The organism is Cellulomonas gelida (genome assembly GCF_006538725.1).
Lineage (GTDB): Bacteria > Actinomycetota > Actinomycetes > Actinomycetales > Cellulomonadaceae > Cellulomonas > Cellulomonas gelida.
Window position 1 is genome coordinate 1 of sequence record NZ_BJLQ01000016.1, and the last position, 57,671, is coordinate 57,671.

The following is a 57,671-nucleotide window of genomic DNA, read 5'->3' on the forward strand; positions in this document are numbered from 1 at the left end:
GGGTGTCGTGGCGGTGGGGCCGCCACGACACCCCGTCGGTGTGCGTGATCCGCCGCGTCAGCGACGGACAGGGGTCGTCAGCGCGTGACCGTGAAGGTCACGGTCTTCGACGAGGCCGAGGTCCCGGCCGTGCCCGCGTAGCCGACGGTCAGGGTGTGCTTCCCGACGGACAGCGAGGTCGGCAGCGTGATCGTGGCCTTGCCGGTCGTGCCGCTGACCGTGAGGGTCCCCGACGCGATCGTCTTGCTGCCCTCCTTGATGGTCACCTTCCCGGAGGGAGCAGCGGTCGCGCCCTTGACGGTGACGGTGGCCTTGACCGTGCTGCCCTTCTTCGCGGTCCACTTCGACAGCGAGACGCTCGTCGTCGTCGTGGACTTCGCGACCGTGAGCTTCACGACGGCCGACGTCGACCCGACGTACGCCGAGCTCGTCGGCACGAAGACCGCCTTGAGCTGGTGCGTCCCGACGCCCAGGGCGACGGCCTTGGTGGCCTTGCCTGCGGACACCGTGACGGAGCCGAGCGACTTCGTGCCGTCGTAGAAGGTCACGCGCCCGGCCGCGGCCGGGGAGACCGTCGCGGTGAGCGTGGCCTTCTGGCCGTACGAGGTGCCACCCGAGACGGCGAGCTTCGTCGTCGTCTTCGTCGGGACCGGGACGGTGACGTCCACGACCTGCGCCCGCGACGTGCCGGTGTTGTGGTGCTGCAGGACGAGCAGCTTGCCCGACTTCGCGGTCGCCGATCGGTGCACGGGGATCGTGCCGACCTCGCCGATCGCCGGGACGAGCAGGCCCGGGTCCGTCTCGAACCAGAACGACGGGTCGTACGGGTCGACCGTGAACGGCGTGACCTCGTCGACGACGGAGTCGCGCGCGTAGTCGGAGTACGTCCACACCGAGACCGTCGGGGTGTCGCCCTTCTCGATGCCCGTGGCCACGAGGCCGATCGGTGCGACCAGCACGTTGCTGTTGAACAGGCCGCCGTCCATGCCGATGACGCCGTTGACGAGCTGCGTGTCGATCGCGTCGTCGGACGGGTCGGCGTGCAGGTCGAACGTCTGGACGACCGTGAGGTCCACCTCGGGGTCGATCTTCGTGACGATCGACTGGAGGTCGGCCTCGCCGTCGTTGTCCACGTCGATGTCGATGACCGGGATGACCCCGGTGCCGATGGAGGCCCAGTCACCGTCGGTCGCGATGCCGATGTTGAGCGTGGCCCACTCCGGGTCCTCCTCGAGCGCGTCGACGTACGGCGCGTTCGACGACCAGCCGACGTACCGCAGGTCGCCCGAGGCGATCGCGGACGCGGACGTGGTCAGCGAGGCGTCGGCCTCGAGCCGGGGGCTCGTGGCCGCCAGGATCAGCGGCGACGTGAGCGACGTCCAGCCGCCCGCGTCGACACCGCGACCGGTGAGCGCGAGGCCCGCGGTCGTGGCCGTGCCCGAGAACGCGACGTTCGACGCCTTGAGGTCGGCGACGAGGCGCGGCGCCGCCTGGACGGGCACGCGCAGCTCCTGGTCGTCGGACGTCGAGGTCAGCACGACGCGACCCGAGAGCGTGGTGACGTACTCGCGCGGGAGCCCGAACTGCGCGAGCTCCTGCGTCGGGTCGATCTCCCGCTCGAGCGTCGCCGGGTCGACCGTGAGGGTCAGCGTGAGCGTGGACGCCCGGCCGGCCGGGACGGTGACCTGCGACGGCGAGACCGTGATGCCCGCGCCGCCGGCGGTGGACGCCGCGACGAACGCCGTGTCGTACGTGCGGGCCGACGAGCCGAAGTTGCGCACGGTGACCGTGGCCTTCTTCGTCACGACCTGGTCCGCCACGTCGACGACGCCGAACGCGACCGACGTGAGCTCCTCGTCCTGCGAGGCGTACGCGATGACGTCCGTCTCGACCGCGGCGAGCGCGTCCACACGGCCGGAGCCGACGCGCTCGGGGCCGTAGGCGATGCCCGCGCCGTCGGCCTCGGTGGTCACGTCGTGCGTCGCGGTGTTCATGACGGCCGCCTTGACCTGCTGGGCCGTCCAGCCCGGGTGCGCCGCCCGGACGAGCGCGGCGATGCCGGCCACGTGCGGGGTCGCCATCGACGTGCCCGAGAGCACGTGCCCGGCAGCACCGCCGCCGGACGCGGCCGACAGGATGCCCGTCCCGGGCGCGGCCACGTCGGGCTTCACGATGCCGAGCGACCCGTGCACACCGCGCGACGAGCCCGAGTTGAGCAGGTCGCCCGCCCCGGCCTGCGTGCCGCGCATCGCGAGGCTCGGACCGATCTGCAGCCGCAGGGAGCCGGCCTCGATCTCGCTCATGAGCGCCTCGGTCGAGGACTTCGTGAGCTGGATGCCAGGGATCGCGGCGTTGCCCGAGATGCCGGCGGAGAACACGTCGACGTCGGTCGGCAGCACCACACCGGCTGCGCCGGCGTTCGAGGCGTTCGTGAACCGGGCGACCGAGCCGCACACGCGCGCGGGCGTCTCGTCCCACCACAGGTACACGATCCGGCCGGCGACGGCCGCGGCCTGCTCGGGCGTGAACGGCGTGCAGCCGTCGAACTTGGCACCCAGGAACACGACGGGCGCGGTCACGTCGGCGCCGCCCGAGTACGCGATCGAGTTCTGGCCGGCGAACGTCTGGCCGCGCAGCGCCGCGGCGTCCGCCTCGATGACGCGCGCCGCGTCGAGCACGGGGGCGCCGACCGAGTTGGCGACCGTGAGCGAGCTCGCGGCGTTGCCGGGTGCGCCGCCGACGTCGGTGATGTCGCCCGCGTTGCCGGAGGCCACCGCGACGACGACGCCGAGCTTGGTCAGCTCGTCGACGAGCAGGTTGTCCGGGTCGTCGGCCGGGGAGCCGTCCGAGCCGAGCGACATGTTGACGACGTCGACGTGGTCGGACAGGTCGCCGTCGCCGTTCGGGTCCGCGGCGCGGTCCAGGGCGAGGCTCGTGAGGTTCGTCGAGCCGCCGATGTCGCCGAAGACCTTGAACGCCCAGACCGTCGCGCCCGGCGCCGAGCCGGGGCCGATCTGCCAGTCGGAGACGTCCGTGAGGTCGTCGTACCCGCCGGTGAACGTGGTGCCGCTCTCCGTCACGCCGTACCCGGCGGCCGAGCCGGCGACGTGCGTGCCGTGGCCCGAGTTGGGGGACGTCGACAGCGAGTCGATGGGGTTCGCGTCGGGCGTCGGGACGTCCGTGGAGCCTGGCTCGTCGAGGCTCGCGTCGTACAGCGGCCCGGCGAAGTCGTAGCCGCCCGCGTACTTGGCCGCGTCGAACCACGCCGGGTCCACGGCCTGCGTGCCGTCGTCGCCGTACGCGGCCTCGTATGCCGCAAGGGTGCCCGCGCCGCCGAAGTCGGCGTGCGTGTAGTCCAGGCCCGTGTCGATCACGGCGATGCTCACGCCGTCGCCGGTCTCGCCCGTGTCCTGCCACGTCGCGAGCGCGCGCGTGAAGTCGACCGTGTTCGCGTTCGACGGACGCTTGGTCGCCACGCGGTAGATCGCGGTGACGTCGTCGGACGCGGCGAGCGCCGCGATCTTCTCGGCGTCGCCGGTGACGAGCGTGCCCGCCATGAGGTTCGTCAGCGTGCCCAGGCGCTTGGGCGTGGCCGAGCCCGCGTTCTTCGCGGTGAGCTCGGTCGGCACGACGTCGGCCGCGAGGTCCTCGGCAGCGGCGGCGGCCTCGAGGACGGCGTCGGCGCCCTCGTCGGCGACGTCGACGCCCGCGTCGGTCGCGAGCTGGACGAGGGCCGTGATCTGGCCCTCGTCACCGGTGACGCCGATGCGCTTGCGGGCCTCGGCGAGCGTGGTCGAGGACAGTGCGGGGTCGAGGCGCGAGGCGGCCGGCCCCGCGTCGGAAGGCGCAGCGGTGGCGGACGTGGCGAGCAGCGCGCTGGTCAGCGCGACCGACACCGCCGTGGTGGACGCCAGGAGTGAGCGCCGGACTGGTCGTGACATGCGTGTCCCTTCGTGTATCCCTCGGGGCGCCCCGCGACCCGATCTCGACGAGGGCGCGGTGCGGAGCGTGGGGCGCACGTTACTGACCAGTAGGACGATCGAGGGGCGAGTTCACCTGATCGCAACGAAGTCGCGGCGAGATGGCGGCAACATCCCGAGGGGTGGACATCTCGCCCCGGCGACGACGCCCTGAACAGGGGCGACGACGAAGGTGTGGACGGTGACGACCGTGCGCGTCCGGGTGGCCGACAATGGTCGGCGATGATCACCGTGAGCACCGACGGCTCCTGCCTGCGCAACCCCGGGGGTGCGATCGGGTGGGCCTGGGCCAACCATGACGGCACGAGCGCCAGCGGCGGCGAGACGTCCGGCACCAACCAGATCGCCGAGCTGATGGCCGTGCTCGAGGCCGTCCGGGCGCACCCCGGCGACGAGCCGCTGCGCATCGAGGCCGACTCGCAGTACGCGATCAAGTGCTCGTCGGAGTGGGTGCACGGGTGGCGGCGCCGCGGCTGGCGCACCGCGGGCGGCGGCCCGGTGCAGAACCTCGCGCTGGTGCAGGCGATCGACCGCGCCATCGCGGAGCGCTCGGGCCCCGTGACGTTCACGTGGGTCCGCGGCCACCGCGGGGACCGGTTCAACGAGCGGGCCGACGAGCTCGCAGGCATCGCCGCGCGCGCCGCCCGCGACGGGCTCCTCCCGCGGCCCACGACCGTCGCCGACGCCGCGACCCGGCCCGACGGGGCGGCTCAGCCCGCTGCGCGCGGGCTCGTCGTCGACACGCTGTTCTGAGCGGGCTCGTCCTCCTCTGACCGGTCTCGTCTTCTGAGTCGGCTCGTCGCGCGAACGCCCGGGCCGGGGCCCGGCACGACGGCGGGGCGCCGCGGCCGTGGCCACGACGCCCCGCCGAGGGCGTGCTCTTCAGGGCGACCGCGTCAGCGGCGGACCGTGAACGTGACCGAGCCCTGCGAGGCCTCGGTCGACTTGCTGCCGGCGTAGCTCGCCGTCAGCGTGTGCGGGCCCGGCGCGAGATCACGCGGGAGCGCGATCGACACCGTGCCCGTGAGGCGCTGGACCTTGAGCGTGCCGGTACCGATGACCTTCGTCCCCTCGGTCAGCGTGACCGTCCCGAACGGGGCCGCGGTCGCGCCGGTCACCGTGACGACGGCCTGCGACGCGCCCGCACCGCCCGGGTACGGCTTGCCGCCGCCGCTCGTCGTACCGGACGCCCCGGAGCGGACGGAGGCACCGGTCACCGTGACCTTCGTCGTCGTCGCCGACTTGGCGACCGTCACCGGGACCGCCGCGGACACCGACGGCAGGAACGTCGAACCCCTCGCCGGGACGAACGACGCGGTGATCGAGTGCGCGCCGAGCCCGAGCTGCACCGACGCGGTGGCCGCGCCGCGCCGGACGTCCGCGACGGCGATCAGGTGCGTGCCGTCGCGGAACGCGACGGTGCCCTTCGCCGACGGCGGCGTGAGGCTCGCCTTGAGGAGCGCCTTCTCGCCGTACGACGTCCCGCCGACGACCGACAGGGTCGTCGTCGTGGCGGTCGGCAGGGTCGCCTTGACCACCTGGACGCGCTTGCCCGCGACGTTGTGGTGCTGGAACACCAGGAGCTCGGCCGAGGCTGCGCTCGCGGAGCGGTGCACGGGGATGGTGACCCCGCCGGCGCCGTTCGTGGAGATGAGCGAGTCGCGGTCGTTCTCGAACCAGAACGGCGGGGCGTACGGGTCGACCGTGAACGGCTCGGCCTCGTCGACCACGTCGTCCTTGCCGTACGGCGAGTACGTCCAGACGGTGACGGTCGGGGTGGCCCCCGGCTCGATGCCGACGGCACCGAGGCTGATCGGCGCGACGAGCACGTTGTTGTCGAACACGCCCGTGTCGACGTCGCCGAGCTCGTTGTTGATCGGCTCGATGTCGACCGCCGGGTTCGACGCGGGTGCGTGCAGGTCGAACGTCGAGACGACCGTGAGGTCGATCGACGGGTCGAGCTTCCACACGTACGACTCGAGGTCGTACGTGCCGTCGCCGTCGACGTCGGTGTCGATCACGGGGATGACGGCCTGGCCGAGCGAGGCCCAGTCGCCCTGCGTCGCGACACCGATGTTGAGCAGCCCGTACTCCTGCGGGTCGGCGCCGAGCGCCTCGACGTAGGGAGCGGTCGAGGACCAGCCGACGTACCTGATGTCGCCGGACGCGAGCGCCGAGGCCGACGTGGTGAGCGTCGGGTCCTCCTCGAGCTGGGGGCTCGTCGTGCCGAGGATCAGGGGCGTGGTGAGCGACTGCCAGCCGCCCGAGGACACGCCCTTGCCCGTGAGCGCCAGGCCCGCGGTCGTGGACGTCCCGGAGAACGTGACGTCCTTGGCCTTGAGGTGCGAGACCAGACGCGGCGCGGCCTGCACCGGGACGCGCAGGTCGGAGGCGGCGGTGCGCGAGTCGAGGACGACCCGACCGGTCAGCCCCGCGACGTACTCGCGCGGCAGCCCGGACTGCACCGAGGCGGACGTGGGGTCGATGTCACGCTCGAGCGTGGCCGGGTCGGCCTTGAGCGTGACCGTGAGCGTCGTGGAACGGCCCGGCGGCACGTTGACGCGCGTCGGGTGGACCGTGATGCTCGCGCCGCCCGCGGTGGACGCGGCGACGAACGACGCGTCGTAGCTGGCGAGCGTGCGGCCGGTGTTGCGCACGGTCACCTTGGCGGTGCGCACGACCGTCTTCGGGCCGACGTCGACGACGCCGAACGCGACCGACGTGAGCGCCGGGTTCTTGGCGTTGTACGCGAGGACGTTCGTCTGCACGGCCTGCAGCGCGTCGACGCGACCGGCGCCCACCCGCTCGGGTCCGTACGCCAGACCGGTGCCACCGGGCTCGGTGGTGACGTCGTGCGTCGCGGTGTTGACCACGGCGGCCTTGACGTCGGTCGCCGACCAGCGCGGGTGCGCGGCGCGGACCAGCGCGGCGATGCCCGCGACGTGCGGTGCGGCCATCGAGGTGCCCGACAGCAGCTGGCCCGCCGTGCCGCCGCCCGAGGCGGCCGACAGGATGCCGGTGCCGGGTGCGGCGACGTCGACCTTGGCGATGCCGAGCGAGCCGTGCACGCCGCGCGACGAGCCGTCGTTCAGCAGGTCGCCCGCGCCCTCCTGGCTGCTCGACTGCGCGAGGCCCGGGCCGATCGTCAGCGACAGCGTGCCCGCCTCGATCTCCGGCAGGAGCGCGTCGGTCGACTGCTTGGTGAGCTGCGCGCCGGGAATCGTGGCGTTGCCCGCGATACCTGCGGCGAAGACCGCCTGCTCGGTGGGCAGGACCACGCCGACGGCGCCCGCGGCGGTCGCGTTGTTGAAGCGGACGGCCGATCCGCACAGCCGCGCGGAGTCGTCGTCGTTCCACCACAGGTACGCGATCTTGCCGGCGACTAGCGCGGCCTGCGCCGCGGTGAACGCCGTGCAGCCGTCGAAGTCGGCCGCCACGTAGGCGACCGGGGCGGTGACGTCCGGCCCGGAGTACGCGACCGAGTTCTGCGCCGCGAACAGCTTCCCGACGAGCGAGGCGTCGGAGGCGGCCGTGACCTTGACGGCGTCGAGCACCGGGGCGCCCACGGAGTTCGCGACCGTGATCGCGCTCGCGGCGTTGCCCGGCGAGCCGCCGATGTCGGTGATGTCGCCCGCGTTGCCCGAGGAGATCGCGACGACCACGCCGAGCTTGGTCAGCGCGTCGATGAGGGCGTTGTCGGGGTCGTCGGCCGGGGTGCCGTCGCTGCCGAGCGACAGGTTCAGGACGTCGACGTGGTCGGACAGGTCGCCGTCACCGTTCGGGTCCGCGGCACGGTCGAGCGCGAGGCCGGTGAGATCGGTCGAGCCGCCGATGTCGCCGAACACCTTGAACGACCACAGCTGTGCGCGGGGCGCGGCGCCGGGGCCGATCTGCCAGTCGGAGACGTCGGTCAGCGTCGAGTAGTCGCCGTCGAACGTGCTGCCGGTCGAGTCGACGCCGTAGCCGGCGGCGGTGCCGGCGACGTGCGTGCCGTGGCCCGAGTTGGGGGACGTCGACAGCGAGTCGATGGGGTTCTCGTCGGGCGTGGGGACGTCCGTGGAACCGGGCTCGTCGAGGCTCGCGTCGTACAGCGGCCCGGCGAAGTCGTAGCCGCCCGCGAACTTGGCCGGGTCGTAGGAGCCCGCGGGGATCGGCTGGGTGCCGTCCTCGCCGTACGCGGCCTCGTACGCCTCGACGGTGCCCGCACCGCCGAAGTCGGCGTGCGTGTAGTCCAGGCCCGTGTCGATGACGCCGACCGAGACGCCCTCACCGGTCTGGCCGGTGTCGTGCCACGCCTGCAGCGCACGCGTGAACGTGACGGTGTTGGCGTTCGTCGGGCGCTTGGGGACGACGAGGCGGATCGCGGTGACCTTGTCCGACGACGCGAGCGCCCGGATCTTGGCGGCGTCGCCGCTGACGAGCGTCCCGGCGATGAGGTTGGTGAGGGTGCCGAGCCGCTTCGGTGCGGCGCTGGCGACGTTCTTCGCGGTGAGCTCGGCCGGCACGACGTCCTGCGCGACGGCCTCCGTCTGCGCGGCGGCGTCCTGCACGGCGTCGGCACCCTGGGCGGCGACCTCGACGCCCGCGGCCGTGTCGAGCTCGACGAGCGCGGTGATCCGACCCTTGGCACCGACGATCCCGGCGGCCTTGCGCGCCTCGTCGAGCGTGACCCTGCTGAGCGCGGGGTCGATGCCGTGGTCGGACGGGGTGGGTGGACCGGGTGGCGCGGCGGTGGCCGACGAGCCGAGGAGCGCGGTGCTGAGGGCCACCGCGAGCGCGGTGGTGGAGGCGAGGACGGATCTGCGTGACATGTGCACCCCTGGAGTTGTGGGTTCTCACGGAGCGTCCGTGGGACCGTCGGGCTGACCGTTGCCCTCGTCGGCGGAGACCACGCACGCCCGACGCACGCTACTGACCGGTACGCCCCACGTCATCCGGTACGACCGAATTGGTGGCGGCGCTCGTCGAACGCCCCGCCGAGGACCGGCGTGCCGGCGCGCCCCTCAGCGCAGCGGGACGAACGCGTACGACCCGTGCGTCGTGTCGCTGACCTGCCCGTCCGCGACGACGAGCAGGTGCATCGTCGACCGGATCGGCAGCACCAGGCGGCCCGGGTCGGCCAGCATCCCGACGAGCTCGTCGGGGAGCGTGCGCGCGGCCGCCGAGACGAGGATCCGGTCCCAGCCGCCCGGGCGAGAGCGCCCGACGGTCCCGGGCGGCGCGATCTCGAGCCGCGCGCGAGGGGTCGCACGGCCGGCGCCGGCCGGGGTCCCCAGGTACTCGGCGACGTTCGCCGCGCCCCAGACCGCGAGCTCGGGGTCCAGCTCGAGACCCAGCACGTCGCCGTCCGGTCCGACGAGCCAGGCGAGCAGTGCCGTCGTCCACCCCGAGCCCGCGCCCACGTCGAGCACGCTCGCACCCGGCGGGACGTCCAGCAGGCGCAGCATCGCCACGACCGTGCTGGGCTGCGAGCCCGTCGAGCCGTGCCACAGCGGCAGCGCGCGGTCCTCGTCGGCGTGCGCCCGCTGTGCGCGCGGCAGGAACTGCACCCGCGGCACCGCCCGCAGCGCCTCCCGTACCCGGTCCTCGCTCATCCGATGGTCACCCGGCCGTCGTCGTGCTCGTCGCGCCCGCCCCGCCGCGCCGCTGCGTCGCCGTGCGCGCGGTCGGCCGTCCTCAGCACCGACACTAGGCGCGTGAGTGATCCCCGGCCCGCGACACCGTCGTCGTCCCCCGGCCCGACCACGGCCCGTGCCGCGGCCCTCGACGCCGACGTGATCGTGGTCGGCTCGGGCTTCGGCGGTTCGGTCGCGGCGCTGCGGCTCACCGAGAAGGGCTACCGCGTCATGGTCCTGGAGGCCGGGCGGCGGTTCACGCCCGAGACGCTGCCGCGGACCTCGTGGGACGTCCGGCGGTTCCTGTGGGCGCCGCGGCTCGGCTGCACCGGGATCCAGCGCATCCACGCGCTGCCGGACGTGCTCGTGCTCGCGGGCGCCGGGGTGGGCGGCGGCTCGCTCGTCTACGCCAACACGCTGTACGAGCCCGAGCGTGACGAGTTCTGGGACGACCCGCAGTGGGCGGGCATCGCCGACTGGCGCGCCGAGCTCGCGCCGCACTACGACCAGGCGCGGCGCATGCTCGGCGTCGTCGAGAACCCCGCGACCACGCCGGCCGACGAGGTCGTCCGCGGTGCCGCCGAGGAGCTCGGGGTCGCGGGCACGTACCGGCGCGCACCCGTCGGCGTGGTGTTCGGGCGCGAGGGTCGGGTCGAGCCGGGGACCGTGGTGCCCGACCCGTTCTTCGGGGGCGTCGGGCCCGAGCGCCGGGGCTGCACGCAGTGCGGCGCGTGCATGACGGGCTGCCGGTTCGGGGCCAAGAACACGCTCGAGACCAACTACCTGCCGCTCGCGGAGCGCGGCGGCGCGCGCGTCGTGCCGCTCACCACCGTGACCGCGGTGCGCCCGGCCGACGACGGCACGTGGGAGGTCGACGTCGTCGCGACCGGCCGTCGGCGTCCTCGTCGGACGGCCCGTCGGACTGCTCGTCGGACTTGTCGGACCCTGCGGGCCGGGCAGGTGGTGCTCGCCGCGGGCGCGTGGGGGACGCAGGACCTGCTGCACCGGCTCAAGGCCGACGGTGTGCTGCCCGCGCTGTCCGACCGGCTCGGGCACCTGACGCGCACGAACTCCGAGGCGCTCGGCGGTGCGGTCGCGCGGTGGCGCGACCGGCGGACCGGGCCGGACCTGACCCGCGGCGTCGCGATCACCTCGTCGATCTGGCTCGACGAGCGCACCCACCTCGAACCCGTCCGGTACGGCCGCGGGTCCAACCTCATGGGCCTGCTGTCGACCGTGCTCACCGCGGGCCCGACGACGGGCGAGCGACCGACCGGTGCGCGGGTGCGCCACGTAGGGCGCTGGTGCGCCGCGGCCCTGCGCCACCCCGGCCAGATGGGCTCGCTGCTGCTGGGCCTGGGCTCGTGGTCGCAGCGCACCGTGATCGGGCTCGTGATGCAGACCGGTGCGGCCTCGATCGTCGTGCAGCCGCGGCGGACCTGGCGCGGACGCGTGCGCCTGACCTCGACGCCGGGCGACGGCGAGCCCAACCCCACGTGGATCCCGCAGGCGCACGACGCGTACCGCGCCATGGCGCGCCAGCTCGGCGGGTTCCCCGCCTCGAGCGTGGCCGAGGTGGTGGACGTGCCCATGACGGCGCACTTCATCGGCGGCTGCACGATCGGGCGCTCCGCGGCCGACGGCGTCGTCGACCCCTATCACCGCGTGCACGGCTACCCGGGGCTGCACGTGCTCGACGGGTCGACGATCTCCGCGAACCTCGGGGTGAACCCGTCGTTGACGATCGCCGCCCAGGCCGAGCGCGCGTGCGCGCTGTGGCCCAACCGGGGCGAGAGCGACCCGCGGCCGCGACCCGGCGAGCCGTACGTGCGGTTGGCGCCGGTACCGCCCGCGCGACCCGTGGTGCCCGCGCGCGCCCCGGCGGCGTTGCCCAGGCACTGACGGGTCCTTCACCGCACCCGTCTTTCACCAGACCCGTCCTTCACCGCACCCGACGCTCGTGCACGTGCCGGTGGCCGCGGCGCTCCGGGTGTCGGCGACATGGAAGCGTGTGCACGATTCGTCCGACGTGTCCGGTCTGCGCAGGTCAGCACGGCGTGTCGCGGCTCCTGTGGTCGCTGTCACAGCCTCGTCGGAGCGGGTGAACTTGTGTGTCGGAGACGTGAAGACGCCCGTCGAGGGCCTGCGCCGAGCCCGTGTCCGGTATGCGGAAAGTGCTCCGCAGGGCCCTCGGCGCGCATTCGGGACGTGACCAGGAGGGACGTCCGTCGGTCGCTCCGGAGGCGTTCCGTCGCCTGATCGCTGCCCGGTTGGGCGTTGTGTCGGACATGTGCGACTGCGCCGGTCAAGCCTTGCAGGACCTTGACGGATCTCAACCTGGACATCCCGCGAACGCTCCTTAGCGTGGAGATCGATGACTGACGAGCCGCAGCGCCGGCGTACGTCCGGAGGCGGCCGCCACGCGGCAGCAGAGCGGACTCGCACGCGCCCCACCACCCGTGTGACCCCCAGCCGACTGGCGAAGGGGTTCGTCGTCGTCGCCCTCACGGCGGCGTTCGGCGGATTCGTCTCGCAGAGCACGGCCGCGAACGAGCAGGACCGCACCGCGATGCGCGACGCGCGAGCCGCCGTCGCCGACGCCGCGCTCGACGCCGTGCAGACCGCGCGCGCCGCGACCGACGCGGCCGAGGTCGTGACCCCCGACGACGACACGCTCGACGAGCTCGACGCCGCGACGGCCGAGCTCGAGGACCTGCTCGACGAGGCCGGCGTCCTGCGGGCGCGGTCCGCCGATGCCCCGTCCCGCAGCGGCGACCGCACCGCCGACGGCACCGCTGACCGCACCGCTGACCGCACCGCCGACCGCACCGCCGCGACCGAGCGCGGCGCCGACGGCTCGGCCACGACGCCCTCCGACGACGCCGCCTCCGACGGTGCCGCGACCGCTGAGACCGCGACGGACGCCCCGGCGCGTGTGCCCGGCCTGCTGAGCGCGTCCGAGGACCGCCTCGCACCGGCCGCCCCCGACGCCACGACGACACCCGACGCCGCGGCCACGGCCCCGGCCGACGACGCCACGGCTCCGGTCGACGGCGCGACCGCCGAGCCGACCGCCCCGGCCGACGGCGCGACCGCCGAGCCGACCGCCCCGGCCGACCCGGCCGCAGACCCCGGTGCCGCGGACCCGAGCAGCGCAGCCGACCCGAACACCCCCGCCGAGGTCGTCGACCCGGCCGACGAGGTCGTCGTGCCGCCCGTCGCCGGGCCCGAGGACGAGACGACGCGCAAGATCCGCGAGGCGGTCGCGCGAGTCGTGGAGCTCAGCAGCGAGGTCGCCGAGACGACCCAGGAGACGCGCGAGCGCATCGCCGCCGAGCAGCAGGCCGCAGCCGAGAAGGCGGCCGCCGAGAAGGCCGCCGCCGAGGCCGCGGCGAAGGCCGAGGCGGAAGCCGCCGCGAAGGCCGCCGCGGAAGCCGCCGCCGCCAAGGAGGCCGAGCGTGCCGCCTGGAAGCAGTCGCTGCTCGGCTACGCGAACGGCCAGATCCCGTCCTCCGCGCTGTGCGCCCCGTCGTTCGACTCGAGCGCGCTGCTGCGGTGCGACGCCGCCGAGGACCTCGACGCGCTCGACGCCGCGTACCACGCCGACTTCGGCGTGCACCTCGCGATCTCCGACTCCTACCGCTCGTACGGCAACCAGGTGAGCTGCCGTGCGCGCAAGGGCTGGCTGTGCGCCCAGCCCGGCACGTCGAACCACGGGACCGGCATCGCCGTCGACCTCGGCGGCGGCATCCAGGTGTTCGGCACCAAGCAGCACGCGTGGATGCAGCAGCACGCGGGCGAGTTCGGGTGGGTGCACCCGGCGTGGGCGCGGGCCGGCGGCAGCAAGCCCGAGGCGTGGCACTGGGAGTACACGCGCTGAGCCGCGGAGGTCCGGTTGCCGTGGCGCGCGAGAGCGAGCGCCCGGTGCGCCGGCCGCGCAGGCAGTCGGCCGCCCGTGCGTGTCCCGCTCTTCACCCAGCCTGGTAGTGGCCAGCTGCACCTAGCATCGGTCCATGCCTGCACCGGGTCGTGCCTGGCCGCTCGTCGGCCGCGCCGCTGAGCTCGACGACCTCGAGGCCTACCTGACCGAGGCCACCGACGGGCCGGGCGGCGCCGTCCTGCTCGAGGGTGAGGCCGGGGTCGGCCGCACGAGCCTCGTCGAGGCGCTGCAGTCGGGCGCCCAGCTCCTCGGCATCCGCGTGTGCGGCGGCGCCGACGCGCTCGACGAGCTGCGCCGCCCGTGCGTCGACGGGTCCGCGCGGCTCGTCGTCCTGGAGGACGTGCACTCCTGGGACGACGACGAGCTCGCGGGCCTGGCCGCCGCGTCGGGCGACGGCTTCCCGCCGCGCACGCTCGTCGTGCTGACCCTGCGCCCGGTGCCGCACCGCCCCGCGGTCACGCACGTCGTGAGCCGGTGGACGCGCGCCGGCGCCCGCTACCTCGAGCTGCGCCCGCTGCCGACCGCCGCGGCCGTCGAGCTCGCCGAGGCGATCGTGGGCGCGAGCCTCGGTCCGTCGCTGCGCGGCGCGATCTCGACCGCGGGCGGCAACCCTCGGTTCGTCGTCGACGTGGTCACGACCGCGCACGACGCCGGCGCGCTCGTCGCGGTCGAGGGCGGCATCGACGCGGTGCTGCCTGGCTGGCGGGGCGAGGTCGAGGAGGTCGTCCGGTCGCGCGTCGCCTACCTGGGCGCCGACGTGCTCGCGCTGCTGTCCGCCGCGTCGGTGCTCGGCGTCTCGTTCGTCGTCGTGGACCTCGCCGCGCTCGTCGACCGGCCGGTCGCGGAGGTCTGGCGAACGCTGCGGCACGCGCTCGCGGCGGGCGTCGTGCAGGCGCGTGGCGACCGGCTCGTGTTCCGGCACGACGTGGTGCGCGCGGCGCTGTACGGCGGGCTGCTGCCCGCCGACCGACGTGCGCTGCACGCCCGTGCGGCGTGGACGCTGCGCGAGGCGGGCGCGCCGCAGGCGGTCGTGGCGACCCACCTCGAACGCGCCCGCTGACGCTCGCCGCCGTCCTGGTCGTGGCCCTGGCGTGCCCCCGTGCGCGGGTCGCGCCGCGATGTGGGCGCCGGGCTGCGCCGCGGCGGGCGGGGGCCTAGCGTGGGCGGACGGGCCCGGCGGCGCCGCCTCGCGCGGCACGACGAGCGCCCACCACCCCGACGAGAAGGAGCGGACATGCCCACGCGCAGCGCGAAGACCTCTTGGCACGGCACCCTGACCGAGGGCACCGGTCACGTCGAGCTCACGAGCTCGGGCGCCGGGGCGTACGACGTCTCGTTCCCGCGCCGCGCGGCCGACGACGCCGAGGGCGTCACCAGCCCCGAGGAGCTGATCGCGGCCGCCCACTCGTCCTGCTACGCGATGCAGCTCTCCGCGGTCATCGCCGAGGCCGGCGGCACGCCCGTCGGGCTCGACGTGACGGCTGACGTCACGCTGCGGCCCGACCCCGCCGGCGGATTCCGGATCTCCGGGATCGCCCTGCGGGTGCGCGGGCAGGTCGAGGGGCTCGACGCCGACGGCTTCCTCGCCGCCGCCGAGAGCGCCAAGCTCGGCTGCCCGGTGAGCAAGGCCCTGACCGGTACCGAGATCACGCTGGACGCAGCTCTCGCCTGACCCGAGGGCACCTCGCCCCGGAACCCAGGTCCCGGGGCGAGGTGTTCGGGACTTCCGTCCCGTGAGGATTGCCTCACCTCATCACTAGCGTCGAGTGCGTGAACCTCGCGCAGAGCACGCCGGGCGACGTGGTCCGGGTCACGCGCATCGACCTCGACGGGGCGATGCGCAGACGCTGCCGTGAGCTGGGACTGGCTCCGGGGGCGGTCGTGCACGTCACGCACCGCGGCGGGTTCGGCGGCCGGGTCGTGGGGATCGGTGCGGACCGGTTCGCGCTCGACGCCCAGACGTGCGTCCACGTATACGTCGCCCCCGTCGCGCCCGTCGACCTGACCACGTCATGAGCTGCCACGAGGCGCCCGCGGCGATCTCGCCCGGGCCGGTCGGCACCGCCGTGCTCGACGAGCCCCGCATCGTGCTCGTCGGCAACCCGAACGTGGGCAAGTCGACCCTGTTCAACGCGCTCACGGGCGCGCGACAGCGCGTGGTCAACGCCCCCGGGACGACGGTCGAGCTGCAGGAGGGCCGCTGGCGCGTGGGTGGCGTCCCGTGCCGCCTCGTCGACCTGCCCGGTACGTACAGCCTCGACGCGCGCTCGCCCGACGAGCAGGTCGCCGCGCACGCCGTGCACGACGACAGCACCGACCTCGTCGTGCTCCTGGTCGACGCCGCGGGGCTGGCCCGGTCGCTCGTGCTGGCGGGTCAGGTCGCGAGCGCCGCGCGGCCCGTCGTCGTCGCGCTGACCATGACCGACGTCGCTCGCACGCGAGGGCTGACCGTGCCCGCCGACGCCCTCGCGGACCAGCTCGGCGTCCCTGTGGTCGTGGTCGACCCGCGCACCGGGGCCGGCCTCGACCGGCTCGCCTCGGCCGTCGCCCTCGCGCTGACGCACCCCCGCCGCCTCACCACCGCGCCGAGCCGACGCGTCACCACGCCCGGGACCGCTCCGGACACCGTGCTCGAGGGGGAGGCGGCCGCGGCCGGCACCGCCGCGAGCGACGACGAGGCCGAGCGCGTGTTCGCGTGGGTCGCCGACGTGCTGGCCGCCGTGCAGCTCGGGGGCGACGCGCCGCGGGCACCCGTGCGCACCTGGTCGGACCGCGTGGACCGCGTGCTCCTGGACCCGCGCGCGGGGATCCCGGTGCTGCTCGTCGTGATGTGGGCCCTGTTCCAGCTCGCGACGACCGTGGCCGCCCCGCTCATCGCCGCAGTCGACACGCTCGTGAATGGCTGGCTCGCCGACGCGGTGCGCGCCGCCCTGCCGTCGTCGGGCCCGTGGCACTGGCTCGAGGGCCTGCTCGTCGACGGCGCCCTCGCGGGCGTCGGGACGGTGCTGTCGTTCGTCCCGCTGCTCGCGCTGGTGTTCGTCGCGGTGGCCCTGCTCGAGGACTGCGGCTACCTCGCCCGCGCGGCGTTCGTCGCCGACCGCGCGATGCGGGCGATCGGACTCGACGGCCGGGCGGTGCTGCCGCTCGTCGTCGGCTTCGGCTGCAACCTGCCCGCCCTGGCCGCGACCCGCACGCTCCCGCACGCGCGTCAGCGGCTGCTCACGGGGCTGCTCATCCCGTTCACGTCGTGCACCGCACGGCTCACGGTGTACGTGCTCCTCGCGTCGGTGTTCTTCCCGCAGCACGCGGGCACCGTCATCTTCGTCATGTACCTCGCGTCCGCCGCGCTCGTCGTGCTCGGCGGTCTGGCGCTGCGGCGCACGCTGTTCCGCGACGTCCGCCGCGAGCCGCTCGTCCTCGCGCTGCCCGCCTACCAGCGCCCCGCGCCGCGGCCGATCGCGTTGTCGGTGTGGGTCCGGGTGCTCGCGTTCGCCCGGAAGGCGGGCGTGATCATCGTCGGGACGCTCACCGCGGTGTGGTTGCTCATGGCGATCCCCGTGACGGGCCATCACGCGATCGCCGACGTGCCCGTGCAGGACTCGTTGTACGGGCGCGCCGCCTCGACGCTCGCCCCCGTGCTCGCACCCGCCGGGTTCGGCACGTGGGAGGCGGCGGCCGCGCTCGCGACCGGCTTCGTCGCCAAGGAGGTCGTCGTGGGGTCGCTCGCGCAGACGGCCGCCGTGGCCGAGCCCGACGACCCCGCGCACCCGGGCGACCTCGGCGACCGGCTGCGGGCGACGTTCGAGCGGTCGTCCGGTGGGCACCCGGGGGCCGCGGCCGCGGGGTTCCTGTGGTTCGTGCTCGCCTACAGCCCGTGCCTGGCCACCCTCGCCGAGCAGCGGAGGATGTTCGGGCTGCGGTGGACTGCGCTCGGGGTCGGCGTCGGGTTCACCGTCGCGTGGGTGGGCGCGGTCGTGGTGTTCCAGGTCGGGCGGTTGCTGGGATGAACGCGGAGAGGGACGTGCCACGACCCGTGCGGACAGCGCGTGCGAACGCTGCTGGTCCGGAGGCGCCCCGATGAGCGTGCTCGACGACGTGCTGCGCGTGACGCGCTCCGGCGCTACGCCCGCGACGACCGCGCGTACCCTCGGGATCGACGAGGGCCTCGTCGTCGCCGCGCTCGACCACTGGGCGCGCCGCGGCGCCCTCGCGCCGACGCTCGCCCGCCGCGACGCGCCGTGCTCGTCGTGCGACCCCGGCACGCCCAGCGACACCCCGCTCCCACTCGCGTGCGCCGGCTGCCCCCTCGCCCGCCGCTGACCTGCCCGCACCAAGCCCGCCCCTGACCGGCCGGCGCCACAGACCAGCCGCCCCCGACCGGCCTGCCCCTGACCGGCCTGCCACTGACCGGCCTGCACCTGACCGGCCTGCCGTGACGGGCCTGCCGCTGACGGGCTCGGCCTGGTCGTGGCTCGAGGGCCATGGGGGTCGGCGTCCGGTCTGCGACCGGTCCCGGTCCGGCTCCGCGCGCGAGTGCGAAGATGCCCCCCGTGACTGCCGTGGCCGACGAGAACCGCTTGCGCACCGACGTCGTCGCCGCGCTCCGGTCCGCCGTGCGCGGCGCGGTGGACGACTCGTCCCGTCGCCGCGCCGAGTACTCGACCGACGCCTCGAACTACCGGGTCGTGCCCGAGGTCGTCGTCTTCCCGCGCGACCGCGACGACGTGCTGGCCGCGCTCGCGGTCACGCGCGAGGCCGGTGTGCCGCTCACGGCTCGCGGTGCGGGGACCTCCGTCGCGGGGAACTCGATCGGCCCCGGCGTCGTGCTCGACTTCTCGCGCCACGTGAACCGCATCCTCGAGATCGACCCGGAGGCACGCACCGCGCGCGTCGAGCCGGGCGTGATCATGGCCTCGCTGCAGCGGGCAGCCGCACCCCACGGTCTGCGGTTCGGGCCGGACCCGTCCACGTGGACCCGCGCGACGCTCGGCGGGATGATCGGCAACAACGCGTGCGGGCCGCGCGCCGTCGCCTACGGCCGCACCGCGGACAACGTGCTCGCACTCGACCTCGTAGACGGCACCGGCCGTCGCCTCACGGCCGGTGCGGGGGAGGGCGCGCTCGACGTGGTCCCCGGCCTGGCCGAGCTCGTGCGAGCGAACCTCGACCTGCTGCGCACCGAGCTCGGGCGGTTCGGGCGCCAGGTCTCCGGGTACTCGCTCGAGCACCTGCTGCCCGAGAAGGGCGCCGACCTGGCGAAGGCGCTCGTGGGGACCGAGGGCACCGTCGGCACGCTGCTCGAGGCCACGCTGCGGCTCGTCCCGGTCGCGGCAGCGCCCGTGCTCGTCGTGCTCGGCTACCCGGACATGCCGACCGCCGCCGACGCCGTGCCCGCACTCCTCGCCCACCGGCCCATCGCGATCGAGGGCATGGACGCACGGCTCGTCGACGTGGTCCGACGAGTCCGCGGTGCCGCCGCGGTGCCCGACCTGCCACCCGGTGGCGGCTGGCTGATGGTCGAGGTCGGTGCCGACACGCTCGACGAGGCACTCGACCGGGCCCGGGCGCTGGCTGCCGACTCGGCAACCGACGCCGTGGCCCTCTTCCCGCCCGGTCCGGCGGCCACCGCGATGTGGCGCATCCGTGAGGACGGTGCCGGTCTCGGCGGGCGCACGCCGTCCGGCGAGCAGGCCTGGCCGGGCTTCGAGGACTCGGCCGTGCCGCCCGCGAAGCTCGGCGGGTACCTGCGTGACCTCGAGGCGCTCATGGCCCAGCACCGGGTCGACGGGCTCGCGTACGGGCACTTCGGCGACGGCTGCGTGCACCTGCGGCTCGACATCCCGCTCGAGCGGTCCGGCAACCCGCTGCGGGCGTTCATGGAGGACGCGGCGGAGCTCGTCGCGTCGCACGGGGGGTCGCTCTCCGGCGAGCACGGCGACGGGCGGGCTCGCTCCGAGCTGCTCTCGGTCATGTACTCGCCGCGGGCGATCGAGGTGTTCGGGGCGTTCAAGGACCTGTTCGACCCCCGCGACCTGCTCAACCCCGGCGTCCTCGTCCGGCCCCGGCCGCTCGACGCCGACCTGCGGCGCCCCGCCGCGCACCGTCTGCCGGCCGCCACGGGCTTCGCCTTCGCGCACGACGCGGGTGACCTCACGACCGCCGTCCACCGGTGCGTCGGGGTGGGCAAGTGCCGCGCGGACTCGACCGCCGCGGGCGGGTTCATGTGCCCGTCGTACCTTGCGACCAAGGACGAGAAGGACTCGACGCGCGGCCGCGCGCGCGTGCTGCAGGAGATGGCCAACGGCTCGCTCGTCTCGCGCGGCTGGTCGTCGCCCGAGGTCCACGAGGCGCTCGACCTGTGCCTGAGCTGCAAGGCGTGCTCGTCCGACTGCCCCGCGGGCGTCGACATGGCTCAGTACAAGTCGGAGGTGCTGCACCGTACGTATCGCCGCAGGCTTCGCCCGATCAACCACTACGCGCTCGGCTGGCTGCCCCGCTGGGCGCGCATCGTCACGGGAGTGCCCGGGCTCGCGCGGGTCGTCAACGCGGTGCTCGGGGTCCGACCGATCGCCAAGCTCGTCCTCGCCGGGGGCGGCATGGACACCCGCCGCGAGATGGTCAGCTTCGCGGACGAGCCGTTCCGGCGCTGGGTCCGACGGGAGGGCGCGGACCAGGTCACGGTCGCGAGCACGCCCGACGAGCCTCGGCCTGAGCGCGGGGACGACGAAGGCCGACGTCCGCGCGTGCTGCTGTGGACCGACTCGTTCAGCGACGCGCTCGCACCCTCGGTCGCCCACGCGGCGGTCGCCGTGCTGCGGGACGCCGGGTACGAGGTGCTCGTCCCCGACCACCAGGCCTGCTGCGGCCTCACGTGGATCAGCACGGGCCAGCTCGACGGTGCGCGTCACCAGCTCGAGCACCTCCTCGAGGTGCTCGGCCCGTTCGCGGTCAACGGCATCCCGATCGTCGGCCTCGAGCCCTCGTGCACCGCTGTCCTCCGTTCCGACCTGACCGACCTCCTGCCTGACGACCCGCGCGCGGTCGCGGTCGCGCGCGAGACCCGCACCCTCGCGGAGCTCCTCACGGCGCCCGCGCCGATCGGCCCCGGCGACCGCTGGCAGGTGCCCGACCTGTCCGACGTCACCGCCGTCGTCCAGCCGCACTGCCACCACTACTCGGTCATGACGTGGACCGCTGACCGTCGACTGCTGACCGACGCGGGCGCGCAGTTCTCGGCCATGGCCGGCTGCTGCGGCCTCGCAGGCAACTTCGGCATGGAGAAGGGCCACTACGACGTCTCGGTCGCCGTCGCGGAGAACTCCCTCCTGCCCGCACTGCGCGACGCGGCACCCGGTGACATCTACCTCGCCGACGGCTACTCGTGCCGCACCCAGGCCGACCAGCTCGCCGGTGTGGAGGGCATCCACCTCGCTCAGCTCCTGGCCTCCCACCTCCCCGCCCAGCGAGACGCGGCCACGCCCACCTCCTGACCTGCTCACGGGCGGTCGGGCTCTCACGGCGGGACCGCCTCGACACGCGCGCCCCCGGCCGGCACTGCTCCTGGAGCGTTGTGCGCGCGACCGCCGCGCGTGCGGAACACATACCGCCGACCCTCGCCGCCGACTGGTGAGCCGAGCGTCGACAGCACCCCGGGCTCGGCCCGTTCGACGCGCTCGACGTCCAGGTCGAGGCGGTGCACCTCGTGATGGTGGAAGCCGCACAGCAGCAGGGCGTTGTCGAGGTCGGTCGCGCCGCCGTCGCGGTGCCACCACGCGATGTGGTGCAGCTGGCCGTACGCGGGCGGCACGCTGCAGCCGTTCCACGCGCACACCCGGTCCCGCGCGATCACGGCGTAGCGCTGCGCGGGCGTGAACGCTCGCCGCGTCCGACCCACGTCCAGCGGCAGCCCCGCAGCGCCCATCACCACCCGCGTCATGGCGCAGTCGCACAGCGCGGCAGCGAGCTCGGTCGCCGAGAGCGGTACCCCCGCGTCGGTCACCGCGGACGGGACGGTCGGCGGCATGAGGGGCACGCCCTCTGACCGCCGCCCCTGTGCTCGTGGACCGGCCGCGCGACGCTGCCCCTGCTGACTCCTCACGAGCGCCCATGTCTCGGCCGGAACCAGCAGCGAGACGTGCGACCCCGACCCGGCGCCGCCGACGCCGGGAGCGCCGACTCCACGAGGCCCCGCCGCCCCGTCGGCGTCGCCGCCCTCCACCGGCATGTCGTCCTCGCCGCAGCTCGCGGTCTGCCTGGCGTCGCCGCCGCTCGCCGCCGCGGCGTCACCGCCACCAACCCCGTGCCGGACTGACCCGCCGGCGAGCGCCGTGAGAGCGTCGGCGCGTGCCTGCTCAGGCGTCCGGTCCTCGTCGGGGCGGTGGCCGGTCGCGTCGAGCGCGCGCTGCAGGCGGGCGCCCGCGAGCGGGTCGAGCCGGCCGCGCAGGAACGTCCCCTCGGCCGCATGCGTCAGCGTGAGGAACCGGGCGCGGCGGTGCGCCTCCCGCTGGTCCGCGTGGTGCGCGGGGTGCTGCGCGGCCACCCAGGCGGCGAGCTCGCGCCCGAACTCACGGGAGTCGACGCCCTGCGCGAGGTCGACCACCGCGGCCTGCCCCTCGGCGGTGCTGAGCGCCTGCGCCACCTGCGCGGGCGCCTCCGCGAGTGTCCGGGCGAGCACGTCGGCGTGCCCCTCGCGCACACGACCCTCGGCCGTCGCGGTGCGCACGTCCGGCAGGCGGGTGAGCGCCTCGGCGGTGCGCACCTGCGTCGCGACCTGCCAGCGGGACGAGCCCGTCTGCCGCGCCCGGGTGTCGGCGAGCTCCCGCTCGGCGCCCGCAGCCGCTGCCGCCGCTTGGTGGGCCGCGAGCACCGGCGCGCGCACCGCGGGGACGAGCGCCGCGAGCCGGTCGAGCGTCCCGAGCACAAGGGCACGCTGCGCACCGGTCCACCGATCGGCGTCAGCCGCGCGACGCGCGAGCCCCATGAGGCGCTCGCGCAGGTCCTCCAGCTCCGCGAGCACGTCCTCGGCCCGCGGAGCGGCACTGCCGGCGCGCGCGCCGCCGGAGCGCGCGCCGCCCAGCACCGTGCTCACGCCACCCGGCCCCGAGGAATCGAACATACGTACGATTCTAGGGAAGGTCCGACGTGCCGGGCTGGCCCTGTGGACAGCGAGGGGTCACGGTGGGACGGCCATCGCGACGGCGGAGAGCGAGCCTCCCACGCCGCATCGCACCCCGCGGTCACACGAGACGTCGTCGCCCCGCCCCGCGTGTCAGTCGCGCGACGACGTCGTCCCCCGCCCCGCGTGTCAGCCGCGCGACAGCGTCGTCCTCCCGCCCCCCCGTGTCAGTCGCGCGACAACGTCGTCGTCCCGCGCCCGGGGTGCCACGACGTGACGACCAGCCGCGTGCCCGACTCGTCGAGCCGCGTGTGCACCACCTCGGTGACGTCGAGCGCGAAGTACGCCCCCGGTGGCCCCTCGGCGGGCCGGGCGACCTCGACCAGCCGACCCGCGAGCTTGGCGTCGCCCAGCCACTGCGTCGTGTCCGACGGCGGCTCGAGCGTCGGGCTGTGCACGGCCACGCGCGGGTCGCGCAGCACGTCCTGCAGCTTGACCGAGCCCGGCATCATGCCGAGCGTCACGTCGTCACCGAGCTCGAGCTCGGTGCCGGAGATCCGCGGCGAGCCGTCGGCCCGCAGCGTCGCCATCGTCTTGTTCGTCCCCGCCCTGAACAGCGCTTCGACCACCGCCGCCAGGTCTGGCGCGTCACGCCTCACGTCCGCCCATCGCACTCGTGCCGTCATCCGCCCATCGAACCTCCGACCACCCACACGCGCCGGACCCGAGGCGTCGGACCCCGCACGCGTCGGGCCACACACGCGTCGGGCCACACACGTCGGACCAGCCGTTGCGTCCCGGCCGCCAGACGGGCAGGGTCGGGGGATGCTCGTCGCCTTCTCCGTCGCCCCCAGCGGAACCGGCCGTGCGGACGGCTCCGTCTCCGAAGCCGTCGCGGCGGCGGTCCGGGTCGTGCGGGAGTCCGGTCTCCCGAACCGCACCGACGCGATGTTCACGACGATCGAGGGTGACTGGGACGCCTGTTTCGACGTCGTCAGGCGCGCGACCGAGGCGGTCGCTCCGTTCGGTTCGCGGGTCTCGCTCGTCCTGAAGGCCGACATCCGGCCCGGTTACGTCGGCGAGCTCGACGGGAAGGTCGCTCGGGTCGAGGACGCGCTCCGGGACGCCTGAGAGCGGCCACCGGTCCACCGGAGCAGACGCTCCACGAGAACGGCGCGCGGCCAGGGGCGTCCTCGCTGCGCCGACACGAGCGCCGACGCGTGACATGCGTCCCCGTCAGGGCGAGGATTGCCCCGGTACGTCACCCGCACGGCCGTCGCGGGCGGTCAACTCGACCCGTCCGGCGGACAGACCGGACATGCGCGCACGTGCCAGAGTGTCGCTGACACGTGGAACTTCCGCGTGCACACCGTCGTCGGGGCTGCCACGAACGCCGGGACGAGGACCTCAGACGCCCGGGCAGGGCGCAGAGACCGCGCCGGTCGGACGTCGCGCGCCCCAGGAAGGCCGGGACCGGATGCCCCTGTTCGAGCTCGACGACGGTCGCCCGCGCCTCGTCCAGCCGATGCAGCCGTTGCCCGGGTCGTTCGCGCAGGATCTCGCGTCGCTGCTCACGCACCACCTCGCGGCGATCGCGGGGGAGCCGCTGTTCCCGGTGCGTCACCGCTCGAGCGCGCCGGACCACGCGGACCTGCCCGAGCTCCTCGCGCTGGACGCGACGGGCCGCGCGGTGGTCCTCGAGGCCGTGCAGGTGCTGGACGACGACGCGGTCGTCGCGGCGCTGCGGCACGCGGGCGCGGCAGCGCGCATGACGGGCACCGACCTGGCGCGCTCGTACCACGCGGACCCCGACCGGTTCGCGGTGGACTTCGCGGCGTTCCGTGACCAGGTGGCGTACGGGATGGCGACGAGCCGGCGTGAGGGCGTACGCCTCGTCGTGATCTGCTCGGAGGTCGCGACCGAGGCGGGCGACACGTTGAGCTACCTGCGGGGCCCGGGCCGGCACGTGGACGTGCTGCAGCTCGGCGTGGTCCGCGGCGTCGACGACCGCCGGTTCCTCGACGTCTCGCCGCTCGCGCGGCACGAGAACGTGCGGCGCCCGGTCGAGCCGACGGCGCTGCGGCTGGTCCGGTCGAGCGAGGCGTCGTTCGCGACGGCCATGGCGTACGAGGACGGCCGTCGCCGCCCGCCGGCACCGCTCGGCGGCGCCACACCGAGCCTCCCCGGACTCGGCACGAGCCACGGCGGCACAGGTCACGGCGGCACAAGGAACGGCGGTGCAGCGAACGGCGGCTCGTCGTACGGCTCGGGCCTGCCGTCCACCTCCGCCTTCCCCTCGGGCCCCAGCCAGCCGACGACCGCCCGGCCCCCGCAGCCGGGAGCGCACCGTCCGGTGGCTCAGACGACGAGCCGCACCCCGGGCCTGCCCACGACGAGCCGCGAGAACGCCGCCGTCCCGCCCCCGCCGCCGCAGCCCGCACGCCCGACGACCCCCGCGCCCACGGCCGCGGTGCTGCCCGTCGCGGGCACCCCGAGCGCGCAGGTCTCCGCGTCCACGCGCGCGACCCCGGCCGTGATCCCGCAGTCGGGCCGCGCCGCCGGTGCGCCCGTCCCGCCGTCGTACGCGCCGCCGACGAACCGCACGACCTCGTCGTACGCGCCGCCCGTGAACCACGCCCCGGCGCACCCGCCCCTGACGAACCCGCACGTCACGGGCGCGACGCCGGGCCGTCCACCCGCGCCGTACGGCGCGCCGTACTCCGCCGCGCACGCGGCGCGTCCGCCCGCACCCGTCCCGTCGCCGCCCGCGTCCCGCACGACGAGCACCGCCCCGATGCCCGCCGCGGCCGACCCGGACGGTGAGCGCGGCTACCCGGCGACCGCGTCGCCGCTGTACGAGTCGATGTCCTCCTTCCTGTCGGACCTCGCGCCCGCCCCCGCGCAGCTCGCCGAGCCGCTGAGCCACGTCCTGGGCACGTCGCACGAGCCGTTCGGCCACCCCGGACCCCGGCGGCCGGCGCCCGACGCGCAGGCGTACGACGACCGTGCACACGACGAGCGTGCGTACGACGAGCAGACCCCCGACGAGCGGCCACTCGACGAGCCCGTGTACGAGGACCCGGCGCCCGACCCCGACCCCCCTGCCACCCCCGCGCCCGTCGTGCAGCTCCCACCCCCGCCGCCCCGCCGACCGGACATGCCGTACCCCGAGCTCGCGACACTCGCCAAGCAGCGCCGCGCGCTCGTGACGCTCGTGTGGTTCCGTGAGCGCCGCGGTCAGCGCCTCGTCGCGACGCTCGCGCCCGACGGGTCGATCGAGTTCGCCGACGGTGCCCGGTTCTTCGAGCCGAGCGAGGCCGCGACGTACGCCGCGGGCACGCCCGTCGAGGTCGACGGCTGGCGCGCGTGGCGCCTGGGCGACGGCGGGCCGACGCTCGCCGAGGCCACGGGACGCCACGACGAGGTGCGCGGCTGAGCCTCAGGCCCAGCCGTACCCCGCCGACCAGCGGTCGATCTCCGCGTAGACGCGCGCCCGCACGGGCGGCGCGGACAGCACCAGGTCGTGCAGGCCGCCCGCGATCCGCACGACCGTCACGCACGGACCGAGCTGGGTCGCGCGCCGTGCGAGCAGCTCGACGTCGAGCACGGTGTCGGCCGAGCGCATCGCGTCGTTCCAGCGCGGCGTGATGAGCGTGCGCGACGACGCCATCATGAGCACCGGCACGTCGATCTGCAGCCCGCGCGCGACGATCGTGTGCCCGGTCATGATCGCCGACAGCCACCCCGCACGGACCGGGAACGACGGGCTGGGCCGCCACCGGTCGTCGAACGTCCACTCGCCGCCGGACGCCGCGGACAGCGTGCGGTTGTAGAAGCCCGGGTCGATGTTGGGCAGCGGCGCCTTGGGCTGGAAGCGGGCGATCTGCGCGACGGCGGGGCTCGACAGGTGGCGCAGCATCCCCGAGCCCTGGAGCTCGAGCCACGGGCTGTTGAGCACGAGGCCGGCGAGGCGTCCGGGGTTGCGGTGCGCCCACAGGGAGGCGATGAGGCCGCCGGTCGAGTGGCCCATGACGACGACCCGCGCGTGCCGCCCGAGCTCCTCGTGGACGAGGTCCAGCGCGGCGGCGAGGTCCTCGTCGTACGTCACGAGGTCGTCGACGTAGCCGGGCGTCTGGTGCGGGCGCAGGCTGCGGCCGTACTTGCGCAGGTCGAGCGCGTAGAACGCGACGCCGCGCGCGGTCCAGTGCTCGGCGAGCTCGGTCTGGAAGAAGTAGTCGGACCACCCGTGGACGTACAGCAGGGCGCGCGCGGGGCGCACGGCCTCGTCGGACGGGGGTCGGTGCCGCACGACCGTCGCGACGACCGCACCTTCGTCGTCGGGCGCCAGGTACAGGGTCTGGGCCTGGTAGTCGGGCCCGAGCACGTCGGGCACCCACGTGCCGGGCGGTGAGACGACGGTGGGTACGTCCTCGTCGGGCGTCGCGGGAGCGGTCGTCGGGCCGGTGGCCGCTCCGCTCGCCGGCTCCGTCGCCGTCGTGTCGCTCACCGTCCTCGCCTCCCTCGTCGTGCGCCCGCCTGCGTGCTCACGTCGTCAGGACGATCTTCCCGAACTGCTGGCCGGCCGCGAGCCGAGCGACGGCGTCGCGCGCCTGCGTGAGCGCGAACGTGCGGTCGACGAGCGGCCGGACGCCGGTCCGCGCGAGGAACGCGAGCAGGTGCTGGAGGTCGTCGCGCGAGCCCATGGTCACGCCGAGCACGGAGATCTCCTGGAAGAACACCCGCGTGAGCTCGGCGGCGGTCGGGTCGCCCGAGGTCGCCCCCGCGACGACGACGGTCCCGCCGGGACGCACCGAGCGCAGCGAGTGCGACCACGTCGCCCGGCCGACGGTCTCGAGCACCAGGTCGACGCGCGGCACGCGCGCCCCGGGCTCGACCGCGGCGGCCGCACCGAGCGTCAGGGCGTGCGTGCGCCGCTCGTCGGACCGGCTCGTGACGAGCACCTCGAGCCCGGCGGCCGCCCCCAGCAGGATCGCCGCGGTGGCGACCCCGCCGCCCGCGCCCTGCACCAGCACGCGCTGCCCGGGGGTGGCACGTCCGGTCGTGAAGAGCATGCGGTAGGCGGTCAGCCACGCGGTCGGCAGGCACGCGGCCTCGACGAAGGAGAGCTCGGCGGGCTTGTCGACGAGGTTCCACGTCGGCACCGCGACCTGCTCGGCGAACGTGCCCGGGTACCGCTCGGACAGCAGCGAACGCGGCTCGTCGGGCCCGACTCCGTGCCCGGACGTCCCGCCGATCACGCCGTGCACGACGACCTCGCGCCCGTCGACGACCCCCGCGGCGTCGGTGCCGAGGATCATCGGGAGCTGCTCGGCGCGCAGCCCGACGCCGCGCAGCGACCACACGTCGTGGTGGTTGAGCGCCGCGGCACGCACGTCGACGACGGACCAGTGCTCGCGCGCCTGTGGCTCGGGCCGGTCGCCGACCTCGAGGGCGGCGACGGGGTCGTCGGGGGAGAGGTCTCGTGCGTAGGCCGCGATCACACCGTCACGTTACCCACCGGTAGTGCGCCGGGCCCGGGAATCGCCCGGCCCGGGGACGCGCAGGTCCGGAACCCGGGGCGGGCGGCTACGGCCGGTCGAGCGGGTCCGGGAACACCGTCAGCAGCTGGCGGCTCACGAGGCCCACGGTCCGGGCGAGCGCGTCGCGCGCGGCGGCGGCGACGAAGCCGAGGTCGCGCACGTGCCACAGCACGAGCGCGTTGGCCCACGCCGCGTCGCGCGCCTTGTCGATCGAGAAGTTCGAGACGAGGTCAGCCACGGGTGACAGCTCACCGCCCGCCGCGACCACGCGCGCGTCGAGGAACGACTGCCGCAGCGGCCGGACGACCTCCGCGAGCACGTCGTTGACGCGCTCGAAGTCCGCGTGGACACCGCGTGCGGTCGGTGGCACTCCCCGCGCCTCGCACGTCGCGACGACCGCGAGCGGGAGGTCGTGGTTGATGTGCGCGTTCATGCCCGCGAGCGCGAGCTGCAGCGGCCACAGCCCGGCGTGCGCGCGACGCTCCACGAGCGGCGCCCACGCCTTGTTGACCGTGCGCCGCGCCGCGAGGTCGCGCGGCACGTCGAGGAACAGGCCCGCGAACCGCACGTCGAGGTCCTCGACGAAGTCCGGGTGCGTGAAGGTCCCGTCGGTCACCCGCACCGCGACGAGCGCCGTCACGTCCCGGTACACGTCGCTGAACACGCCCAGCCCGTCGGTGCGCGACCACTGCGCGCGCTCGGCGTCCATCGCGGCCAGGACCCGCCCGATCGCGACAGACCCGCTCGGCACCCCGTTCGGCTCCCCGTTCGGCACCCCCATGCGCCCACCTTGGCGGATGCCGCCGCCGCTGCCCAGGGTGAATCCGGGTGCCGGGGCCCTCAGAGCACGGGCAGCATGCGCCCGAGGTCGGGCACGGAGTCGCCGGTCCAGCGCGGGGCGATCGCGGCGGCGAGCGCGTCGACGTCGTAGGGTGCGCGACCGCTGGCCAGGCGCACCCAGGCGCGCGCGTCCGTCACCTCCAGGTCCCACCCGCCGCGTGCGACGACGATCGCGAGCAGCTCGCGCGCGACGAGGTCGAGGGCCCGCGGCTCGACCGGGTCCGGGCCGGCGCCCGCGCCCGGCACGCGGCGCACGGACACGAACAGGTCGTCGGCGTGCACCACGAGCTCGATCACGCGCGAGACGGTCATGGTCGACAGGCGCACGGGCCCGCGGCGGGCCTGCACCACGGGGTCGCCCGCCGCGGTCAGCGCGTCGAGCGCCGCGAACGCGGCCGCCGCGCGGTCGTCGATCCAGCCGATCGGGTCGCCGGCCACCTGGGCGGCCAGTGCGCGCGTGGTCTCGGCGATGTCGCCCGCCCGCCCCGCGTACGTCCCGAGGTACTCCGCGAGCGTGAGGGGGACCGTGCCGGCCGGCAGCGGGGAGCACGCGGCGAGCGCGTCCATGGCCCGGCCGAGGTGCGCGACGAGCGCCGTGACCGTCCAGCCCTCGAGCACCGAGGGTGCGTCGCCGACGGAGTCGTCGACGACCTCGACGACCCAGCGCCGCAGCAGGTCCCACTGGTCGTGCAGCGCGGTCGAGGCCTCGGTCAGCGACGCGGTCATGGCCCCATCCTGCCGTGCGGGCACGCCGATGCGGGGGCGCAGGTCAGGGGCGGGTGCGGACGAGCTCGCCGAGGAACTCCGAGACGTGCCTGCCGACCTCGTCCTCCTCGATGAGGAACCCGTCGTGCCCGAAGTCGGAGTGCACGACGCGCACGGGTCCCGCTCCCGGGACGTGCGCGGCGATCCGCTCGGCCTGTGCGAGCGGGAACAGCCGGTCGGTGTCGACGGCCACGACGAGCCCGCGCGCGGTGATCTGCGACAGCGCGTTGTCCACGCCGCCGCGGTCGCGGCCCAGGTCGTGCGTGATCATCGTGCGCGTGAGGGTGACGTAGGTGTTGGCGTCGAACCGTCGTACGAGCTTGTCGCCGTGGTGCTCGAGGTACGACTGCACCGCGAACCGCCCGCCCTCGAGCGGGTCCTCGGCGCCCTGCGGGATCCGCCCGAAGCGCTCGTCGAGCTCGTACGCCGAGCGGTAGCTCTGGTGCGCGATCTGCCGCGCGAGCCCGAGCCCGACGTGCGGGCCGTCGCCGTCGGGTGCGTCGTAGTAGTCGCCGCCGCGGAACTTCGGGTCGGCGTGGATCGCGACGAGCTGGGTGTGGAAGTTGGCGATCTGGTCGCCCGAGGTCTGCGCGCTCGTCGCGATCGCGGCGAACGCCTCGACGCGCTGCGGCTCCGACGCGGCCCACTCGAGCACGCGCAGCCCGCCCATCGACGCGCCGATCACGAGCGCCCACGTGCGGATGCCCAGCAGGTCGGCCAGGCGGACCTCGGCGGCGACCTGGTCGCGCACGGACAGCTGCGGGAACCGGCTGCCCCACGGGCGGCCGTCGGGCGCGGGCGACGAGGGTCCCGTCGAGCCCTGGCAGCCGCCCAGCACGTTGGGCGCGACGACGAACCAGCGCTCGGTGTCGATCGGCGCACCCGGCCCGACCATCGACTGCCACCACCCGGGCGTCGGGTGCCCGTGGCCGGCCCCGCCCGTGACGTGCGAGTCGCCGGTCAGCGCGTGCAGGACGAGCACGGCGTTCGAGCCGTCCTCGTCGAGCTCGCCCCAGGTCTCGTACGCGAGCCGGACCGCGGGCAGGCGACCGCCGGACTCGAGCGCGAACGGTCCGAGGTCGGCGAACTGCCGACGCCCGACCTCGTCGCCGTCCTGCCATGCCGACGACGCGGGCACGGCAGCCCGCTGCGCGACCGGGGTGCGGCTCGCGCGCGTGCTGGCCAGCGCCCGGGCGGGGGCGAAGGCGGAGGACTCGTCGGACATGGGGAACCAATCTACGCAGGGGCGCGGCCGACGTCCCGCCGCGACCGCGGTGCGGGACGAAGGTCCGTGGACCGAGCGGGGTGGGGCGCCGTGCGACGCCCCACCCCGCTCGTCGGGACGAGCGTCAGGCGGCACCCTTGGCGGCCCGGAAGCCCGCCTCGAGGTCCGCGAGGATGTCGTCGATGTGCTCGATGCCCACCGCGAGGCGCACGAGGCCCGGCGTCACGCCGGACAGCGCCTGCTCCTGCGGGGTGAGCTGGCTGTGCGTCGTCGACGCGGGGTGGATGACGAGCGAGCGCACGTCGCCGATGTTCGCGACGTTCGAGTGCAGCTCGAGCGCGGAGACGAACGCCTGACCGGCCGCCGACCCGCCCTCGATCTCGAACGCGAGCACTGCGCCGCCGCCGCGCGGCGCGAACTTGACCTGGTTGGCGTGCCACGGGCTCGACTCGAGGCCCGAGTAGTGCACGCCGAGCACGTCGTCGCGCGCCTCGAGCCACTGCGCGACCTTCGTCGCGTTCTCGACGTGCCGCTCGACGCGCAGCGACAGCGTCTCGATGCCCTGCGAGATGAGGAACGCGTTGAACGGCGAGATCGCCGCGCCCAGGTCGCGCAGGAGCTGGATGCGCGCCTTGAGGATGAAGGACAGGTTCGCGCCGAACGCGGAGCCGACGCCGAGCGCCTCGGCGATCACGAGGCCGTGGTACGACGGGTCCGGCGAGTTGAAGCCCGGGAAGCGGTCCGGGTACTGCGCGTAGTCGAACGAGCCGCCGTCGACGATCACGCCGCCGATCGCCGAGCCGTGCCCGCCGAGGTACTTGGTGGCCGAGTGCACGACGACGTCGGCACCCCACTTGAGCGGGTTGATGAGGTAGGGCGTCGCGACCGTGTTGTCGACGATGAGCGGCACGCCGTACTCGTGCGCGACCCCCGCGACGAGCTCGATGTCGAGCACGTCGGACTTGGGGTTGGGGATCGTCTCGGCGAAGAACGCCTTGGTGTTCGGGCGGATCGCCGCGCGCCAGGCCTCGGCGTCGTGCGGGTCGGTCACGAAGGTCGTCTCGACGCCGAGCTTCGGCAGCGTGTAGTGCAGCAGGTTGTACGTCCCGCCGTAGAGGGACGGGCTCGCGACGACGTGGTCGCCCGCCTCGGCGACGTTGAGGATCGCGAGCGTCTCGGCCGCCTGGCCGGAGGCCACGAGCAGCGCGGCGACGCCGCCCTCGAGCGAGGCGATGCGGTTCTCGACGACCTCCTGCGTGGGGTTGCCGATGCGCGTGTAGATCGGGCCGAGGTCCTGCAGCGCGAAGCGCGCGGCGGCCGTGCCGGCGTCGGGGAAGACGTAGGACGTCGTCTGGTAGATCGGCAGCGCGCGGGCGCCCGTCGTGGGGTCGGGCGTCTGGCCGGCGTGGACCTGACGGGTCTCGAAGTTCCAGTTCTCGTTGCTCATCTGCGTGCTCCTGGTGGCGGGAAGGGGATCCGCGGGGAGCTCGGGCAGCCGACGTCCGTCCCGCGGGAGAGGGGAGGGTCGCGCACGGTTCGAACGGGGAGGGCCCCGCTGGACCTTCGTCGGTGTGCTCGTCGGATCGACGTCGAGCAGCCGGCGGGCAGGCCGAACGTGCGCGTCAGCGACACATTCGACGGCAGGGCATGGGGTGAGAGTAGGCACCACGTACCGCAACGTGAAACGCCCGTCTCGCATGGTGAACATCCCCTGTCTCGTCCATCCGGTTCGTCCGAAATGTGACTAGTGTGAAAGGTGGGACTGTTGTGACTGGTGTTCACTTCTGGGGCTCCCGCAGGTAGCGTCCGCAGAGCGCGTCCGTCACCGCCGGTGGCGTGCGCAGGGGCACGCACGAGCAGGGACCGCTGGAAGGGGCACGACGACGTGGGCGAACGAGGGGCCGTGCGACGAGCACGGGGCGCGAGTGCGCTCGCCGCAGCGACGGTCGGGCTGCTGCTCGTCAGCACGCCGGGAGCCGTCGCCGACCCGGGCGCGCCGTCCGACGACGACGTGCGCCAGGCGCAGGCCGCGGTCGGTCGTGCGCAGCGCTCGGTCGCCGAGATGGAGATCCGCCTCGCGCAGCTGAGCTCCGAGGCCAACGCCGCCGAGCTCGAGGTCCAGCAGGCCGGCGAGGCCTACACGCAGGCGATGTCCGACGCGCAGGTCGCGCACGACGCCGCCGCCCAGGCGCAGGACCGGTCCGACGAGGCCGCCGCCGCCGCCGAGAAGGCGCGCCGCGAGCTCGTCGCGATCGCGCGTCAGGTCGCCCGCTCGGGCGGGTCCGCCGACCTCGTCGAGGCGCTGCTGTCCGCCGAGGGGTTCGAGGACGTCGCTCGTCGGACCAGCCAGATGGACCAGTTCACCCGCAAGACCGACGAGGCCGTCCAGGCGTACCAGGCGACCACGCTCGTCGCCGGCACGCTCGCGGGCGCCGCGACGCAGGCCGCCGACGACGCGACCGACGCGCAGGCGCAGGCGCAGACGCTCCTCGATGCCGCGCAGGCCACCGCCGACGACGCGGCCGCCGCCCAGGCCGCGGGCGAGGCCGAGCGCGAGACGCTCCTGGCCGAGCTCGCCACCGCGCGTCAGACGAGCGTCGACGTCGAGCGTCAGCGTCAGGCCGCGATCGACGAGGAGCGGCGCAAGCGCGAGGAGGAGGAGGCCCGCCGCAAGCGCGAGGAGGAGCAGCAGCCCACCCCGCCGCCCACGCAGCAGCCGACCCGCCCGCCGGTGACGACTCCGCCGCCGACGACCCCGACGACGCCGCCGCCGACGAACCCCACGACCCCGCCGCCGGCCAACCCGACCACCCCGCCGCCCGCGAACCCCACGACGCCGCCACCGGCGAACCCGACCACCCCGCCGCCTGCGCCGACGACCCCGCCGCCGCCCAAGCCCACCACGCCGCCGTCGCAGTACGGCCTCGGCACCGGCATCTCGCGCGGCTCGGCCGCGCAAGGGCAGAACGCGGTCGCGGTCGCCAAGACGCGGCTCGGGGCGCCGTACGTGTGGGGCGGCACGGGCCCGGGCTACGACTGCTCCGGCCTGACCATGACCTCCTGGCGCAGCGCGGGCGTCGCGATCAACCGCACGTCGCGCGACCAGTACAAGCAGGTCCTCAAGATCAGGTACGCCGACATGCGTCCCGGTGACCTCGTGTTCTGGGGCACCAACCCGAACGACCCGGGCTCGATCTACCACGTCGCCATGTACATCGGCGGCGGTCAGATCATCGAGGCCCCGCGGCCGGGCGTGGCCGTGCGCATCACGTCGATGCGCTGGGCCGGCTCCATGCCGTACGCGGGTCGCCCCTGACCTGCCGCGCACCAGCGACGACGAAGGCCCGGTCCCTCACGGGAGCCGGGCCTTCGTCGTACGTGCGGGGTGGGTCAGTGCTCGTAGCCCGCGTCGATCGCGCGCTGGCGCGAGCGCTGGATCTCCGCCTCCGCCTCGGCGCGGCCGGTCCAGTGCGCGCCCTCGACGGACTTGCCGGGCTCGAGGTCCTTGTAGACCTCGAAGAAGTGCTGGATCTCCAGGCGGTGGAAGTCGGACACGTCGTCGATGTCCTGGCGCCAGGCCGCGCGCTGGTCGCCCGTCGGGACGCACAGCACCTTGTCGTCGCCGCCCGCCTCGTCGCGCATGCGGAACATGCCGAGCGCGCGGCAGCGGATGAGGCAGCCGGGGAACGTGGGCTCCTCGAGCAGCACGAGGGCGTCGAGCGGGTCGCCGTCCTCGCCGAGGGTGCCCTCGATGAAGCCGTAGTCGTCGGGGTAGCGGGTCGACGTGAAGAGCATGCGGTCGAGCCGGATCCGCCCCGTTGCGTGATCCACCTCGTACTTGTTGCGCTGACCCTTGGGGATCTCGATCGTGACGTCGAACTCCACGGCTCTCCTGTCCGCTCGCCGGGTCGCGGATCGGACGCGTGGCCGGGCGGCGTGGTTCGGGGACCGGCGCGCCGCAGGTACGGGCGGACCGTCTTGTCGACATATTCTGACCCACCGGTGGGCCGACCGTCCCATCGGGTCCCCGAGCGGAGCGTGACGATGGCCACAGGTGCGCGTGTCGTCGGCACGACGATGCTCGTCCTGGTCCTCGGCCTGGGCGGCTACGTCGCAGCCGACGCGTACGACGTCGCGCCCGGCTTCGTGACCCTGGACCCGGTCCCCGCCGAGGCCGCGCCGTTCCCGAGCGCGCCCGCCGCGGTCGCGCCGCCGGACGTCGTCCCCGCGCTCGGCGACCTCGACGAGCAGGTGCCCGAGCCCGCGTCCGACCCCGTCGCGACGCTCGTCGACAAGCTCGCGAACGACTCCCGGCTCGGCAAGAACGGCGCGACGGGCGTCGTCGTGGCCGACCAGCTCACGGGCGAGGTCATCGCCGAGCGGCGGTCCACCGCCCCGCGCGAGCCCGCGTCGACCGCGAAGCTCGTCACCGCGGTCGCGGCGCTCGGCACGCTCGACGCCACGACGACGCTCACGACGAGCGTCGTGCGCGGCAGCGGCGACCAGGTGGTGCTCGTCGGTGGCGGCGACATGATGCTCGCGCCCGACGCGGGCGACGCCGCGGTCGTCAACGGCCGCGCGGGCCTGGGCGACCTCGCGCGAGCGGCGGCCAAGCAGCTCAAGCTCGTCGGGCTCACGACCGTCACGCTGCGGGTCGACGACACCCTGTTCACCGGGCCGCGCACCAGCCCCGGCTGGGACGAGGGCGACCTGAACATGGGCTACGTCGCGCCCGTGACCGCGCTCGCGGTCAAGATCGCGGCGACCAAGGAGGGCGTGCCCTACCCGCCGCGGTCAGCCGACCCGACGATCGCCGCCGCGAAGATCTTCGCGCAGCGGCTCACCGAGGCGGGCATCACGGTCACCGGCGACCCGGCGCGCGCCGCCGCACCGGCCGGGGCGACCGTGCTCGCGACCGTCTCGTCGGCCCCGCTGCCCGAGCTCGTGCACTTCTTCCTCGAGGACTCCGACAACACCATCACCGAGGTGGTCTCGCGCGTCGTCGCGCTCGACCAGCGCCTCCCTGCGAGCTTCGAGGGCGGCACCCAGGCGGTCCTGCGCGCGGTGACGCGGCTCGGCGTCGACACCAAGGACGCCGTGCTCGCCGACGCCTCCGGCCTGGCCGAGGGTTCGCTCCTCACCCCGCTCACCCTGCTCGACCTCGTGGAGCTCGTCGTCGACCCGGCCCATCCCGAGCTGCGCTCGATCGCCGCGGGGATGCCGATCGGCGGCCTGACCGGCACGCTCGGCGACCGCTACCTGTCGTCCGACGCGCGCGGGCTGGTCCGCGCCAAGACCGGGAGCCTGTCGGGGGTCAAGGGCCTGGCCGGCACGGTCGTCGACGACAACGGTCGCCAGCTCGTCTTCGTCGTGCTGGTCAAGCACGAGAAGGAGACCGGTCCGTTCGGGCCGCGCCAGGCGATCGACGAGTTCGTCACCAACCTCCACGCCTGCGGCTGCACGGGCTGACCCGCCACCGTCCCCCCGCTCCCTCGCGACACCCCGCCCGCGACGCCCGCGAGACCGGCCCTCTCCCGCGAGGTCGTGAGTTCCGACTGCAGACCTCACGCAGAGCTGCCGACCTCACGCAGACCTGCCGACCTCACGCCGGCCGGCCGCCCCGCCGCGACCTGTGGTGAGCGCCGGCGAGGTCGGCACTCGCACGCGAGGTCGTCAGTCCGGACTGCCGATCTCGTACGGGAGTGCCGATCTCGTGCATGGGAGTCGGGGGCGGGGGCGGGGGTGGACGGGGCGTGGGCGGGGCGGTGTGGTGGGGACGCTGTGGGCGAACGGCGGGGAGGGCGGCCAGGGTGGCGGGTTACCGTGAGCCGCATGAGCGCGACGACGGGCCCGGTCGACTGGGACACCGCCCAGCGGGTCGCCGCGCGTGCGGCCCGGCCGGGGCCCGCTGCGCCGCGGGCCGAGCTCGAGGACCTGGTCGCCGGGCTGCGTGACGCCGCCGGTCCCGCCGCCGAGCATGCCGCGCGCGTGACCCGCCTGGTCCCGGCCGACGGTCGGGCGCCCGCCGACGTGTCGCGCATCCTCGTCGTCGACCGGGCCGGCTGGACCCGGGCGAACGTGCGGATGTTCGCGACGATGAGCGCGCCGCCCGCCGGTGCCGCGCCGGCCGACGGCGCTCCGCTCGACCCGCCCGCGCGCACGGGCTTCGCCGGGCGGCTCGCCGCCGGTGCCCAGCTCGGAGCGGCCCTCGCCCTGCTCTCGGGCAAGGTGCTCGGGCAGTTCGACCCGTTCACGCCGCCCGCGGGAGCCGCGCCGGACGCGCCCGGGGAGGGGCGCCTGCTCCTCGTCGCGCCCAACGTCCTGCACCTCGAGCGCCGCCTGGGCGTCGACCCCGACGACTTCCGACTGTGGGTGTCGCTGCACGAGCAGACGCACGCGCTGCAGTTCGCGGCCGCGCCGTGGCTCGCCGGGCACCTGCGCACTCGCTTCGCTGAGCTGCTCGGCGACCTCGCCGGGCAGGGCGAGGAGACGTTCGGCCGCATGGTGTCGGCGGTCGGCAAGGTCCTGACCGACGACGAGGGCAGCCTCCTCGACGTCCTGACGCCCGAGCAGCGGGTCGTGGTCGACGAGGTCGGCGCGGTCATGTCGCTGCTCGAGGGGCACGCCGACGTCGCGATGGACGCCGTCGGCCGGGGCGTCGTGCCGTCGGTCAAGGAGATCCGACGCAAGTTCGAGGAACGGCGCGACCACGGTGCGCGCGCTCGGGGGCCCGCGGGCATCGTGCGGCGGCTCCTCGGCATGGACGCCAAGCTCGCGCAGTACCGCGAAGGCGCGGTGTTCGTGCGCGCGGTGCGCTCGAGGGTCGGCGTCAACGGGCTCAACGCGGTGTGGACGTCGGTCGAGCAGCTGCCGAGCCCGGCCGAGATCGCCGACCCGAGCGCGTGGGTGCGCCGGGTGCACGGCTGACCGTGGCCGGGCCGGACCCCCGCGTCGCCGACGTGCGGCGCGCGGTCACCGCCGCGGTCGCGGACCTGCCCGACGACGCGCTCGTGCTGGTCGCGTGCTCCGGCGGGCCGGACTCGCTCGCGCTCGCGGCGGCGGCGGCCTTCGCGGTGCCCCGCTCCGGGTCCGCTGCGTCGGTCTCGGCGGCCTCGTCGGGCTCGTCGGGCTCGTCGGCCTCGTCGGGCTCGGCGGGCTTGTCGGGCTCGGCGGTGCGGCCGGTTCAGTCGGCTTCGGCCGGCCCGTCGGCGGCGCGACGGGCCGGTGCGGTCGTCGTCGACCACGGGCTCGTGCGGGGCTCAGCCGACGTCGCCGAGCGCGCCGCGCAGCAGTGCCGCGCGCTCGGGCTCGACCCCGTGCTCGTCGTGCGCGTGCAGGTGTTCGGCGCGGGTGGGCCCGAGGCCGCCGCACGCGCCGCGCGGTACGCCGCGCTGGAACAGGCCGCGGACGAGACCGGGGCCGCCGCCGTGCTGCTCGGCCACACCCTCGACGACCAGGCCGAGACGGTCCTGCTCGGCCTCGCCAGAGGCTCCGGCGGGCGTTCCCTGGCGGGTATGGCCGGGGTGCGCGGACGGCTGCGTCGGCCCCTGCTCGGCATCCGGCGCGAGGACACGCTCGCGGTGTGCGAGGTGCTCGGCCTCGACCCGTGGCACGACCCGACCAACGCGGGCCAGCCCGGCGACCCGCTGCGCAGCCGCGTGCGCGCCCACGTGCTGCCGGTGCTGGAGCGCGAGCTGGGACCGGGCGTCGCGCGGGCACTGGCCCGCACCGCGACCCACCTGCGCGAGGACGCCGCAGCGCTCGACGCCGCAGGCGCCACACTCCTCGCCGACGCCCTCACCCCTGCCGACCCGTCCTCCCCCGCCGGCTCCCGTGTCCCGGTCGCCGGGCGCTTCGTTGCTCCGGCACCGCTTCGTCGGCCCGAAGCGACGAACCCGCGCGGGAACGACGACGCGGCCCCGGCCGGCGACGGCGCGGCGGGCTCCGACGGCGGGGCGGGGGTGGGGGTGGTGCTCGACGTGGGTGTCCTGCTCGGGGCCGAGGACGCCGTGCGGCGGCGGGCCGTGCGTGCGGCGGTCGTCGCCGCGGGGGCGCCCGCGGGTTCGGTGCACCGGGTGCACGTGCTCGCGGTGGACGCGCTGCTCACCGACTGGCACGGCCAGGGCCCCGTCCAGCTGCCCGGGCGGGTGGTGGCACGCCGCCGCTGTGGCACGCTTGTCGTCGGGCCCGACAGCCCACCGATGCCAGCCCGGGCGACCCGTCCGGCGGACCAGCACCGCACCTGACAGGAGCAGCAGTGGACCCTGCGGACATGGGAGCCGACCTCGAGAAGGTCCTGCTCACGCAAGAGCAGCTCCACGGCAGGCTCGACGAGATCGCGGCCCAGATCGACGCGGACTACGCGGGCAAGGACCTCCTGCTCGTCGGCGTCCTCAAGGGTGCCGTGATGGTCATGGCCGACCTCGCGCGCCGGCTGCACTCACCCGTGCAGATGGACTGGATGGCGGTCTCGTCCTACGGGTCGGGGACCAAGTCGTCCGGTGTCGCGCGGATCCTCAAGGACCTCGACACCGACCTGATCGGCCGGCACGTCCTGATCGTCGAGGACATCATCGACTCGGGCCTGACGCTGTCGTGGCTCGTGTCGAACCTGCGCAGCCGCGGCCCGGCGAGCGTCGAGATCGCAACGATGCTGCGCAAGCCCGACGCCGCCAAGGTCGAGGTCGACGTCCGGTACGTCGGGTTCGACATCCCGTCGGAGTTCGTCGTCGGGTACGGGCTCGACTACGCCGAGAAGTACCGCAACCTGCCGTTCGTCGGCACGCTCGCACCCCACGTCTACGGCGCCTGACCCCGCGGACCCGTCCGTCGGCGGTGCACGACCCGGCCGTCGGCAGGCTGTGCCCTGCGCGAACAGGGCCCGGGAACGCCAGGCGGAACGTGTACGTTCGACCGATCAGCCCGCTCGAGCAGGAGGATGAGGGGCCGAGCCCCGAACGCCTATGAACGTCAAGCGCCTCGCCCGCGGTCCGCTGCTGTGGATCGTGCTCGCCGTCGTGCTGCTCTGGATCGGCGTGTCCACGCTGACCCAGCCCAGCGTCAAGTCGATCGACACGTCCGACGGCCTCGCGCTGCTCGCGGGTGACACCGTCGAGTCCGCGAAGATCACCGACGGCGTCCAGCGCGTGCAGCTCACGCTGGACAAGAACTTCGTCAAGGGCGACGACGACTTCGGCAAGCTCGTGCAGTTCCAGTACGTCGTGCCGCAGGGCGAGACGGTCGTCAAGGCGGTGCAGAGCGCCGACCTCGAGAAGGGCTTCACGTCCGAGAACCCGCAGACCTCCTGGTGGAGCAGCCTGCTGTCGCTCGTGCTGCCGTTCATCATCATCCTGGCGATCTTCTGGTTCCTCATGGCGAACATGCAGGGCGGCGGCTCGCGGGTCATGAGCTTCGGCAAGTCGCGCGCGAAGCTGGTCTCCAAGGAGTCCCCACAGGTCACGTTCGCGGACGTCGCGGGCGTCGACGAGGCGGTCGAGGAGCTCACCGAGATCAAGGAGTTCCTCTCCGAGCCGGCGAAGTTCCAGGCGGTGGGCGCCAAGATCCCCAAGGGCGTGCTGCTGTACGGCCCGCCCGGGACCGGCAAGACCCTCCTGGCCCGCGCCGTCGCGGGCGAGGCCGGCGTGCCGTTCTACTCGATCTCCGGCTCGGACTTCGTCGAGATGTTCGTCGGCGTGGGCGCGAGCCGCGTGCGTGACCTCTTCGAGCAGGCCAAGCAGAACGCTCCCGCGATCATCTTCGTCGACGAGATCGACGCCGTCGGTCGCCACCGTGGCGCCGGCCTGGGGGGCGGGCACGACGAGCGTGAGCAGACGCTGAACCAGATGCTCGTCGAGATGGACGGCTTCGACGTCAAGACGAACGTCATCCTGATCGCCGCGACCAACCGGCCCGACATCCTCGACCCGGCCCTGCTGCGCCCGGGCCGCTTCGACCGCCAGGTCGCGGTCGAGCCGCCGGACCTCAAGGGCCGCGAGAGGATCCTGCAGGTGCACGCGCAGGGCAAGCCGATGGCCCCGGCCGTCGACCTGACCGCGGTCGCTCGTCGGACCCCCGGCTTCACGGGCGCGGACCTGGCGAACGTCCTCAACGAGGCCGCGCTGCTCACCGCGCGGCAGAACGCGCAGATCATCGACGACCACGCGCTCGACGAGGCGATCGACCGCGTCGTCGCAGGTCCGCAGAAGCGCACGCGCGTCATGAACGTCAAGGAGCAGAAGCTCACGGCGTACCACGAGGGCGGCCACGCGCTCGTCGCCGCCGCGCTGCGCTACACGGACCCCGTCACGAAGGTGACGATCCTGCCCCGCGGTCGCGCGCTCGGCTACACGATGGTCATGCCCGTCGAGGACAAGTACTCGGTCACGCGCAACGAGCTGCTCGACCAGCTCGCCTACGCGATGGGTGGCCGCGTCGCCGAGGAGCTCGTCTTCCACGACCCGACGACGGGTGCGGGCAACGACATCGAGAAGGCCACCGCGACCGCGCGCCGCATGGTGACGCAGTTCGGCATGAGCAGCTCGATCGGCGCGATCCGCCTCGGTCAGGACTCCGGCGAGGTCTTCCTCGGCCGCGACATGGGCCACCAGCGCGACTACTCCGAGGAGGTCGCGGGCCGGATCGACGCCGAGGTGCGCGGGCTCATCGACCGTGCGCACGACGAGGCCTGGGAGATCCTGGTCGAGTACCGCGACGTCTTGGACGCCCTCGTGCTCGAGCTCCTCGAGAAGGAGACGCTCAACGCCAAGCAGCTCGCGGAGATCTTCGAGCCCGTGGTGAAGCGCGAGCCGCGCCAGGTGTGGCTCTCGAGCGACCAGCGTGCCGTCTCGGACCGCCCGCCGATCCAGACGCCCGCCGAGATCGCCGCGCAGAACGGGCACGCCGTCGTCCCCGAGGACGAGGCCGTCGCCGCGAACCACGAGCGCCCGCCGGTCGAGACCATCGAGCTCCCGCCGTCGCAGACGCCCGAGGCCAACTGATGGTCGACCCGATCACGGAGCCCACCGGCCCCGTCGGTGAGTACGACCAGCCGCGCGCCGAGGCCGCGATCCGTGAGCTGCTGATCGCCGTCGGTGAGGACCCGGACCGCGAGGGCCTGCAGGACACCCCGGCGCGTGTGGCGCGTGCCTACCGGGAGATCTTCGCCGGGCTGCGGATGACCCCGAAGGACGTCCTGACGACGACCTTCAACCTCGGTCACGACGAGATGGTCCTGGTCAAGGACATCGAGGTGTACTCGACGTGCGAGCACCACCTGGTGCCGTTCCACGGTGTGGCGCACGTCGGCTACATCCCGGGCGCCGACGGTCGCATCACGGGGCTGTCGAAGCTCGCGCGGCTCGTCGACGTCTTCGCGCGGCGCCCGCAGGTCCAGGAGCGCCTCACGACGCAGATCGCCGACGCGCTCGTCGCGGAGCTCGAGCCCCGCGGCGTGATCGTCGTCATCGAGTGCGAGCACCTGTGCATGTCGATGCGCGGTGTCCGCAAGCCTGGTTCACGCACCGTGACGTCCGCGGTGCGCGGGCAGATGCGCACCGCCGCGACGCGTGCCGAGGCGATGAGCCTCATCCAGGCGCACTGAGCACGAGGAGCGAGTCGTGAGCGTTCGTCGGACGGTGGCCCGCGCGTTCTGGCGGGTCAGCCGCTGGGACCTGGTCACCGAGCGTCCGCCGCGGGACGGCGCGGGCATCCTGATCGGCGCCCCGCACACGTCCAACTGGGACTTCATCTTCATGCTCGGCATCGCGTGGGAGCAGGAGCTGCCGTTCCGGTGGCTCGGCAAGCACACGCTGTTCTCGGGCCTCGCCGGCCCGCTCATGCGAGGGTTGGGCGGCATCCCCGTGGACCGGCGCGACCCCGCCGGGCTCGTCGACGAGCTCGTCTCGCGGGTGCGCGACGGCGAGCGGTTCTACCTCGTCGTGACGCCCGAGGGCACGCGCAGCGGGTCCGGCTGGAAGTCGGGCTTCTACCGGATCGCCCGCGAGGTGGACTGGCCGGTGACGCTCGGCTACGTCGACCGGACCACGATGACGACGGGCCTCGGCCCGACCGTCCGGCTCACCGGCGACGTCCGCGCGGACATGGACGTCATCCGTGCGTTCTACGCCGACAAGTCAGGTTTCCAGCCGCGGCGGCGCACCGAGCCACGCCTGCGCGCCGAGTCGGGGGAGGAGTCGGTATGAGGTTCATGCGGTCGCGCAGGGTGCTCGTCGTCGTGTCCATGGTCGCGGCGATCGCCCTCGTCGGGACGCTCGCCATCGGCCTGCTCGTCTGACCCCGGCACCCCCCGGTACCGACTGCCCGCCCGACTCCGCGGCCTGGGTCAGCTGGTCTCGCCCTCGTAGAGCCCGATGTCGTTGCCGTCGGGGTCGCGCACGACGGCCCACCAGCTCGTCTCGCTGATCGGCGACTTGGGCATGAGGACGGTCGCGCCGAGCTCCGTGGCCTTCGCGATCGTCTCGTCGATCGAGTCGACCTCGACGTAGCTGCGCGGCTGGGTGAAGCCCTCAGAGCGCGGAGCGAGGCCGCCGCCGCTGATCTTGTTGGGCGCCTGCCACATGGGGTAGCCCTCGTAGCCCGCGACCTCGGCGATCTGCCAGCCGAACAGCGTGCCGTAGAAGCGGGTCGCGGCGTCGTTGTCGGACACCGGGATGTCGATGTGGGTGATGTCTCCGTGGGGCATCGCACGCTCCGTCCTCGTCGTGCCGCCCGACCGCGAATCGGCCGAATCGGACCCCCAGCACGCTACGACAGCCCTCCGACACCCGCCCACCCACACTCGACCCAGCCCCGCACGTGCCCCTCCACAGCCCACGCCTTCCACTCACTCCACGCCACGCACGCCACCCGCCCGCGCTGCTCGACCCGCACCGCAGCTCTCCACCCAGCGCACGCTCAGCCTCCGACCCCCCGACCCCGAGCGAGCGCAGGCTGGTCCGCGCGCCCTGGCCCTCGACCCAGGGGTTGCTCCGGCTGTGGCGGGGTGAGGCCTGAGTGAGCGCTGGCTCGCGGGGGGGTGGGTGGGAGTGGGGGTGGGGTGGGGGTGCTGGGTGGGGTGGGCGCATAGGCTCTGCGGGTGAGCGTCGAGGGACCGGTCGGGCTGCCCGACGAGCTGCGCCGTGCCGGTCGCACGCTCGTGATGGGCGTCGTGAACGTGACACCGGACTCGTTCTCGGACGGTGGTCGCTGGTACACGCCCGCCGCGGCGGTCGCGCACGGGATCACGCTGCTCGAGCAGGGCGCGGACCTGCTCGACATCGGCGGCGAGTCCACGCGGCCCGGCGCGCGCCGGGTGCCGGTCGACGAGGAGCGCGCGCGCGTGCTGCCGGTCGTCACCGAGCTGGTCCGGCGCGGCGCGGTCGTCAGCGTCGACACCACGCGTGCGCAGGTGGCGCGGGCCGCGGTCGAGGCGGGCGCGCTCGTCGTGAACGACGTCTCGGGCGGACTGGCCGACGACGCGATGTACGACGTCGTGGCGGAGACCGGTGTCGCGTACGTGGCGATGCACTGGCGCGGGCACGCGGACGTCATGGACGAGCTCGACGCGTACGACGACGTCGTGACCGACGTGCGGCGCGAGCTCGCGGCGCGGGTGGCCGCGCTGCGGGCCGCGGGCGTGCGCGACGAGCAGGTGGTGCTCGACCCCGGGCTCGGGTTCGCGAAGCCTGGCGCGACGAACTGGCCGCTCCTCGCGCGGCTCCCCGAGCTCGTCGCCGACGGCTTCCCGGTGCTCGTCGGCGCGAGCCGCAAGCGCTTCCTGGGCCACCTGCTCGCGGGCCCCGACGGCACGCCCGCGCCACCGCTGCGCCGGGACCACGCGACCGCCGCGATCAGCGCGCTCGCGGCGGCGGCCGGGGCCTGGTGCGTACGCGTGCACGAGGTCGCAGCGTCCGCGGACGCCGTGCGTGTCGCCGCAGCGTGGCAGGGTGGCAGCCGCACCGACCGCACCGACACCCAGCGCCCGGGGACCGGGGAGACCGGTACCGGGCCGACCAGCACCGGACCGACACGCACCGCAGGCACCGGCAGCGAACGACAGGAGGACGCGTGAGCGACGTGACCGACGCCCAGGGTCACCGCCTGGACCAGATCCGCCTCGTCGGGGTGAGCGCGACGGGGTACCACGGCGTGTTCGAGCACGAACGCCGCGAGGGGCAGACCTTCGTCGTGGACGTCGTCGTCCACCTCGACACGCGCCGCGCGGCCGCGCGCGACGACCTCGCGCACACGCTCGACTATGGCGCGCTCGCCCAGCAGGTGGTCGCGGTGATCGAGGGACCGCCCGCGGACCTGATCGAGACGGTCGCGGAGCGGGTGGCCGCCACCGTCCTGGCCGACGGTGCGGTGAGCGCGGTCGACGTCAGCGTGCACAAGCCGCAGGCGCCGATCACGGTGCCGTTCGGGGACGTGGTCGTGACGATCCGCCGCGACCGCACCAAGCTCCCCGCGGCCGAGCCGCACCGCCCCGAGCCGCACCGCCCCGAGCAGCAGCGCCCCGAGAACCACGGTCCCGAGAACCACGGTCCCGAGTCAGCCGCGCGGGCCGCAGCACCCGGGGCCGCGCAGGGCGCGGCCGCCGCTCACCCCAGAACCGCGGCGCTGCCGGTCGCGCCCGACGCCCCGCCCGCCCCGGCTCCCACGGGCGCCCCGGCCGCCGTGCCCGGCGCGACGCCTGTGGGTCTCCCCGCCGCGGCAGGATTCGCCGGCGCCCCTGTCCCCGCGCCGCTCGTCGACCCGACGGCCGCGTCGCTCGTCGGACCCCTGGGTGCGGCGGCCATGACCCCGCCGCTCGTCCCGCTGCCGCCGCCGGGCGACGTCGTGACCGGCGGGCCGTCCGGCGACGAGGCGCACGTGCACGCCGCGGACGCGACGCAGGTCATGGCCGCGACGCCGTTCGCGGCCGACGAGACGCAGGTGATGTCCGCACCGCCGTTCGGCGCCGACGAGACACAGGTCGTCTCGTCGCTCCCGTTCGAGCCGGACGACGCGACGCACGTCGCCGCCTTCGCGGCGCCCGAGCAGGACGACGAGCGCGTCGTCGACGGCGAGATCGTCACCGACCGGCTCGACGAGGTGCCCCCCGGACCTGTCGGCGCGGTGCTCGCGCTGGGGGCGAACCTGGGCAACGCGCAGGAGACGCTGCGCACGGCGGTGGGTGACCTCGACCGCACGCCGGGCATCGACGTGGTCGACGTGTCCCCGCTCGCCCGCACGGCTCCCGTGGGCGGTCCGGAGCAGCCGGACTTCCTCAACGCGGTCGTGCTGGTGCGCACCACGCTCTCGCCGCGCGAGCTGCTGCGCGCGACGCAGGCGGTCGAGCAGCGGCACGGGCGCGAGCGGCTCGAGCACTGGGGCCCGCGCACGCTCGACGTGGACATCGTCGTGTACGGCTCGGTGCTCGCGGTGACGGACGACCTCGAGCTGCCGCACCCGCGCGCGCACGAGCGCGCGTTCGTGCTGCAGCCGTGGGCGCAGGTGGACCCGTCGGCGGTGCTGCCGGGCCTGGGCGGCGGTCCGGTGGCCGCGCTGGCCGCGACCGCGCCGGACCGCGAGGGCCTGCGCTGGCTCGCGCTCGACTGGCTGACCGCACCGGTCCCCGCCGCGCAGTGGGACGAGCACGCCGAGCACGACGCCCAGGGGCATCCCTCGCCGCCGGAGTCCTGATGCAGCGCACGCGTTGGCAGACGCTCACGCTCCTCGCGGTCGGGGTCGCGGCCGTCACGTGGCTCGGGTTCTCCGTGCTCGCGGGTCGCGGCGGGCTTCCCCCGCAGGTGCCGTGGCTCGTCGCGGCGGTCGAGGTGCTCATCGCGTGCGTCGTGTTCTCGATGGGCTGGGCGGTGCGGCAGTTCCTGCGCGGCAAGCGGCCCACGCTCGACCCGATCCGGGCGGCGCGCACGGCCGTGCTCGCGAAGGCGTCGTGCTACACGGGTGCGCTCCTCGCCGGGTGGTACGGCGGTCAGACGGTCGTGCTGGTGACCGACCTCGCGACGCACGGCAACGGCGGGCGCGCGGTCGCGGCGGGCATCGCGACCGTCGGCGCGCTGGTGCTCGCGGCGGTCGGGCTCGTCGTCGAGTGGTTCTGCCGCGTCCCGCCGCCGCAGGACGACGAGAAGGCCGAGTCGACGACGTCGCCGCAACCCACGGCCGGGTGAGGTCCGGCGGCAGGGTGTGCGGGACGACGATGGAAGGATGACGGTGTGACCTCCGAACCGACTCCTGCGCCCAGCCAGGCCCCCGACGCGGCAGCGCCGACGAGCGCGAGCCTGCCCTTCGAGCCGCACGGCGTGACGTGGACGCCGGTCTCGCCACGCCTGGCCTCCGCGCGGCTCACGTCGATCGCCCTGGTGCTCGGCCCGGTCGTGCTGCTGCTCGTCGGCCTCGCGCTCGCGACCAAGGCCGTGTGGCTGTGGATCCCCGCGGGCGTCGTCGCGCTGCTCGCCCTGTGGGGTGCACTGCTCGTCCCGCGGCAGGTGCGCGCCATGGCGTACGCCGAGCGCGACGACGACCTGCTGATCCGACGCGGCATCATGTTCCGCTCGCTCGTCGTCGTGCCGTACGGCCGCATGCAGTACGTGGACGTCAGCGCGGGGCCGTTCGCGCGCCGGTTCCGCATCGCCTCGGTGCAGCTGCACACCGCGTCGCCCGTGACGAGCGCGTCGATCGACGGCCTGCCGCCCGCGGAGGCGGCGCGCCTGCGGGACCGGCTCGCCTCGCGCGGTGAGGCTCGGCTGGCGGGGCTGTGAGCACCGTCGTGCACGACGAGCACGTCCCCGAGGAGGCGTGGCGTCGGGTCCACCCGGTCACGCCGGCGCTCAAGGGCTGGAAGACGCTCGTGGCGGTCGTCGTGATCGCCGGGTACCAGGCGGCCGACGACGTGCGCTCGGCCGCGGACCTGCTCGGCGGTCCGGGCTGGCTGATCGCGCTGGGGATCGTGCTGCTCGTCGCGCTGATCGGCTGGGGGTACGCGGCGATCGCGTGGCGGCACATGCGGTTCGCCGTGACCGACGAGGCCGTGCACCTGCACTCGGGCGTGCTCTTCCGCACGCAGCGGCAGGCGCGCCTCGACCGGCTGCAGGCGGTCGACGTGGTGCAGCCGCTGCTCGCGCGCCTGGTCGGGCTCGCCGAGCTGCGGCTCGAGGTCGCGGGCGGCAGCGGGTCGGCCGTGCAGCTCGCGTACCTGCGTGAGCCCGACGCGCAGGCGCTGCGCAGCGAGCTGCTCGCGCTCGCGGCGGGGCTGCGGCGCCCGTCGTCGGCCGCCGCGACGACGCCGAGCGCGGTGACCGCCGCGGTCGGCACCCCCGTGACCACCCGCCCGGAGCCCGCCGCCGGCCCCGGCGATGCCCCCGCGGTCGGCACCACGCCCGGGACCGGCCAGCACGGGACGGCGGGCGAGGCCGTCCTCGCCGACGGGACCGTCGGCGACACCCGCGCTGCGGAGATCCCTGCCGCTCAGACCCCGGTCGCTTCGTCGTCGGCCACCCTGCCGCTGCCTCCCGCGTTCGAGGAGGCGCCCGAGCAGGAGGTCTACGCGGTGCCGATGCCGCGCCTGCTCGCGGCGACGCTGCGCTCGGCGACGGTCGTCGGGCTCGTCGTGCTGGTCGTGGTCGCGGTCGTGAGCGCCGTCTGGTCGCGTGACGTGGGGATCCTCGCGGTGCTGTTCCCCGCGTTCGTCGGGTTCGGCGGTGCGCTGTGGGGCCGCGTGAACGCGGGCGCGAGCTTCCGTGCGGCGGTCTCGCCGGACGGCATCCGGCTGCGGCACGGCCTGACCGAGCAGCGTGCGCAGACCGTGCCGCCGGGGCGTGTGCAGGCCGTGCGCCTCACGCAGCCGCTGTGGTGGCGACGGTCGGACTGGTGGCGCGTCGAGATCAACGTCGCCGGCTACGGGACGAGCGAGGACGCCAAGCGGGCGACCGTCCTGCACCCGGTGGCGACGCGCGACGAGGCAGCGACCGCGCTGTGGCTCGTGCTGCCGGACCTGGGCGTCGCCGACCCGCGTGCGCTGGTCGACGCGGCGCTGTCGGGCGTCGGTGACGAGGGCGGGTTCACGCCCGCGCCCCGGCAGGCGCGCTGGGTCGACCCGATCGCGTGGCGTCGCCACGGCGTGCGGGTCACGCGGACAGCACTGGTCGCGCGCTCGGGCCGGCTGGTCCGGCAGGTCGACGTCGTCCCGCACGAGCGGACGCAGTCCCTCGGGCTCGAGCAGGGGCCGCTGCAGCGCCGGCTGGGGCTCGCGAGCTTCGTCGTGCACTCGACGCCCGGGCCGGTCTCGCCGCGCGTGGACCACCTGGACGGCCGCGTCGCCGCGGCGCTGCTCGACGAGCAGGCGGAGCGGGCACGCACGGCGCGGGCCGCGGCGCGTGCCGAGCAGTGGATGCGGGAGAGGTCGTGAGCGTCGGGCCGGCCGACGTCGCGCCGGGTGCGCCCGAGCGTCGTCCGGGGCGGCTCGGGGTCGGGATCGTCGGCGCGGGTCGCGTGGGCGCGGTGCTGGGCAACGCGCTGCGTGCGGCCGGGCACCCGGTCGTCGGGGTCAGCGCGGTGTCGCAGGCGTCACGCGACCGAGCCGAGGCGCTGCTGCCGGGAGTGCCTGTGCTCGAGGTCCAGGAGGTCGTGCGGCGCGCCGAGCTCGTCGTGCTCGCCGTCCCCGACGACGCGCTCGCCGACCTGGTGCGCGGGCTCGCGGAGACCGGCGCGTGGCAGCTCGGTCAGATCGTCGTGCACACGTCCGGGCGGTACGGCACGGACGTCCTGACGCCCGCGCGCGCGGCCGGGGCGATCCCGCTCGCGCTGCCCCCCGCGATGACGTTCACCGGGACGTCGCTCGACCTGGCCCGCCTGATCGGCTGCCCGTTCGCGGTGACCGCGCCGGCGGCCGTGCTGCCGATCGGCCAGGCGCTCGTCGTGGAGATCGGCGGCGAGCCGACCGTGCTCGACGAGGACGCGCGCGGGCTGTACCACGCGGCTCTCGCGCACGGTGCGAACCACCTCGTCGTGCTGGTCGCGCAGGCCGCGCAGGCGCTCGCCGCGGCGGGTGTCGACGACCCCGGCCGGATGCTGACGCCGCTGCTCGAGGCGGCGCTCGACGGTGCGCTGCGCGCCGAGTCGCCCGGTGACGTCCTGGGCCGGGACGCACGGGGGAGCGGGGCGATCGCCGCGCTGACCGGGCCGGTGCGCCGGGGCGACGCGGGGACGGTCGTGGAGCACCTCGCGGTGCTCGACGCGTTCGCCGCCGTCGAGGGCGCACCCGACGTCCCGGCGGCCTACCGGACGCTCGCGCGGGCCGCCGACGCCCGTGCGCTGGCCGCCGGGCTGCTCTCCGCGGACGCCGCCGCCCGGGTGCTCGACGCGCTCGCGTCGGGTACGTCACAGTCCTCGCCGGTCGCGGGCATCGATCCGGATGCGGGATCGTTGCAGTCAGAGCACAGCGCCGATCCCGGGTCCGCGCACGACGACGCCCGGGGCGACGAGCAGCACGACGACCCGCAGGACGGGCCGCCCGGCCCGCAGGAGGACGCATGACCACCGCCGTCGGTACCCCGACGCTCGCGCGCACCCGCGCGGAGCTCGACGCCGCCCTGCGCGCGCCGAGCACCGGTGCGGCGCAAGCGCGGCACGCGCGTGCCGTCGTGATGACGATGGGCGCGCTGCACGCGGGGCACCTGTCGCTCGTGCGCCACGCGCGGACGCTGGCGGACCGGGTGGTGGTGACGATCTTCGTCAACCCGCTGCAGTTCGGGGCGGGCGAGGACCTGTCGCGCTACCCGCGCGACCTCGAGGGCGACCTCGCGCTGCTCACGGGCCCCGGGCTGCTCGGCCCCGACGACGTGGTGTTCGCGCCCGAGCCCGATGTCGTCTACCCCGGCGGCGACCCGGTGGTGCGCGTGAGCGCCGGCGCGCTGGGGGAGTCGTTCGAGGGCGCGATCCGCCCCGGGCACTTCGACGGCGTCCTGACCGTCGTGCTCAAGCTCCTGCACCTGACGCGTCCGGACGTCGCGCTGTTCGGCCGCAAGGACGCGCAGCAGCTCGTCGCGGTGCGGCGCATGGTCCGGGACCTGGACGTGCCCGTCGAGGTGGTCGGCGTGCCGCTGGTGCGCGACGACGACGGCGTGGCCCTCTCGAGCCGCAACGCCTACCTGTCGCCCGACGAGCGACACCGCGCACGCGGGCTGTCCCAAGCGCTGCGGGCAGGGGAGCAGGCGGCAGGCGGTGGCACCGGTGCAGTGCTCACCGCGGCGCGCGAGGCGCTCGCGGCGGCCGGGGTCACGGACGTGGACTACGTCGCGCTCGTCGACCCGGACGACTTCGCACCGGTCCCCGACGACCACGCAGGCGAGGCCGTGCTCGCGCTCGCGGCCCGCGTCGGCACGACGCGCCTGATCGACAACACGAGCGTGACGCTGGGAGGCGAGGCATGACCACGCTGATGCGCACGATGATGACCGGCAAGATCCACCGCGCGACGGTGACGCAGGCGGACCTGCACTACGTCGGGTCGGTCACGGTGGACGCGGACCTGCTCGCGGCGGCGGACCTGCTGCCCGGCCAGCAGGTCGACATCGTCGACGTGACGAACGGCTCTCGCCTGACCACGTACGCGATCGCGGGCGAGGCGGGCTCGGGGCAGATCTGCATCAACGGCGCCGCGGCGCACCTGGTGCACCCCGGGGACGTCGTGATCCTCATCGCGTACGGAGTCATGTCCGACGCCGAGGCCCGCACCTACGAGCCGCACGTCGTGCTCGTCGACTCCGACAACCGGATCGTCGACCTGTCCGACGACCCCGGTCAGGTGCCGGACGAGTGGACCCAGGCTGCGGGCCTCCTGCCGAGCGGCGTGCCGTTCGCGCAGGGCCGGGACCTGGTGGACCACCCGCACGCGGTGGACCGCGGCGCGCCGCACACGCACGCCGGGTGCGGTGTGCGCGAGCCCCACACGCACGGTCCGCACGAGTCGGTCGTCGACGGGCACGCGGTCGAGCACCGGTCCGACGAGCGTCCCGACGACCGGCGGGACGCCGCGTCCGACGAGCAGGCCCAGGGTCCCGTCACGCACGGCGCCACGCGGTGACGACGACCGCCCCGACGACGGCGGGCGTCGCCACGACGGGCGTGCACGCGGCCTCGTCGGACCCTGTGCAGGCGACGTCCGGTGACACGCCCCCTCGGCTCGCGACCCGGCTCGCCGCGCCGCCGGCGGGCTGGACGATCGAGGTCGACGCGATCGTCGTCGGCTCGGGCATCGCGGGGCTGACGGCGGCGCTCGAGCTGCGCACGCGTGTGCCGCGCGTGCTGCTGGTGACCAAGGACCTGCTCGGGTCGGGCTCGACGGTCTGGGCCCAGGGTGGGATCGCCGCGGCGCTCGACCCGGAGGACTCGCCCGCCGCGCACCTGGCCGACACGCTCGTCGCGGGCGCGGGTCTGTGCGACCCGCGCGCGGTCGAGGTGCTCGTGACCGAGGGGCCCGCGCGTGTGCGCGAGCTCGTGGGCCTCGGCGCGGTGTTCGACACCGCCCCCGACGGGCAGATCTCGCTGACGCGCGAGGGTGGCCACCACGCGGACCGCATCGTGCACGCGGGCGGCGACGCGACGGGTGCCGAGATCTCCCGCGCGCTCGTCGCACAGATCGAGGCGGTCCGCGAGGACCCGGGCATCGAGATCATCGAGCACGCGCTGGTGCTGGACGTGCTGACCGGCCCTCCCGGACCGGACGGGCGGCCCGGCGCGGCGTGCGGCGTGACGCTGCACGTGATCGGTGAGGGACAGCGCGACGGCGTGGGCGCGGCGCTCGGCAAGGCCGTGATCTTCGCGACCGGCGGGATCGGCCAGGTGTTCCGCTCGTCGACCAACCCGCCGCAGGCGACGGGCGACGGCATCGCGGCGGCGCTGCGCGCGGGCGCGGTCCTGGGCGACGTCGAGTTCGTGCAGTTCCACCCGACCGTGCTGTGGCTGGGCTCGGGCGTGAAGGGCCAGCTCACGCTGGTCTCGGAGGCCGTGCGCGGCGAGGGTGCGCTCCTGCTCGACACCGACGGCGTGCGGTTCATGCCGGACGTGCACCCGATGGCCGAGCTCGCGCCGCGGGACGTGGTCGCGCACGCGATCGTCCGGCAGATGGCCGCGACCGGCTCGGACCACGTGTGGCTCGACGCGCGGCACCTGGGCGCGGAGTTCCTGCGCAAGCGGTTCCCGACGATCCACGAGCGCCTGCTCGAGCACGGCATCGACCTCACGACGGACCTGGTCCCGGTCGCACCCGCGCAGCACTACCACTCGGGTGGCGTCGTCACTGACCTCGTCGGGCGGTCGTCGCTGCGCGGTCTGTACGCCGCGGGCGAGGTCGCCTGCACGGGCGTGCACGGCGCGAACCGTCTCGCGTCGAACTCGCTGCTCGAGGGTCTGGTGTTCGCGCACCGCGCGGCCCGGCACATCACCGAGCAGGTCGCGGTCGGCACGCTGCATCACCAGGACCCGGTGCAGCGCGCGGGCGACGAGGCGCTGGTCGCCGCGGCGTCCCGGTCGCGCGTGCAGCGCCTGGCGACCGACGGTCCGGGCGTGCTGCGCTCGGGCGACGGCCTGCGCCGCGCCGCTGCCGGGCTGGCGGCGGTCCCCACCGACGCGCACCAGCGGCACGACGACGACCGGCTGCTCGCCGCCCCGCAGGTGGCCGAGTGGGAGACGACGAACGTGCACCAGGTCGCGAGCGTGCTCACGGCGACCGCGCTCGCGCGCCAGGAGAGCCGCGGCGGGCACGCCCGCTCCGACTTCCCCGAGCCCGACGAGCGCTGGCGCCTGCGCCTGCACGCCCGGCTGGGCGAGGACGGCCGCCTGGAGCTGTCCCGCACCCCGATCGACTGAGGACGACGATGACGCACCCGACGAGCGCACCCACCGGCGCGCCTGCCGCCCGCCCGGGCGTGCTGCCCGGTGACCCCGGCCCCGACGAGACCGCGATCGAGCGCCTGGTCGCGACGGCGCTCGACGAGGACCTCGGCCCCGCGCCGGGGCGGGACGTGACGTCCCAGTCGACGATCGCGCCGACGACGACCGGCACCGCCGACATGGTCGCGCGCGCGGACGGCGTGGTCGCGGGGCTCGTCGTCGTGCCCGTGGTGCTGCGCCAGGTCGCCGAGCGCCTGGGACTGACGCCCGCGACGTTCGTCGTGCGCGTGCCCGACGGCACCCGCGTGACCCGCGGCGACGTGCTCGCCGAGCTCACCGGCCCTGTGCAGCTCCTGCTCGTCGCGGAGCGCACGCTGCTCAACCTCGCCTCACGCGCGTCGGGCGTCGCTACCCACACGCGCCGCTGGGCCGACGCGCTCGACGGCTCGGGCGCCCGCGTGCTCGACACCCGCAAGACCACGCCGGGCCTGCGCGCGCTCGAGAAGTACGCGGTGCGCTGCGGCGGCGGCACCAACAAGCGCATGGGCCTGTACGACGTCGCGATGGTCAAGGACAACCACGTCGCCGCGGCCGGCTCGGTGACGGCCGCGATCGAGGCCGTGCGCGCGCGGTTCCCGGACGTCGCGATCCAGGTCGAGGCGGACACGCGCGACCAGGCGCTCGAGGCCGTCGCCGCGGGCGCCGACTTCCTGCTGCTCGACAACATGCCGACCCCCGTGCTGGCCGACGTGGTCGCCGCGGTACGCGCGGTGGCCCCGAGCACGGAGCTCGAGGCCACCGGGAACCTGACCCTGGACCGGGCCTGCGAGGTCGCCGGCACGGGCGTCGACTACCTGTCCGTCGGGGGCCTCACGCACTCGTCCCCGATCCTCGACCTGGCCCTCGACCTGCAGGCCTGACGTCAGCGGCGCTCGGCCACCAGCCGCGCGAGCGCCCGGGCCGTCAGGCGCACTCCCAGACGATGTTCGTCGCCTCGGGCCGCAGCTGCAGGTGCCACTCGCCGCCCGGACCCTGCACGCCGTACAGCGACTGCGCGGCGAGGAAGTCGTCCGTGGTGGCGAACCGGTAGCCGGCGTCGAGCCCGGTGAGCGTGTCGCCCGAGTCCGGGTCGATCGTGCCGGAGTTCTCCAGCTGCCAGTCGTGCACCGCGGCGGCCAGCGGGTTGCCTGGGGCGGGGACGACGACGTCGCGCCCGTCGGCGGTGCGGCCCGCCGTGCGCCACTGCGCCGCGTCGTGCGAGTTCTCGACGGAGAACTGCGCGGTCGAGCACGTGCCCACGGCGGGTGCCTGCGCGTAGTTCGCCCAGTCGCCGTCGGCGCCCCTCGTGCTGCGGTCCACGCCGTCGTCCCACGTGATGTCGAGGTAGTCCAGGCCCGGCACGTCGGCGTCGGCGACCGGGATCATCGAGCCGAACGGGGTGCGGACGACGTACGACGAGGACCGCAGCCCGTCGAGGTTGCTGACGACGTCACGGCGCGCGACGGTCAGCGGACCGAACGTCGCGACGTCCTCGAGCCGCTCGCCGGACCCCGCGGCCGGCAGCGACATGCCACCCACCCGGTTCGCCTCGGCGCGGGTCGCCTCGGTGGACAGCGCCCACCCGTCGCCGAGCGCGAGGCTCGCGGGGAGCGTGAGCGTGTCGTAGAACGTGTCCCGGTCCTCGACGGCCTTCGACGAGGAGAAGTCCGACGCGCACGCGTCGGTGGTGCGGGCGCTCGGGCAGACGATCGCCCGCGGGCCGTCCTCGTCGATCTCGTAGAGCTCGACGCGCGCGCCCCACGCGACGCTGTCCTCCTGCACCCCGGGGAAGGACAGCGCGTAGATCGCCGAGGCCTCGCGGTCGCCGACGAGGGTCAGCTGGTAGTCCGGGCCGTTCGCGAGCTCGTCGGCCGTGAACAGCGCGTCGAGCGCGTCGGACGCCTCGATCGCCTCGTCGAACCACCGCTCGCCGGTGCGCGGCGCGGACAGCCGGGCGAGCACGGTCGCGTCGTCGATCTGCGCGGCACGCACCGCGGGACCGTCGTCGGCGGCCGTCGTGGGCTCGGTCGTCGGCTCGGTCGTCGCGTCGGTCGTCGGGCTGGGTGCGCTGGTCGGGCCGTTCGTCGCGCTGCGCGTCGCGGGGTCCACGGGCGTGCTGGAGTCCGACGAGGTGAGCGACCAGGCGCCGAGACCGAGCACGCCCGCGCACGCCGCGGCGCCGACGGACTCGAACGTGTGGCGCTGGATCCGGGCGCGGCGCACGGTGCCGCGCACGCGCGTCAGCTCTCGCTCGTCGATGGGGCCGGTCGCCTCCGCGATCTCGTCGCGTGCGCCGTGCAGGAGCTGGCCGAGGTCGTTCATCGTGCGCCCTCCGGGTTCGTCGTCGGCGTGAGGCGGGGGACCTGCACGGCGGGGGTGGTCGTGGGACGGACCGGGACGGTCTCGTCGGGGTGGTGCGGGTGGGTGCCGAGGATCTGCGCGAGGCGTGCCAGGCCGTCGGACGTGTAGCGCTTGACGGCGCCCTCGCTGAGGTTGAGGACGTGCGCGGTCTCGGTGACGGACAGGTCCTCCATCTGCCGCAGGACCACGCAGGCACGCTCACGCGGGCTGAGGAGCGCGAGGGCCCGCAGCACGTCGCGGCCCGGACCCGGTGGTTCGACGGTGTCGGGTGGCGTCGGCTCGGCCGCGGCGCGCAGGGCGACGAGGCGTTCGCGCTTGCGGCGGCGGACCTCGTCGATCGCGCGGGACGCGATCGCGCGCCGCACGTACGCCTCGGCCTGCTCGACGGTCGTGAACCGTGCCCGGCCGCGGAAGGTCGCGATGAGCGCCTCCTGCACCAGGTCGGGTGCGTCGCTCGTCGACCCCGCGACGAGGGCGGCGTGCGCGACCAGGCGCGGGTAGCGTTCGCGCGCCACCTGGTCCAGCAGCTGTTCCCACGGTCTGGCCACGTCGTCTCCTCGTGCTGCTCGATCCCACTGTCGCTGTGACAACGGTCGCGGGTGCAGGTCGCGTTGGGGTGAATGTCGCGACGGACCCGCCGATTACCATGGGTCCGTGACCGACACCCCGCTGCCGCCCGCTGCCGACGCGCCCGAGGTCGTCACCGACGACACGCCCGAGCAGATCCGCATCCGGCGCGAGAAGCGCGAGCGCCTGCTGGCGCAGGGCACGGCGCCTTACCCGGTGTCCCTGCCCCGGACCCACACCATCGAGCAGGTGCGCGCGGCGTACCCGGCGCTCGAGCCCGGGCAGGAGACGGACGACGAGGTCGGCGTGGCCGGCCGCGTCGTGTTCCTGCGCAACACCGGCAAGCTGTGCTTCGCGACGCTGCAGGACGGCGCCGGCACGCGGCTGCAGGCGATGCTGAGCCTCGCCGAGGTCGGCGAGGAGCGCCTCGCGGCGTTCAAGGCGGACGTCGACCTGGGCGACCACGTGTTCGTGCACGGGCGCGTGATCCAGTCCAAGCGCGGCGAGCTGTCGGTGTTCGCGGACTCGTGGCAGATGGCCGCCAAGGCCATTCGTCCGCTGCCGAACCTGTACGAGGGCGCCGAGCTGTCCGACGAGGCGCGCGTGCGGCAGCGTTATGTGGATCTCATCGTCAACTCCAAGGCGCGCGACATGGTGCGGACCCGCGCCGCCGTCGTGCGATCGTTGCGCGACAACTTCGCACGGCGTGGATTCCTCGAGGTCGAGACCCCGATGCTCCAGGTGCGCCCCGAGGGCGCGGCAGCGCGTCAGTTCGAGACGCACATGAATGCGTT

Annotated in this window: 44 protein-coding genes and 1 pseudogene (1 of these 45 running past the window's edge); 30 read left to right on the plus strand and 15 right to left on the minus strand. The window is 74.8% G+C overall.

What is annotated here, in order from left to right; all coding sequences use genetic code 11:
* Nucleotides 1-77 precede the first annotated feature (77 nt).
* Nucleotides 78-3,941, minus strand: a complete 3,864-nt coding sequence (locus CGE01nite_RS08865) for a S8 family serine peptidase (RefSeq protein WP_141370356.1) — start codon at nt 3,939-3,941, stop codon at nt 78-80.
* Nucleotides 3,942-4,202: 261 nt separating this feature from the next.
* On the opposite strand from CGE01nite_RS08865, the gene CGE01nite_RS08870 reads away from it, so the two are divergent.
* Nucleotides 4,203-4,733 (plus strand): ribonuclease H family protein, encoded by a 531-nt coding sequence (locus tag CGE01nite_RS08870; protein WP_048343221.1) that lies wholly within the window; start codon nt 4,203-4,205, stop codon nt 4,731-4,733.
* 143 nt (nt 4,734-4,876) lie between these two features.
* On the opposite strand, the gene CGE01nite_RS08875 is transcribed toward CGE01nite_RS08870, so the two are convergent.
* Both CGE01nite_RS08875 and CGE01nite_RS08880 read right to left on the minus strand, forming a co-directional pair.
* Nucleotides 4,877-8,791 (minus strand): S8 family serine peptidase, encoded by a 3,915-nt coding sequence (locus CGE01nite_RS08875; protein WP_141370359.1) that lies wholly within the window; start codon nt 8,789-8,791, stop codon nt 4,877-4,879.
* Nucleotides 8,792-8,983: 192 nt separating this feature from the next.
* Nucleotides 8,984-9,574, minus strand: coding sequence for a protein-L-isoaspartate O-methyltransferase family protein (locus CGE01nite_RS08880; RefSeq protein WP_141370361.1), 591 nt, complete (start codon nt 9,572-9,574; stop codon nt 8,984-8,986).
* A gap of 180 nt (nt 9,575-9,754) precedes the next feature.
* Between CGE01nite_RS08880 and CGE01nite_RS08885 the strand changes: the two genes are divergently transcribed.
* From CGE01nite_RS08885 to CGE01nite_RS08920, 8 genes are all read left to right on the plus strand, one after another.
* The gene (locus CGE01nite_RS08885; RefSeq protein ID WP_229747349.1) at nt 9,755-11,497 is read left to right on the plus strand and encodes a GMC oxidoreductase; all 1,743 of its coding nucleotides are present in this window, start codon (nt 9,755-9,757) and stop codon (nt 11,495-11,497) included.
* Between the two features lie 559 nt (nt 11,498-12,056).
* The gene (locus CGE01nite_RS08890) at nt 12,057-13,475 is read left to right on the plus strand and encodes a M15 family metallopeptidase (protein ID WP_141370365.1); all 1,419 of its coding nucleotides are present in this window, start codon (nt 12,057-12,059) and stop codon (nt 13,473-13,475) included.
* A 133-nt stretch (nt 13,476-13,608) separates the two neighbouring features.
* A complete protein-coding gene (locus tag CGE01nite_RS08895) occupies nt 13,609-14,595 on the plus strand; it encodes an AAA family ATPase (protein ID WP_141370367.1) in 987 nt (328 codons plus the stop codon).
* 174 nt (nt 14,596-14,769) lie between these two features.
* On the plus strand, nt 14,770-15,207 hold the full coding sequence (locus tag CGE01nite_RS08900) for an OsmC family peroxiredoxin (RefSeq protein WP_048343227.1): 438 nt from the start codon (nt 14,770-14,772) through the stop codon (nt 15,205-15,207).
* 98 nt (nt 15,208-15,305) lie between these two features.
* Nucleotides 15,306-15,551 carry a FeoA family protein gene (locus CGE01nite_RS08905; protein ID WP_141370369.1) on the plus strand — a complete coding sequence of 82 codons (246 nt, stop codon included), beginning with the start codon at nt 15,306-15,308 and terminating at the stop codon, nt 15,549-15,551.
* On the plus strand, nt 15,548-17,542 hold the full coding sequence (gene feoB / locus CGE01nite_RS08910) for a ferrous iron transport protein B (protein WP_141370371.1): 1,995 nt from the start codon (nt 15,548-15,550) through the stop codon (nt 17,540-17,542). The genes CGE01nite_RS08905 and feoB overlap by 4 nt, the downstream gene beginning before the upstream one ends.
* Nucleotides 17,543-17,612: 70 nt before the next feature.
* Entirely contained in the window at nt 17,613-17,855 is a 243-nt protein-coding gene (locus CGE01nite_RS08915; RefSeq protein WP_048343229.1) for a hypothetical protein, read from the plus strand.
* 221 nt (nt 17,856-18,076) lie between these two features.
* A complete protein-coding gene (locus CGE01nite_RS08920; protein ID WP_141370373.1) occupies nt 18,077-21,025 on the plus strand; it encodes an FAD-linked oxidase C-terminal domain-containing protein in 2,949 nt (982 codons plus the stop codon).
* 23 nt (nt 21,026-21,048) lie between these two features.
* Here CGE01nite_RS08920 and CGE01nite_RS08925 read toward each other — a convergent pair whose 3' ends face one another.
* Both CGE01nite_RS08925 and CGE01nite_RS08930 read right to left on the minus strand, forming a co-directional pair.
* Nucleotides 21,049-22,650, minus strand: a complete 1,602-nt coding sequence (locus CGE01nite_RS08925) for an HNH endonuclease signature motif containing protein (RefSeq protein WP_229747292.1) — start codon at nt 22,648-22,650, stop codon at nt 21,049-21,051.
* A gap of 227 nt (nt 22,651-22,877) precedes the next feature.
* Nucleotides 22,878-23,336, minus strand: a complete 459-nt coding sequence (locus CGE01nite_RS08930; protein ID WP_141370375.1) for a pyridoxamine 5'-phosphate oxidase family protein — start codon at nt 23,334-23,336, stop codon at nt 22,878-22,880.
* A gap of 139 nt (nt 23,337-23,475) precedes the next feature.
* Here CGE01nite_RS08930 and CGE01nite_RS08935 point away from each other — a divergent pair, with 139 nt between their 5' ends.
* Both CGE01nite_RS08935 and CGE01nite_RS17295 read left to right on the plus strand, forming a co-directional pair.
* The gene (locus CGE01nite_RS08935) at nt 23,476-23,781 is read left to right on the plus strand and encodes a thiamine-binding protein (protein ID WP_141370377.1); all 306 of its coding nucleotides are present in this window, start codon (nt 23,476-23,478) and stop codon (nt 23,779-23,781) included.
* Between the two features lie 346 nt (nt 23,782-24,127).
* Nucleotides 24,128-26,086 (plus strand): restriction system modified-DNA reader domain-containing protein, encoded by a 1,959-nt coding sequence (locus tag CGE01nite_RS17295; RefSeq protein WP_229747291.1) that lies wholly within the window; start codon nt 24,128-24,130, stop codon nt 26,084-26,086.
* A gap of 3 nt (nt 26,087-26,089) precedes the next feature.
* On the opposite strand, the gene CGE01nite_RS08945 is transcribed toward CGE01nite_RS17295, so the two are convergent.
* The 6 genes from CGE01nite_RS08945 to CGE01nite_RS08970 form a co-directional block, all read right to left on the minus strand.
* Nucleotides 26,090-27,043 (minus strand): alpha/beta hydrolase, encoded by a 954-nt coding sequence (locus CGE01nite_RS08945; protein ID WP_048343646.1) that lies wholly within the window; start codon nt 27,041-27,043, stop codon nt 26,090-26,092.
* A 151-nt stretch (nt 27,044-27,194) separates the two neighbouring features.
* Nucleotides 27,195-28,151 (minus strand): zinc-binding dehydrogenase, encoded by a 957-nt coding sequence (locus CGE01nite_RS08950; RefSeq protein WP_048343644.1) that lies wholly within the window; start codon nt 28,149-28,151, stop codon nt 27,195-27,197.
* Between the two features lie 85 nt (nt 28,152-28,236).
* On the minus strand, nt 28,237-28,971 hold the full coding sequence (locus tag CGE01nite_RS08955) for a DUF5995 family protein (RefSeq protein WP_141370379.1): 735 nt from the start codon (nt 28,969-28,971) through the stop codon (nt 28,237-28,239).
* Between the two features lie 59 nt (nt 28,972-29,030).
* Nucleotides 29,031-29,756 (minus strand): maleylpyruvate isomerase N-terminal domain-containing protein, encoded by a 726-nt coding sequence (locus tag CGE01nite_RS08960; RefSeq protein ID WP_141370381.1) that lies wholly within the window; start codon nt 29,754-29,756, stop codon nt 29,031-29,033.
* A 43-nt stretch (nt 29,757-29,799) separates the two neighbouring features.
* Entirely contained in the window at nt 29,800-31,020 is a 1,221-nt protein-coding gene (metX, locus tag CGE01nite_RS08965) for a homoserine O-acetyltransferase MetX (RefSeq protein WP_082156437.1), read from the minus strand.
* 124 nt (nt 31,021-31,144) lie between these two features.
* A complete protein-coding gene (locus tag CGE01nite_RS08970; RefSeq protein WP_048343642.1) occupies nt 31,145-32,467 on the minus strand; it encodes a bifunctional o-acetylhomoserine/o-acetylserine sulfhydrylase in 1,323 nt (440 codons plus the stop codon).
* Nucleotides 32,468-32,923: 456 nt separating this feature from the next.
* Between CGE01nite_RS08970 and CGE01nite_RS08975 the strand changes: the two genes are divergently transcribed.
* On the plus strand, nt 32,924-34,336 hold the full coding sequence (locus tag CGE01nite_RS08975; RefSeq protein ID WP_141370383.1) for a C40 family peptidase: 1,413 nt from the start codon (nt 32,924-32,926) through the stop codon (nt 34,334-34,336).
* A 74-nt stretch (nt 34,337-34,410) separates the two neighbouring features.
* Here CGE01nite_RS08975 and CGE01nite_RS08980 read toward each other — a convergent pair whose 3' ends face one another.
* Entirely contained in the window at nt 34,411-34,905 is a 495-nt protein-coding gene (locus tag CGE01nite_RS08980) for an inorganic diphosphatase (RefSeq protein ID WP_013882397.1), read from the minus strand.
* Between the two features lie 159 nt (nt 34,906-35,064).
* Between CGE01nite_RS08980 and dacB the strand changes: the two genes are divergently transcribed.
* The 7 genes from dacB (at nt 35,065) to CGE01nite_RS09015 (ending at nt 43,220) form a co-directional block, all read left to right on the plus strand.
* Nucleotides 35,065-36,489: a D-alanyl-D-alanine carboxypeptidase/D-alanyl-D-alanine endopeptidase gene (dacB, locus tag CGE01nite_RS08985; protein WP_141370385.1), complete on the plus strand. Its 1,425-nt coding sequence runs from the start codon at nt 35,065-35,067 to the stop codon at nt 36,487-36,489.
* A 363-nt stretch (nt 36,490-36,852) separates the two neighbouring features.
* A complete protein-coding gene (locus tag CGE01nite_RS08990) occupies nt 36,853-37,947 on the plus strand; it encodes an Rv3626c family coenzyme F420 biosynthesis-associated protein (protein WP_141370387.1) in 1,095 nt (364 codons plus the stop codon).
* Nucleotides 37,948-37,949: 2 nt separating this feature from the next.
* Nucleotides 37,950-39,266: a tRNA lysidine(34) synthetase TilS gene (tilS, locus tag CGE01nite_RS08995; protein ID WP_141370389.1), complete on the plus strand. Its 1,317-nt coding sequence runs from the start codon at nt 37,950-37,952 to the stop codon at nt 39,264-39,266.
* An 11-nt stretch (nt 39,267-39,277) separates the two neighbouring features.
* On the plus strand, nt 39,278-39,832 hold the full coding sequence (hpt, locus tag CGE01nite_RS09000; RefSeq protein WP_170210931.1) for a hypoxanthine phosphoribosyltransferase: 555 nt from the start codon (nt 39,278-39,280) through the stop codon (nt 39,830-39,832).
* Between the two features lie 151 nt (nt 39,833-39,983).
* Complete coding sequence (gene ftsH / locus CGE01nite_RS09005) at nt 39,984-42,017, plus strand: ATP-dependent zinc metalloprotease FtsH (protein ID WP_048341730.1); 2,034 nt, start codon at nt 39,984-39,986, stop codon at nt 42,015-42,017.
* The gene (gene folE, locus CGE01nite_RS09010; RefSeq protein ID WP_048341731.1) at nt 42,017-42,619 is read left to right on the plus strand and encodes a GTP cyclohydrolase I FolE; all 603 of its coding nucleotides are present in this window, start codon (nt 42,017-42,019) and stop codon (nt 42,617-42,619) included. Before ftsH ends, folE begins: the two co-directional genes overlap by 1 nt.
* A gap of 16 nt (nt 42,620-42,635) precedes the next feature.
* Nucleotides 42,636-43,220 (plus strand): 1-acyl-sn-glycerol-3-phosphate acyltransferase, encoded by a 585-nt coding sequence (locus tag CGE01nite_RS09015; RefSeq protein ID WP_048341732.1) that lies wholly within the window; start codon nt 42,636-42,638, stop codon nt 43,218-43,220.
* A gap of 140 nt (nt 43,221-43,360) precedes the next feature.
* Here the strand turns inward: CGE01nite_RS09015 and CGE01nite_RS09020 are convergent, their stop codons facing one another.
* On the minus strand, nt 43,361-43,720 hold the full coding sequence (locus tag CGE01nite_RS09020) for a VOC family protein (RefSeq protein ID WP_048341733.1): 360 nt from the start codon (nt 43,718-43,720) through the stop codon (nt 43,361-43,363).
* 456 nt (nt 43,721-44,176) lie between these two features.
* Here CGE01nite_RS09020 and folP point away from each other — a divergent pair, with 456 nt between their 5' ends.
* The 10 genes and pseudogenes from folP to nadC all read left to right on the plus strand — a co-directional run bounded on the left by folP (nt 44,177) and on the right by nadC (nt 54,830).
* Nucleotides 44,177-45,088, plus strand: coding sequence for a dihydropteroate synthase (gene folP, locus CGE01nite_RS09025; protein ID WP_141370441.1), 912 nt, complete (start codon nt 44,177-44,179; stop codon nt 45,086-45,088).
* A complete protein-coding gene (folK, locus tag CGE01nite_RS09030) occupies nt 45,085-46,701 on the plus strand; it encodes a 2-amino-4-hydroxy-6-hydroxymethyldihydropteridine diphosphokinase (RefSeq protein ID WP_141370393.1) in 1,617 nt (538 codons plus the stop codon). The genes folP and folK overlap by 4 nt, the downstream gene beginning before the upstream one ends.
* Nucleotides 46,701-47,189 (plus strand): DUF3180 domain-containing protein, encoded by a 489-nt coding sequence (locus tag CGE01nite_RS09035; protein ID WP_048343630.1) that lies wholly within the window; start codon nt 46,701-46,703, stop codon nt 47,187-47,189. Before folK ends, CGE01nite_RS09035 begins: the two co-directional genes overlap by 1 nt.
* Nucleotides 47,190-47,300: 111 nt before the next feature.
* Complete coding sequence (locus CGE01nite_RS09040) at nt 47,301-47,780, plus strand: PH domain-containing protein (RefSeq protein ID WP_229747348.1); 480 nt, start codon at nt 47,301-47,303, stop codon at nt 47,778-47,780.
* Complete coding sequence (locus CGE01nite_RS09045; protein WP_141370397.1) at nt 47,777-49,426, plus strand: PH domain-containing protein; 1,650 nt, start codon at nt 47,777-47,779, stop codon at nt 49,424-49,426. The genes CGE01nite_RS09040 and CGE01nite_RS09045 overlap by 4 nt, the downstream gene beginning before the upstream one ends.
* The gene (locus CGE01nite_RS09050) at nt 49,423-50,553 is read left to right on the plus strand and encodes a Rossmann-like and DUF2520 domain-containing protein (RefSeq protein ID WP_141370399.1); all 1,131 of its coding nucleotides are present in this window, start codon (nt 49,423-49,425) and stop codon (nt 50,551-50,553) included. The genes CGE01nite_RS09045 and CGE01nite_RS09050 overlap by 4 nt, the downstream gene beginning before the upstream one ends.
* Nucleotides 50,550-51,449, plus strand: a complete 900-nt coding sequence (panC, locus tag CGE01nite_RS09055; protein ID WP_141370401.1) for a pantoate--beta-alanine ligase — start codon at nt 50,550-50,552, stop codon at nt 51,447-51,449. Before CGE01nite_RS09050 ends, panC begins: the two co-directional genes overlap by 4 nt.
* Nucleotides 51,446-51,901 (plus strand): annotated as a pseudogene (gene panD / locus CGE01nite_RS09060) (aspartate 1-decarboxylase); the annotation flags it as partial. The gene panC and the pseudogene panD, both read left to right, overlap by 4 nt.
* A gap of 266 nt (nt 51,902-52,167) precedes the next feature.
* Nucleotides 52,168-53,886, plus strand: a complete 1,719-nt coding sequence (locus CGE01nite_RS09065; RefSeq protein WP_141370443.1) for an L-aspartate oxidase — start codon at nt 52,168-52,170, stop codon at nt 53,884-53,886.
* A gap of 8 nt (nt 53,887-53,894) precedes the next feature.
* Nucleotides 53,895-54,830, plus strand: coding sequence for a carboxylating nicotinate-nucleotide diphosphorylase (gene nadC, locus CGE01nite_RS09070; protein ID WP_141370403.1), 936 nt, complete (start codon nt 53,895-53,897; stop codon nt 54,828-54,830).
* Nucleotides 54,831-54,873: 43 nt separating this feature from the next.
* Here nadC and CGE01nite_RS09075 read toward each other — a convergent pair whose 3' ends face one another.
* Together CGE01nite_RS09075 and CGE01nite_RS09080 are read right to left on the minus strand one after the other, a co-directional pair.
* A complete protein-coding gene (locus CGE01nite_RS09075) occupies nt 54,874-56,271 on the minus strand; it encodes a hypothetical protein (RefSeq protein ID WP_141370416.1) in 1,398 nt (465 codons plus the stop codon).
* Nucleotides 56,268-56,858, minus strand: coding sequence for an RNA polymerase sigma factor (locus tag CGE01nite_RS09080; RefSeq protein ID WP_048341575.1), 591 nt, complete (start codon nt 56,856-56,858; stop codon nt 56,268-56,270). Before CGE01nite_RS09080 ends, CGE01nite_RS09075 begins: the two co-directional genes overlap by 4 nt.
* Nucleotides 56,859-56,964: 106 nt before the next feature.
* On the opposite strand from CGE01nite_RS09080, the gene lysS reads away from it, so the two are divergent.
* Nucleotides 56,965-57,671 carry the 5' portion of a lysine--tRNA ligase gene (gene lysS, locus CGE01nite_RS09085; protein ID WP_170210932.1) on the plus strand. It continues 829 nt past the right edge of the window, so the window shows 707 of its 1,536 coding nt (coding positions 1-707); it begins with the start codon at nt 56,965-56,967; the stop codon falls past the right edge of the window.

Coding starts and splice junctions, on each gene's coding strand:
- CGE01nite_RS08865 (WP_141370356.1), bottom strand. CDS start 3,941: ATGTCACGACCAGTCCGGCGCTCACTCCTGGCGTCCACCACGGCGGTG.
- CGE01nite_RS17295 (WP_229747291.1), top strand. CDS start 24,128: ATGCCCCTGTTCGAGCTCGACGACGGTCGCCCGCGCCTCGTCCAGCCG.
- CGE01nite_RS08930 (WP_141370375.1), bottom strand. CDS start 23,336: ATGACGGCACGAGTGCGATGGGCGGACGTGAGGCGTGACGCGCCAGAC.
- CGE01nite_RS09075 (WP_141370416.1), bottom strand. CDS start 56,271: ATGAACGACCTCGGCCAGCTCCTGCACGGCGCACGCGACGAGATCGCG.
- CGE01nite_RS08900 (WP_048343227.1), top strand. CDS start 14,770: ATGCCCACGCGCAGCGCGAAGACCTCTTGGCACGGCACCCTGACCGAG.
- CGE01nite_RS08990 (WP_141370387.1), top strand. CDS start 36,853: ATGAGCGCGACGACGGGCCCGGTCGACTGGGACACCGCCCAGCGGGTC.
- CGE01nite_RS08935 (WP_141370377.1), top strand. CDS start 23,476: ATGCTCGTCGCCTTCTCCGTCGCCCCCAGCGGAACCGGCCGTGCGGAC.
- CGE01nite_RS08925 (WP_229747292.1), bottom strand. CDS start 22,650: ATGTTCGATTCCTCGGGGCCGGGTGGCGTGAGCACGGTGCTGGGCGGC.
- nadC (WP_141370403.1), top strand. CDS start 53,895: ATGACGCACCCGACGAGCGCACCCACCGGCGCGCCTGCCGCCCGCCCG.
- CGE01nite_RS08920 (WP_141370373.1), top strand. CDS start 18,077: ATGCCCCCCGTGACTGCCGTGGCCGACGAGAACCGCTTGCGCACCGAC.
- metX (WP_082156437.1), bottom strand. CDS start 31,020: ATGTCCGACGAGTCCTCCGCCTTCGCCCCCGCCCGGGCGCTGGCCAGC.
- folE (WP_048341731.1), top strand. CDS start 42,017: ATGGTCGACCCGATCACGGAGCCCACCGGCCCCGTCGGTGAGTACGAC.
- CGE01nite_RS09020 (WP_048341733.1), bottom strand. CDS start 43,720: ATGCCCCACGGAGACATCACCCACATCGACATCCCGGTGTCCGACAAC.
- CGE01nite_RS08970 (WP_048343642.1), bottom strand. CDS start 32,467: ATGAGCAACGAGAACTGGAACTTCGAGACCCGTCAGGTCCACGCCGGC.
- CGE01nite_RS09035 (WP_048343630.1), top strand. CDS start 46,701: ATGCAGCGCACGCGTTGGCAGACGCTCACGCTCCTCGCGGTCGGGGTC.
- CGE01nite_RS08955 (WP_141370379.1), bottom strand. CDS start 28,971: ATGGGGGTGCCGAACGGGGAGCCGAACGGGGTGCCGAGCGGGTCTGTC.
- CGE01nite_RS08875 (WP_141370359.1), bottom strand. CDS start 8,791: ATGTCACGCAGATCCGTCCTCGCCTCCACCACCGCGCTCGCGGTGGCC.
- feoB (WP_141370371.1), top strand. CDS start 15,548: ATGAGCTGCCACGAGGCGCCCGCGGCGATCTCGCCCGGGCCGGTCGGC.
- CGE01nite_RS08880 (WP_141370361.1), bottom strand. CDS start 9,574: ATGAGCGAGGACCGGGTACGGGAGGCGCTGCGGGCGGTGCCGCGGGTG.
- ftsH (WP_048341730.1), top strand. CDS start 39,984: ATGAACGTCAAGCGCCTCGCCCGCGGTCCGCTGCTGTGGATCGTGCTC.
- CGE01nite_RS08960 (WP_141370381.1), bottom strand. CDS start 29,756: ATGACCGCGTCGCTGACCGAGGCCTCGACCGCGCTGCACGACCAGTGG.
- CGE01nite_RS08915 (WP_048343229.1), top strand. CDS start 17,613: ATGAGCGTGCTCGACGACGTGCTGCGCGTGACGCGCTCCGGCGCTACG.
- folP (WP_141370441.1), top strand. CDS start 44,177: ATGGGCGTCGTGAACGTGACACCGGACTCGTTCTCGGACGGTGGTCGC.
- panC (WP_141370401.1), top strand. CDS start 50,550: ATGACCACCGCCGTCGGTACCCCGACGCTCGCGCGCACCCGCGCGGAG.
- CGE01nite_RS08895 (WP_141370367.1), top strand. CDS start 13,609: ATGCCTGCACCGGGTCGTGCCTGGCCGCTCGTCGGCCGCGCCGCTGAG.
- dacB (WP_141370385.1), top strand. CDS start 35,065: ATGGCCACAGGTGCGCGTGTCGTCGGCACGACGATGCTCGTCCTGGTC.
- CGE01nite_RS08870 (WP_048343221.1), top strand. CDS start 4,203: ATGATCACCGTGAGCACCGACGGCTCCTGCCTGCGCAACCCCGGGGGT.